The following is a 55,823-nucleotide window of genomic DNA, read 5'->3' on the forward strand; positions in this document are numbered from 1 at the left end:
GCCATTTTCAGGAGAAGCTCAAAGGTTCGGTACGTTTTATTTTCCAGCATGCAGAAGAAGTACCGCCGGGTGGCGCTCAGGAGTTGGTCAATCTTGGCGTTCTACAAGATGTTGAATACATCTTCGGCCTGCATGTTATGCCAGATAAACCCACCCAGACTTTGTCACTGAAAGAAGGTGTGTTCAGCGCATCGAGTGACAACTTCGACATTACCATCACCGGTAAAGGCGGACACGGTTCTATGCCTCATCTGTGTGTTGACCCGATTGTGATTGGTGCGGAAATTGTCAGCGCGTTGCAGCAAATTGTGGCCCGTAAGCTCGACCCGCTACATGCCCCGGTATTAACCATCGCCACTTTCCAGTCAGGCGAAAGTTACAATGTCATCCCGAATAGCGCACATCTGGCAGGGACACTGCGTACCCATAACCAGCAGGTTCGTGAACAAGTGCCGCATTTAATGCAGCAGGTGATCGCCGGAATTGTGGCCGCTCATGGCGCAAGTTTTGAGATTCAGTGGCAGCCAGGTTATGCCGTCGGGAATAACCATGCTTCAGCCTGCAAGATTGCACGCACAGTTATCAACGACAATTTCCCGCCGCACACACTTCACGCGGTGACAACGCCATTATTTGGTAGCGAAGATTTCTCTTCTTATCAGCAACATGTTCCCGGCTGCTTTATTTTCGTGGGTTGTAGAAACCCCGATAAAGGTGCGGTCTGGAATGTCCACAATCCTCATTTCCTGTTAGATGAAGATGCGTTGAAAGTCGGCGTAAAAACACACCTGAGCTTGATAAGCCAACTGTTTGTTTAACCATTAAAGCAGGTCGCATCGGGTAAACGGCGCGGCCTTTGATCACGAAACGCAAAAGAACGCTTATTTTTTCGTCGCATTGTTATTCCACCACTACACTTTGAATGTTCTGCGTGCCGATTTCGGTCGCGGTTCCAAACAAGGTGATCACGGATGCAGACGGCACAACGCATTTTAAGCGGTTATCGCCGCAGACGTTTAATAGTCTGCATTGGCTTAGCCGTTCTTGCATTGCTCCTGACCCTTAGCGCCCGCTACGCTTCAGAGCGTAAAGTCAATGAACAGCACACGCTGGGTTTTAATCAGCGTGTTATCACCACGCTTGAAAGTATTCTGATTCCTCTTGAGAAAGCGAATGAAGAAGTGATTCCGCTGGTCGGGATGAGTTGCCAGGCGGCGCAACTGAAAATGCGCGAGCACGCAGCCCGCCTGCAAACGGTGCGATCTATCGGGCTCATTAAGGATGATATTCTTTATTGCTCCAGTATCTTTGGTGCCCGCTCAGTGCCGGTTAACTTGCTTCAGCCACGGCTTCCCTCCGCACTTCCTCTGCTATTTCTTTCGATTGACCATTCATTGCTAAAAGGCACCCCTATTCTGTTGTCATGGACCCCTTCCCAAAACAGCAGCCATGATGGGGTGATGCAAATCATTAATATTGAATTGCTGACCGGGTTAATTCTTGAACCTGAACGCCCCTGGGTTTCGCGTGCAGTCCTGAATGTCTCAGATTCGCATCTCGAATATGGCAAGGGGCTATTGCAGAGAATTACCGTTGATGAGGGCCAGGTGACGCATGAAATGGCGTCCGACAGATTCGCATTTTCCGTCACCACTATTGGGCCATCGCCCGGGGCTCTGGCCTTAACCAATTTACCCACACAACTCCCACTGGCGCTGATTCTCAGTATGCTGATTGGTTACATCGCCTGGCTTGCGACGGCAAACCGCATGAGTTTTTCGTGGGAAATTAACCTCGGGCTGGCCTCACATGAATTCGAGGTTTTTTGCCAGCCGCTGGTGAGCGCGCGCAATCTACAATGTGTGGGCGTCGAACTGCTTTTGCGTTGGAACAATCCGCGCCAGGGGTGGATTTCCCCCGATGTGTTTATTCCCCTGGCCGAACAACAAAATCTGATTGCCCCGTTGACCCGTTACGTACTCGAAGAAACCGTTCGCCATCTGGATATTTTCCCCAAATCGCGTGATTTCCATATCGGGATAAACGTTGCAGCAAGCCACTTCCATGAAGGTGAGATTATTGCTGATTTGCGCCGTTACTGGTTCCCGGCACAGGCTCCGCAGAAGCTTACGCTGGAGCTAACAGAGCGTGACGCCTTGCCTGATGTCGATCATCGCGTGGTGCGGGATTTGCATCGCATGGGCGTAAATCTGGCAATTGATGATTTTGGTACCGGGCAAAGTTCGCTGGCGTATCTGGAAACACTGAATCCGAACGTGCTGAAAATTGATAAGTCGTTTACTGCGGCGATTGGGACAGATGCGGTGAACTCGACGGTAACCGACATTATTATTGCGCTGGCACAACGGCTGGGAATTGATCTGGTCGCGGAGGGAGTTGAAACGCCGCAGCAGGCAGAGTATTTGCGTAGCCACGGCGTGAATGTGCTGCAAGGTTATTTATTTGCGCGTCCAATGCCGCTGAGCGAATTTCCGCGCTGGCTGCGGGGAAGCACGCGCCCCCCGCGCCGTAAGCGCCACCCGGTTCCTGTGATCCCGCTACGCTAAATTACTCTTCTTCGTCTTCATGTTCCGAGCGTTCTTTTACCACACGAACCAAGTCCACGCGGTAATCGTTGGCTTCGATAATCTGGATGCGAAGCGGAGCTAACTCAATCATGTCGCCCACTTTCGGGATCTGACCATTCACTGAAATGACCAGCCCTGCAATGGAGGCAATATCTTCACTGTCGTTAACCAGCGTGTTGATGCCCAAGTGTTGCTGAATCGCATGCAGATCCGTTGATCCTTTGACTAACCAACCGTCGCCATCACGCACGATTTCGGGTGTTTCGTCAGCATCCGGGAATTCACCGGCAATCGCTTCGAGCACATCCAGTGGCGTAACCAGCCCCTGCACCACACCAAACTCATTGTTGACGATAACGAAGCTGCCGCGAGCACGGCGCAACACGCCCAGTAAGTTGATTGGGTCCAGTGTTTCCGGCACCACAATCGCCGGATATTGGGCCGCAATCGCCGCAACATCCCCACCATTTTCCAGTGCCACCAGCAACTCTTTAGCGCGCACGATACCGATAATTTCATCCAGCTCGCCACGGCAAACCGGGAACAGGCTGTGCGGCGACTCCAGCAATTGCTCGCGAATTTCAGCCTTCGATTTATCGGCATCAACCCAGGAGATTTCACCACGCGGCGTCATGATGCTGCGCAATGAACGAGAAGCCAGGGTCAACACACCGTTAATCATATAGCGCTCTTCTTCCGCAAAAGATTCCGCTTCAATTGGCGTGATAGTTTTGTTGTCTTCGTTCTGCGTACGCGCCTGGCGTTTGCCATTCATAAGACGCAAGATTGCATCAGCGGTACGCGCACGTAACGGCACGTTTGACTGATGACGGATAAAGTTACGGCGCGCAATCTGGTTGAAAAACTCGATGATTATCGAGAAACCAATCGCGGCATACAGGTAACCTTTTGGAATATGGAAACCGAAGCCTTCTGCAACAAGGCTCAGACCAATCATCAACAAGAAGCTCAGACACAGCACCACGACCGTCGGGTGTTGGTTAACAAAATTCGTTAACGGTTTGGATGCCATTAGCATCACACCCATCGCAATGACGACCGCAGCCATCATCACCGGCAGGTGGTTAACCATCCCGACCGCAGTAATAACCGCGTCGAGTGAAAACACCGCATCCAGCACAACAATCTGTAAAACCACAACCCAGAAACTGGCGTAACCTTTGCCATGCCCATCATCATGCTGGCGGTTTTCCAGCCGTTCATGCAGCTCGGTTGTCGCTTTGAACAACAAGAACAAGCCCCCGAATAGCATGATCAAATCACGCCCGGAGAACATCATTTCCCCAACGCTGAACAGCGGTTTGGTCAGCGTCACCATCCATGAAATTAACGACAACAAACCTAATCGCATGATCAAAGCAAGGGATAAACCGATAAGTCGGGCTTTATCACGTTGTTTTGGCGGAAGTTTGTCAGCAAGGATGGCAATAAAGACCAGGTTATCAATACCCAGCACTATTTCCAGCACAATCAGCGTCAGTAAACCCACCCATATCTGGGGATCCATTAAGAGTTCCATGACAAGCTCCTGCTTTGGGAATAACTCATCGGCATCGCGCGTAATGCGGACGCCCAGAGGCAAATTGAGGTATTAACGGGGCGTGAAACGCCAACATGAAGGACTGAGTTTTCAGACCTGAAATTGAAAAGACGTCGGTGACGGTCCATACGGTGGGCTACTGCCCTTTACTCCTTAGCAATTAAACGAGATGTAAACAATATCAGAGCAAAATACCCTTTTGCAAAGATTTACCTGATTTTGCAATTTTACTGTCATTGACCAGGGGCATAATTTGCTCTGCGAATCTTTATGTTTGTAGCAAAGCTAAATTACGGATCTTCATCACATAAAATATTTTTTTCACTGTCTAAAATAAATCCGTCTCAAGTTGCACATCTTTACTCATACCGTTATCTGAATCGATTCGCTTTTGATACGGATAATCTACAAAACACCCATTAAGGGTGTGGCTATACCAACACAGGAGGTAGCAAGTGACTATTGCTATTGTCATAGGCACGCATGGCTGGGCAGCAGAACAATTGCTGAAAACCGCTGAAATGCTATTGGGCGAACAAGAAAACGTTGGCTGGATAGATTTTGTTCCCGGCGAAAATGCCGAAACTTTAATCGAGAAGTACAACGCTCAACTGGCAAACCTGAACACCGACAAAGGTGTGCTGTTTCTCGTCGATACCTGGGGCGGTAGCCCGTTCAATGCGGCAAGCCGTATTGTCGTCGATAAAGAGCATTACGAGGTCGTAGCCGGGGTCAATATTCCGATGCTGGTTGAAACCTTAATGGCGCGTGATGATAACCCTTCGTTTGATGAATTAGTGGCGCTGGCAGTAGAAACAGGCCGTGAAGGGGTTAAGGCCCTGAAAGCAAAACCTGTTGAGAAAGCTGCACCTGTAGCCGCAGTGGCTGCTCCGAAAGCTGCAGCACCTCTTAAACCAATGGGTCCGAACGACTACATGAACATTGGTTTGGCACGAATTGATGACCGTTTGATTCATGGCCAGGTCGCTACCCGCTGGACCAAAGAAACCAACGTAACGCGTATCATTGTTGTCAGTGATGAAGTGGCTGCCGACACCGTGCGTAAAACACTGTTGACGCAAGTTGCGCCTCCTGGTGTAACTGCCCACGTGGTTGATGTCGCTAAAATGATCCGCGTGTGGAATAACCCGAAATATGCAGGCGACCGTGTGATGCTGTTGTTCACCAACCCAACCGACGTTGAACGCGTCGTAGAAGGTGGTGTGAATATTAAGTCAGTCAATATCGGTGGTATGGCGTTCCGTCAGGGGAAAACCCAGGTGAACAATGCGATTTCTGTCGATGAAAAAGATATCGAAGCCTTTAAGAAACTGAACGCGCGCGGCATTGAGCTCGAAGCACGTAAAGTTTCAACCGATCAAAAACTGAAAATGATGGATCTGATCGCGAAGGTGAAAAGCTAATTACCGATGTGATTTGCTTAATTCAACGTTTTGCTCAGTTTTCACACATAAGTCACACGTTTAAGGAGAAGTACAATGGAGATTACCACTCTTCAGATTGTGCTGGTGTTTGTCGTAGCCTGTATTGCCGGTATGGAGTCAGTGCTCGATGAATTTCAGTTCCACCGTCCGTTGGTCGCCTGTACCTTAATTGGTCTGGTATTGGGTGATATGAAAACCGGTATTATTATCGGTGGTACGCTTGAAATGATCGCGCTGGGTTGGATGAACATCGGTGCAGCGGTTGCCCCGGATGCGGCTCTTGCCTCCATCATCTCAACCATTCTGGTTATAGCCGGGCATCAGGGCATTGGTTCGGGTATCGCGCTGGCCATTCCTCTGGCAGCTGCAGGCCAGGTTCTGACCATTATCGTTCGTACTATTACCGTGGGCTTCCAGCACGCAGCAGATAAGGCCGCCGAAAACGGCAACTTGTCGGCACTCTCCTGGATTCACGTTTCCTCCCTGTTCTTGCAAGCAATGCGTATCGCAATTCCTGCCGTTATCGTCGCTGTTTCTGTCGGTACCAGCGAAGTGCAGAACATGCTGAATGCCATTCCTGAAGTGGTAACCAGCGGTCTGAACATCGCCGGTGGCATGATTGTTGTTGTGGGTTATGCGATGGTCATCAACATGATGCGCGCAGGCTACCTGATGCCGTTCTTCTATCTCGGCTTCGTCACCGCAGCGTTCACCAACTTCAACCTGGTTGCTCTGGGTGTGATTGGCGCAGTGATGGCAATCCTGTACATCCAGCTTAGCCCGAAATACAACCGTTCTGCGGCCCCGGCGCAGGTTGCTGGTTCTAACGATCTCGATAACGAATTAGATTAATAGGTGAGCGAAATGGTTGATACCACTAAAACAGTAACTACCGAGAAGAAGCTCACTCCGGGCGATATTCGTAGCGTGTTCTTGCGTTCAAACCTCTTCCAGGGGTCCTGGAACTTCGAACGTATGCAGGCGCTGGGCTTCTGCTTCTCCATGATCCCGGCGATTAAACGCCTGTATCCTGAGAATAACGATGCGCGCAAACAAGCGATTAAGCGTCACCTGGAATTCTTTAACACCCATCCCTATGTGGCTGCACCTGTATTAGGTGTAACACTGGCGATGGAAGAGCAACGTGCAAACGGTGCAGAAATCGACGATGGTGCCATTAACGGTATCAAAGTTGGTTTGATGGGGCCGCTAGCCGGTGTGGGTGACCCAATCTTCTGGGGTACAGTACGCCCAGTATTCGCCGCTTTGGGTGCCGGTATCGCGATGAGCGGTAGCCTGCTTGGACCACTGTTGTTCTTCATCCTGTTTAACGCCGTGCGTTTGCTCACCCGTTACTACGGCGTGGCTTACGGCTACCGTAAAGGTATCGATATCGTTAAGGATATGGGCGGCGGCTTCCTGCAAAAACTGACCGAGGGGGCGTCAATTCTCGGCCTGTTTGTCATGGGGGCGCTGGTTAACAAGTGGACGCACGTTAATATACCGCTGGTCGTATCGAAGATAACCGATCAGACCGGCGCGGTTAAAATAACCACCGTTCAGACTATCCTTGATCAGCTGATGCCAGGCCTCGTGCCGCTGCTGTTAACGTTTGCTTGTATGTGGCTGCTGCGTAAGAAAGTCAACGCGCTGTGGATCATCATGGGCTTCTTCGTTATCGGTATTGTCGGTTATGCTATCGGCCTGCTGGGTCTGTAATTGACTGTGTAAATTCAACCGGGGGCCTGCCCCCGGTTTTTTATTTTCTATCCCCGTAACAATGCATGGAGGTGTTATGACGTTAACAGATGTGGTTTTACTGGTATTTATTGTGCTGTTACTTGCCTGGGCGATTTATGATGAGTTCATCATGGATAAGCTCAAAGGCAAAACCCTGTTAAAAGTCCCCCTTCTGCGCCGCAACCGCATCGATGGAACCATTTTCTTCGGGTTAGTGACCATCCTCATCTACAACAACGTTACCGCAGGCGGCGCACCGGTTACCACTTGGTTATTATCTGCGCTGGCGCTCATCGCTATTTATATTGCCTGGATTAGACAACCCAAATTACTGTTTAAAACTGATGGTTTTTTCTTCGCAAACGTGTGGGTTTTATATTCCAGAATTAAAGAAATGAATTTATCTGAAGATGGTGTTCTGGTAATGCAATTAGAACAACGCCGTTTGCTTATCCGGGTGAAAAATATTGATGACCTGGAAAAAATTTATAAGCTAATGGTTACAACTCAATAAGTTACAAACATAGCAAAGTCTATATTCTTATATTTTTTGTACAATGGATAAAATATAGCCATGGCTATTTCGCACAATTAGTGTGCTCTTATTTTAACGGTTTGTTTACCTGTCAAAGTAAATGAAAATCGTTATCATTTAATGTTCCGGAATAATAGCTTTCAATTATTGTTTTATCTTTAAAGAATATGTTAAGGTTGCGCCCGTCGTTGGGGAGTAGCCGATTTTCGCGCTTGCGAAAATGTACATGTCAACATACTCGTTACTTGATGTAATCAAGACTTGTTAACTCAAGGAAAAAACGTGGCATGTACGACTCAAACACTGAGTAGGCGAGACCATAGGCACGTGACCATCGTTTAGTTGGGGATGGTTGACGTGTATATGGATATTCCCAACTGAGGTGTTGTAATGAATCTCTCCGCTACTATTATTCTCGCTTTTGGCATGTCGATGGATGCTTTTGCTGCATCAATCGGGAAAGGTGCCTCTCTCCATAAACCTAAGTTTTCCGAAGCGTTACGTACCGGACTTATCTTTGGCGTTGTCGAAACACTCACCCCACTGATTGGCTGGTGCCTTGGGCTTTTGGCAAGTCAGGTCGTTCTCGACTGGAACCATTGGGTGGCATTTGTTCTGTTGGTGTTCCTCGGTATCCGCATGGTTTATGAAGGGATTCGTGGCGACGATGGTGAAGAAGCACCGAAATTACAGCGCCATGGTTTCTGGTTATTAGTGACCACCGCGATCGCCACAAGCCTTGATGCTATGGCCGTGGGTGTTGGTCTTGCCTTCCTGCAAGTTAATATTATCGAAACCGCGCTGGCGATTGGTTGCGCGACGATGATCATGTCAACGCTGGGTATGATGCTGGGCCGGTTTATTGGCCCGCTGCTGGGTAAGCGCGCCGAAATCCTCGGCGGCGTGGTGTTAATTGGGATTGGCTGCCAGATTCTTTACAGCCATTTCAGTGCGTTAAGCTAAGAACTCACAAAACTTCGGTTTCGCGTCGCCAGACTCGAACCACAAAATCAGTTTCACAATTGAATGCCGTTTCAGCCGCCAGGGCTTGCCAGACTTCAGGGCGAGCACGCCAGGCAAACGGCGTCATCTGCAGCAACGCAACCACTTCATTTCCTTGTAACACCATCGGCCAGCCAATTTGCTGAGTTTGTTCAGCAACAAAACCCGGCAATAATTCGGACTCGGTACTGTGCAACACAATGTTGTCATAGATTAAGCCTTTCAGCTGCATCAAATGGCGTGGCCCAGGTGTGGCGGTAATCACGATGCCGCCAGGTTTTACGACTCGCGCTAACTCCTCAGCTTTACATGGTGCAAAAATACGTACCACTGCATCCATGCTGTTATCGTCAAACGGTAAACGGTGGCTGGAAGCGACACAAAACTGCACCTGCGGATAGCGTTTCGCCGCATAGCGAATGGCCACTTTCGCCACATCTAACCCCCAGGTCGTGCCGTTTTGCTGGGCGACAACCTGCTCAAAACCTGCGGTGTAGTACCCTTCCCCACAGCCAATATCCAATAGCGTGGCCGGAGCAGCCTGCGCTAATATCTGGCAAATAGTATCGCGTAATGGCTGATAATGGCCAGCATCAAGGAATGCCCTGCGCGCCTGCATCATCTCGCTGCTGTCGCCCGGATCTTTGGAACGTTTATGCTGAACGGGCAGCAAATTCACATATCCCTCTTTTGCCTTATCAAACTGGTGGCCTTGTGGGCAGACAAAACTCTTCCCTTGCGGGGCAAGCGGCGTATGACAAAGCGGACAAAGATAGGACATGGGGACTCCGGGCAAACATAAAGGCCGCAAGTGTACCGCTAAATACCCGTCTTCGAAAAGCCACTAACCTGCCGGGTTATCGAGAGCTGGCTTATTTAACACCGTCAAATTGGCATCCCCTGGCGGTAAACCATCAGGTTCGATATTTTCCAGGCGCAAAACGTCGCTCATAATCTGGCTAAATACCGGGGCCGAAACTGCCCCGCCATAGTAGGCGCCATTTTCAGGGTCATTAATCACCACCACCAGCGCAAAGCGCGGATTACTAGCGGGAGCAACGCCTGCGGTATAGGCAATGTATTTATCGATATATTTTCCGTCGTCACCAATCTTTTTGGCCGTACCGGTTTTCACCGCGACACGATACCCGCGAACAGCCGCTTTTATACCCCCGCCGCCAGGCAATGCCACACTTTCCATCATATGTTCAACTTGATGAGCAATGACTTCTGACATGACGCGTTGGCCGACAACGGGTGGATCCACGCGGGTTATCGAAAGCGGTCTGGAAATCCCGAAGCTGCCGATGGTGGCATAGACATGAGCGAGTTGCAGAGGCGTCACCATCAAGCCATAACCAAAGGAAAACGTGGCGCGATCCAGCTCTCCCCAGAATTTGCGGTGCGGCATCAGCCCGCTGCTTTCACCTGTCAGCCCCAGCCCTGTTGGGTCGCCGAAACCAAAGTTCTTATAGGTATCCAGCAGTTTTTGAATCGGCATGGCGAGTGACAAACGTGAAACACCTGTGTCGCTCGACTTTTGCAAAATACCCGTCAGCGTTAATTGCGGGTAATAGCCTACGTCGCGTATGCGATGGCCATCGATGGTATACGGATGGGTATCTACCACACTGTCGGGTTGAACAATACCCTGTTGTAATGCGGTCATCACCACCATGGGTTTTACAGTTGAACCCGGCTCAAAAGTGTCACTTATTGCGCGATTACGGAAATCGTTCAACGTGGCACCATCACGATTATTGGGGTTAAACGTCGGGCAACTCGCCATCGCCAGGACTTCGCCGGTATTCACATCCAGAATGACTGCTGCGGCCGACTCAGCTTTATTCCATGACACCGCATTACTCAGGGCATCTTCTGTCACCGTTTGCAGCCGCTCATCAATGCTTAACTGGATGTTGTGCGCAGGATTCGCCGGGTTCTCGGTAATATTTTCGATGACCTGACCGTGGCGGTCTTTGCGTACCAGCCTTTCGCCAGTTTTGCCTGTCAGCTGGCGGTTAAAGCTCTTTTCAATACCTTCGATTCCCTGATCGTCAATATTGGTGAAACCAAGCAAATTCGCCGCAACGTGCCCGGCCGGGTAAAAACGCCGAGATTCGTCACGCAAAGATATGCCCGGGAGCTTTAAGTTTTCGACGTATTGCGCTTGCTGAGGATCCAGTTGGCGTGCAAGGTAGATAAATCGGTCGCTAGGGTTACGTCTGATGTGAGCGGCGATATCATTGAGTGGTATATGTAATGTTGTTGCAAGTGCCTGCCAGCGGCTACTGACTTGTACCCCACCTTTTTCCATAACCGTTTTCGGATCAGCCCAAACAGCCTTTACCGGTACGCTTACGGCCAGTGGCCGGCCATTACGGTCTTCAATCATACCGCGTGGTACGACAATCGGTTCTTCACGTAGAGACCGCATGTCCTCCTGCTTCACCAGATTGTCAGGTGAGATGATTTGCAGCCACGCAACACGCCCCAGCAAAAACACCAGACACATGAAAATAGCGATGCAAAGCAGAGCAAAACGCCACTGAATAAAGTTACCCACGATTCCAGGGGCGATTTTTCTCACATCCAATCCTCAATAACGACTAAGCGATTGAAAATTTAAACATAATGGTGGAATTAACCAGACAGGAACAGTGCTACAAGATGCGCTGCTTTGCTACAAGACATAACTGCAAGAGGTTTCCAGAAACATTTAGAAAGATAATGCTTAGGTTTCAGACATGAAAAAGCCCCGCTACAAGAGCGGGGCTTTCATCAGAATTTGGCGTTATTCGCGCCAGGTCTAATTCAACGGAATTAGATAGCAGTTACGTTAACTGCTGCAGGGCCTTTCTGGCCGTCCTGGATTTCGAACTCAACGTTCTGGCCTTCAGCCAGAGTTTTGAAGCCGTTACCCTGGATTGCAGAGAAGTGTACGAACACATCTTTGCTGCCGTCAGCAGGAGTAATGAAGCCAAAACCTTTAGACTCGTTGAACCACTTAACTTGACCTTTAATCTTTGCCATTTTGCAAAATTCCTTAGATTGTTTTCTTCGCCCGCAGGCATAACTTAGCTAAAACAGAGACATTACTGCATGAGGCACTAATATAAGGCTCGGCAGAGAAGCGGTATTCAACGACAACGTGTTTACTCAGGACTTCTTTACTGAAAATGCCACACATAAACAGAACTGTACCTCGTTTAACCCAACGTGTTATCACATACAACGCAATCAATGGCAAGCCATTTTTCGGTGTGTATCGATCTGCCGCACAAATTCAGAAATCACTATTGTTCATGAAAATGAAATGCACAAAATGTGCATAGATTAACAACGAACAAACATGATTCCGTGCATTCATCTGACGACCGCAGACAACGTTTTTACCATAGCCCAAAGATATCTTTTCGTCCAGGCGAAGTGTGAAAAAGTCGACATATCAGACATTATGCTTATGATTTTTTTAGCATAGCTATTCAAAAAATGAACAATGTATTGCTGCTAACATTCGAGTAAAACAGGCAATTGAAATACAGGAAATCAGAGGGTGAATAAAGCTTGAGCAATTAACTGTTTATATTGCACCAAAATAATGAAAGCCAGATGACAGATTGCTTCATAAAGAGGCAATAAAAACGTTTCGCTATATTTGAAATGTAATAAAGTAACTAAAAGCGATCCCGGAATAATGCGTTAACTTTATTGGGTACTCTTTCAGGGGGTAATTTTAAATAAGGGCAAACTTTGACCAATGCGCAGCGGTGAAAAGAGAGCATCACTCTCCCCTGCTTCATTTAGTGCAGCAAGCAACTCTTGCGGTGGCATATCCAACGATTCATCGGCTAATTCAAAGACACCCCAATGAATGGGAATCGTAAGAGGTTTCCCCAACTGACACCAAAGTTGTACCGCCTGTTGCGGATCCATGTGATGGCTGTTCATAAACCAACGCGGTGAGTAGGCTCCGATGGGGATCAGCGCCACATCCAGTGCACCTCTTTGCAAAGCAATATCGGCGAGCCCTGCGGTATAACCGGTGTCACCGCTAAACCATATTCTCAGATCCAAGCTTTCGATTATCCATCCACACCATAAACTACGGTTACGATCCCAGAACGAACGCATGCTCCAGTGTTGCGCGGGCACAGCGGTTAAGATCATACCCTGCCAGCTAAAACTTTGCCCCCAGTCAAGCTCAGTCACATGCCGGATCCCCCGGCGTGTAAACCAGCGCTTTAAGCCCAATGGGACAAAGAAATGAGTATTGGGGAAGTGACGAGCAATCTGACGAACAGTTGAGCTGTCCAGATGGTCGTAATGATTATGGGAAATCAGAACCGCATCGAGTTGATGCAATTCATTGATGCGTAAAGGCGTGGGCGTTTTACGTTGCGGACCGGCAAATGACAAGGGTGATGCGCGCCGGGAAAAAACGGGGTCGGTCAGTAAATACAGACCATTAATACGCAACAGTGCAGCGGCATGGCCCAGCCACCACAGACGGTCGTCTTGCCCTGTGAGTTCTGCCTTCTGCCACCATTGGTCGATGAAAGCGGCATAACCCACAGCCGGTGGATGTGGCAGGCCCTGAGCTTTGCGCTCTTTGCGCCAACGTTCTACATCACCCGGTTTTCGTAAGTGTGGTTCCAGATTACGAAAACCATCGATTTGATGATGCGATTTTAAGGGGTCAAACCAGGGATTTTTCCACCGCATGGCCACTCCCCAAAGGTTGAATCAGGATTAACGTTCCGCAACCAGACGGCTAAAATCGTCCTCTACCTCTTCTGCTTTCTTAATCTCTACAGATTCTTCCTTAACGGCTTCTGGTTCGTTTGCTTCGCATAAGCGACGCAACAGAGCGTTTTGTCGCTTTTGCTGATCGAGCAACTCTTCGAGCAGCTCGATCTGGTCGTTCGTGCGGCTACTTGCACGGTTAACAAAGAACCACATTACGAGGCCGATGACCAGCACCACCAGGGAAACTGTCAGGGACACGATATTTAACGCGCCAACACTTAATTCGTTCATCTTACCACCTCAGCAAAACGCGCTATTCTACACCTGCCGGGCCTTTAGGTAATCACTATCTGGATAAAAACACACTACCAGGGAATAAATTTGTTAATTGTGCAGATGCCGCTGAAAAATTGTACATCCTGATCGCACATCACGTTGACCATTTGGGTCCAAAGCAATAGACAGATGCAAAAAACCGCAACCAAAATGAGCCATCTGTACTTTCTCACTACTTTCTCCAACTTTTACCCGGTAAATGTTAAGTCTGGCATAGACAGCCTAAACCGCACATAACTCGTTCGCATACTATTTAAGAATCATCATATTGATACTACAAGGCAATCCGCTACGCTTAGAACACTAATTACTTAATAATAAGAGGTACCTATGCGTATTGTGATCCGCACTATTATTGTAATAGCGCTGTTGTGGATCGGTTTACTCCTCTCCGGGTACGGGGTTTTGATTGGGAGTCATGAGAATGCGGCTGGTATGGGGCTACAATGCAAATATCTCACTGCACGTAATGTAACCACTGCACAATTTATTCATACTAATAGCGGGATTATCGGCCTTAGCGATTGCCCTGTATTGCGTAAAAGTGACAAAGTCATCGACGATGGAATGTAGATAATTGACTATAAAAAAACGCCGCTAAATAGCGGCGTTCTTTATTTCATTAGAATGGGTATTCGTGATAACCCATTTGTTCAGAAATAGTACGCGCAGCATCGTGAAGCATCGCCACATATTCATGGAGTCTATCTTCAGAAAAACGCAGTGTCGGGAATGAAATACTCAAACCGGCAATAACGACACCAAAGCGGTCGAATACAGGTACGCCGATGCAACGCAAACCTTCTTCCTGCTCCTGGTTATCTTCGCCATAACCTTGTTCACGCACGGTATCCAGAACATCCAACAATTCGTCAGTGCTCATAATTGTGCGTTCAGTGCTGCGGTTGTATTCAACATCAGCAAGAATTTCACGGACTTCATTACGATCACGCCATGCCAGCAATACTTTACCGATAGCGGTGCTATACAACGGGTTACGACGCCCAATGCGCGAGTACATGCGCAGGTTGTACATTGAGTCAATTTTATGGATATAGACAATGCTGTCTTCATCCAACGCACCCAAGTGGATCGTTTCTTTCGTCAGACGCGAAAGCTCACGCATCTGGATGTCTGCACTACGAATCAAATCAACGTTTTGCAACGCACGCGCGCCAAGTTCAAACAGCTTCAGCGTCAGCGAATACTTTTCAGATTCGCCTTCCTGAGCAACATAACCCAGGGATTTCATAGTCTGCAAAAAGCGATAGACGGTGCTTTTTGACATCATTACGCGTTGCGATAACTCAGTAATACCAATTTCGCGTTCTTCGCCAAGCGCCTGTAAAATGCCAAAAACTTTCAGGACAGAAGAGACAGAATCAGGTTGTTTATCCAGATCTGCGATAGCCATTAAATCACCTCGATCGCATTTGTTTTATAAAAATCAGAACCGGTTTTTAGTATAAGTTGACTACCATGTCATCGCAATGAATCTATTCTATTTCGTTACAAATCTGCGACATATCCCTTAAATTTAGTGCTATTATTATTGCTCTTCGAATAAATTACCCATGAAGTCAAATTTCCCTTATGGATAAAACCCTTTCTGACGGGCTGCCGTTGCCGCAGCGCTATGGTGCTATTTTGGCCATCGCGCTGGGAATTACGATGGCGGTTCTCGATGGCGTCATCGCAAATGTAGCCCTTCCAACTATTGCCCGTGAGCTCAATGCAAGCCCCGCCGAGTCCATCTGGATTGTTAACAGTTACCAAATCGCGATAATTATTTCGTTACTGTCGATGTCATTCCTGGGCGATATTTTCGGCTATCGCCGGGTATATCAGTGCGGATTGGTGCTGTTCTGCATGACATCACTATTCTGCGCACTCTCTGATTCGTTATCAATGCTGACGTTTGCGCGCGTGTTACAGGGTTTTGGCGGCGCTGCATTAATGAGCGTAAATACAGCGCTTATCCGGCTTATTTATCCGCAGAAATATCTTGGCCGTGGGATGGGAATTAACTCATTTATTGTTGCCGTTTCGTCAGCCGCAGGGCCAACCATTGCCGCCGCGATCCTTTCTGTTGCTTCGTGGAAATGGCTATTTTTAATTAACGTTCCGATTGGCATTGTCGCGCTGTTGTTGGCCATTCGTTTTCTGCCCGCCAATCAGCAGAAATCACAAGGCCAGCGCTTTGATATCCCAAGCGCCATCATGAACGCATTAACGTTCGGCTTATTGATCTCGGCTATTAGTGGCTTTGCTCAGGGTCAGTCTGGCTGGCTTATTCTCTGCGAACTGGTCGCGTTACTGGTCATCGGTTTCTTCTTTATTCGCCGCCAGTTGAAACTGCCCTTCCCGTTATTACCCGTCGATTTACTGCGTATTCCGGTATTCTCGTTATCCATGGGCACATCCGTCTGCTCTTTTGCCGCCCAAATGTTAGCGATGGTTTCACTCCCCTTCTTCCTGCAATCCACATTAGGGCGCAGCGAAGTCGAAACGGGCCTGCTGCTGACGCCGTGGCCCATCGCGACGATGATAATGGCCCCTATCGCTGGCCATTTAATTGAGCGCGTTCATGCGGGGCTGTTGGGTGGAATTGGGCTGGCGGTAATGGCGTGTGGGTTATTTGCATTGGCACTGTTGCCGCACAACCCGACAGATGTGGATATTATCTGGCGCATGCTGCTTTGCGGGGCCGGTTTTGGCCTGTTCCAGTCGCCAAACAACCACACCATTATTTCGTCAGCGCCGCGCAACCGTAGCGGTGGCGCGAGCGGCATGTTAGGCACAGCAAGGTTGCTGGGCCAGAGTTGCGGTGCGGCCCTGGTTGCGCTGATGTTTAACCTCTTCACGACTCACGGGACGCATGCTTCGCTATTACTGGCGGGCAGTTTTGCGACTGTTGCCGCAATTGTCAGCAGCTTAAGAATGTCACAACCCACGTCTTCGCAGGCATAAAAAAAGCGTGCCAGCGATGGCACGCTTTTTTACTACGTTTTACGACTACTTCAGGTATTCACCGTTACGCAGAGCTTCAATACGCTTGTCCAAAGGTGGGTGAGTCATGAACAGTTCGCTCATAGACTTCGCCTTGCCGTTGATACAAAACGCCATCATGCTGCTGGCTTCTTGTGGCTCATAGCTGGTTTTCAGACGCTGCAATGCGGCGATCATTTTTTCACGACCGACCAATTTTGCAGAACCCGCATCAGCGTGGAATTCACGATGACGTGAGAACCACATGGTGATGATGCTCGCCAGAATACCAAACACCAGCTCCAGCACTGTCGCAATGGCAAAATAGACAAACGGGTTGCCGTTATTGCTCTCACCCTCATCCCGGTTACCAGACAAGAAGCCAGAAGCGACCTGCGCGATAATACGAGAAATAAAGATAACGAAGGTGTTCACCACACCCTGAATCAGCGTCATGGTAACCATGTCGCCATTCGCAATATGGCTGATTTCGTGAGCAATTACCGCTTCTGCTTCATCACGGCTCATGTTCTGCAGAAGACCGGTGCTAACCGCAACAAGCGATGCATTTCGACGTGCGCCAGTGGCAAACGCGTTGATATCCGGCGCATGGTAAATTGCCACCTGCGGCATAGCGATACCCGCCTGCTGTGACTGCTGACGTACAGTGTCCATCAGCCAGCGCTCAGTTTCGTTACGCGGCTGCTCAATCACTTCCCCGCCCACTGAACGCAATGCCATCCATTTGGACATCATTAATGAGATGATTGAACCACCAAAGCCAAACAACACCGCCATGATCATCAGACCCTGCACGCTGCTCGACTGGATCCCCGTCAGGCTTAGCACGAGCCCGAAAACGACCATGACTGCAAGGTTGGTCAACAGGAAAAGCCCGATTCGCATCATAATTTTCTTTTTACCTCGGTTAAAAATACGCATTCTGCGTTACCCCACATCGTAGGGGCAAGCCTGCCATTTTCAAGCATTCATCACTGCCAAGTGGTTAATAATACATAACTTTACATTCAAGAAGAGGTAGGTTTACGCGGCTTGATAGAGGTAAAAAAAAACAGGCACAAAATTTTGTGCCTGTCGGGGGAGTTACTTAGCAGGAGCGGGTTGCTCGGCGGGTTTATCTTGCTGCATTTTTGCAAGATCCAGCGCGATATGAACCGTTTCATCGAGATAAGGATCAGGTTCTTGATAATCCTTCGGTAAGTCGTCCAGTTTTTTCAACGGCGCTTTACCTTCTCGCTTGTAGCGATCGTTAATACGTTCCAGACGCGTAGCATCGTCTTCCTGGTTCTCTTTCTCACGTTGAGCAAGGTTCAGGGATGCAATATTACGCTTCTCTTTCAGGGCATTGAAACGCGCAATGTCCTTCATGATGTACTGGAACTCAGGATCGGCTGCAATTCTGTCCTGATGTAATTTAAGCAGTTGCGGCTCAAATACGCTCAGATCGCCTGACTTGACGTAAGTGGCGGCGTTAATGCTATCCCATGGGAGCGCATTATCTTCAAACTTCTCGCCAGTTTCCGTCTCTTCAGTACCGGTCGGCATCATCAAATCTGGCGTTACACCTTTACGCTGAGTACTGCCGCCATTAATGCGGTAGAACTTCTGGATGGTGTACTGCACAGAGCCTAATGCCGGCCATTCCGGGCGCAACATCTGGTCGTAGATACGATTCAAAGAACGGTATTGCTGAACAGTGCCTTTCCCGAAGGTCGGTTCACCAACAATCAGTGCACGCCCATAATCCTGCATCGCCGCGGCGAAAATTTCAGATGCTGACGCACTGAAACGGTCAACCATGACGACCAATGGACCTTTGTAGTACACAACACCGTCGGTATCGCTGTCTTCGCGCACTTTACCGTTGTTATCGCGTACCTGAACAACCGGCCCACCTGGAATAAACAGGCCAGAAAGTGATACAGCTTCGGTCAGTGCACCGCCACCGTTAGAACGCAAATCAATGATCACGCTCTTCACGTTCTGTTTTTCCATTTTTTGCAGCTGAACTTTGACGTCATCCGTCAAGCCAACATAGAAGCCAGGTATATCCAGCACGCCCACTTTATCTTTGCCGACTGTTTTCACAGTCAGTTTGACTGCACGGTCTTCAAGACGAATGCGCTCACGCGTTAACGTCACGACACGTGTTTTGGTCCCCTTACCTGCTGGTAAGATTTCCAGGCGAACCTTGCTGCCTTTTGGCCCTTTGATCAGCGCAACGACATCATCAAGACGCCAGCCAATCACATCAACCATCGGCTTGCCTGTTTGACCTACGCCCACAATACGGTCACCAACGGTAATCGTTTTGCTTTTCGCAGCAGGACCACCAGCAACCATCGAGTTGATAACCGTATAGTCATCGTCCATTTGCAGCACGGCACCAATACCTTCCAGAGATAAACTCATTTCGGTATTGAATTGTTCCGTGTTACGCGGCGACAAATAATTGGTATGCGGATCGATTTCGTGAGCAAAGGCGGTCATCGCCAGCGAGAACACATCTTCGCTGTTGGACTGCGCCAGACGGCGAATGGCGAACTGATAGCGCTTGGTAAGCGTTTCACGAATTTCCTGATCGCTTTTACCCGTCAGTTTCAGACTCAGTTCGTCATACTTAACTTTGCTGTCCCAGAGCGCATTCAGCTCTGCAACACTCACCGGCCACGGCGACTTGCTACGGTCCAGGTTGTAGGTATCTTTGCCGGTGAAATCCATCGGCTTTTCCAGCACCTTCAGCGCGTATTGATAACGTTCAAAACGACGCTTCTGTGCCAGATTATAAAGATCGTAAAATACGTCCAGTTTACCAGTGCGCAATTCATCGCCAATCTGTTTTTTCCGCGACACAAACTGCTCAACGTCGCTGGCAAGCAGCACGTTGTGGCTATAGTCGAGAAGGTTCAGATAGCGATCGAAAATTTTCGCGGAAAAATTTTCATCCAGATCAAACTGACGGTAATGCGAGCGAGTGAAGCGTGATGTCACACGCTCACTCACTGTAGCGTGCTGTGTCTCTTCCTTTAACTGCGGGATTTGAGAAGCTTGCGTGATATTTTCGACGGCCAGTGCGCTACCTGCAAGAAACAACAGACTCGCGACCGCCGTACGCTTAAAGAATTTGTTCATGCCCGGGTCTGGCCTCCGTTTCAGAACTGCAAGTGTTCTGCGCGTACGATCATTGCCATACCAGAAGTCAGCTGTACACGGACGCCATCTTTGGTAATTTCCAGTACGGTGGCATCCATCGCGTTGTTACCCGCTTTGACTTTGATTGCCTGACCCACCTGCAAAGCAGAAATGTCCGTAACCGGAGTGCGTTTTTCTTCACGCGGAGCTTGTGGCGCCGGTTTTTCTACACGTGGTTTACGTTCTGTTGCTTCCGGGCGACGTGGAGCAGGACGAGGCTTGCGATCACGGCGTGGCTTATCAGCAACGGTTTCACCGTTAGCAATAGCCGCTTCACGTTTCTTCGCTTGCTGTTCTGCACGCTGTGCCTGAACACGAGCTTTTGCTTCTTCAAGCTGCTTACGAGCATGCTCAACGTGCTGCTCATCGAGTTCACCACATGGGTTACCATCGAGATCAACACGGATCGCGCCGACTTTGATACCGTACAGGTAACGCCAGCTTGAAGTGTAAAGACGTAACGCGGAACGAAGTTGAGTTTTGCTGAGGCTCATCTCCCCTTCAACGCGCGCGACCAAATCCTGGAAGATACCAATCTTCAGGGGGCGGGCTTCACCTTCAGCGCTAAAGCACTGTGGGAAACGCTCTGCCAAAAAGGCGATGACTTCTTTGCTACTATTCAACTTAGGTTGATTTTCCATGAAATTTCCTGATTACAACGGAGTTGCCAACAATCCGCAGGCATGAACAGGCGACATTATAATGACGCTATCAGCAAATGCCACGTTATCCGTTGTTTATCATGCTAACGAGTGAAGAATTTTTTAAAATCCGTGTCGGCAAGCGTCAGCGAGAGCTGCGTTACCAGTTGAGATAAGCCGAGTTGGTCTTCAGGTGTGAAGCGCCCAAACTCCGTGCTATCAATATCCAGAACCCCAATTACCTCACCCTTAACCGTGATCGGCAGGACGATTTCGGAGTTGCTGGCAGCGTCACAGGCGATGTGACCATCAAAAGCATGCACATCTTCGACGCGCTGAATGCTGTTGGTGGATACCGCTGTACCGCAAACACCTTTTCCTACCGGAATTCGGACACAGGCAATTTTGCCCTGGAACGGCCCCAGAACCAGAGTTTCACCTTCTAATAGATAAAAACCCGCCCAGTTAACGCCTTCAAGACGTTCGAACAATAACGCGCTGGTATTTGCCAACGTCGCCAAAAAGCTTGTTTCACCTGCCATTAACGCACTGAAATCGCGGTTCAGATCCGCGTAAAATTGTTCTTTGTTCATTGATTAACCATAGTATGTTGTCTTACTCAACTGCATAGCATAGTAAAATAAGCATTAAATGCCTTATGCCACAAGATGTATCATTCATTGAATTACTATACGCTTAAAGAATATTTCATAACCCTTTGAGATACCCCATGCGCCAGCGGTATTCCCTGCTTACGATGACACATGAAAATACACGCCATTAGCCATGCTGTACCGCAGGCACGTTATCAGCGTTGCCCTCAATGCGATACCCTTTTCTCGTTACCGTTGGTTAAATCATCGCAGAGCGCGTATTGCCCGCGTTGTGACGCTAAAGTTTACCATGGACGCGACTGGTCGCTCACACGCCTGGCGGCAATGGCAGTCGCCATGCTGTTACTGATGCCTGTCGCTTTTTCAGAGCCCTTAGTGCGCATCTATTTATTAGGTACACGCATTGATGCCAATTTGTTTCAGGGCATCTGGCAGATGACCCGCCAGGGTGATCCTCTGACGGCCGCGATGGTGTTGTTCTGTTCGGTGGGTGCTCCTGCAACGTTAGTCGCCGGTATCGCCTATCTCTATTTCGGTAATATCCTGGGCATGAATCTTCGCCCGGTACTGCTGATGCTGGAGAAACTCAAAGAATGGGTCATGCTGGATATTTATCTGGTCGCCATTGGCGTGGCCTGCATAAAGGTGCGAGAGTTTGCGTTTATTCAGCCGGGCGTGGGTCTGGTGGCATTTATTGCCCTTGTGGTATTAAGCCTCTTAACCCTGATTCACCTGAATATGGAACAGCTTTGGTCGCGCTTTTACCCGCAGCGGCCGCCTCGCGCCTGGAATTCGCAATTACGCGTCTGTCTCGGTTGCCATTTTACCGGCGTGCCGGATAACCGCGGGCGTTGCCCACGCTGCCATGTGCCGCTGAGAGTACGTCGTCGCCACAGTTTACAAAAATCCTGGGCGGCATTAATCGGCTCGTTAGTGTTTTTATTGCCCGCTAACCTGTTGCCGATTTCGATTCTTTACGTCAATGGCTCGCGCCAGGAAGACACGATTTTTTCCGGTATTATCTCTTTAGCCAGCAGTAACGTAGCCGTTGCAGCAGTGGTTTTCATCGCCAGTATTTTAGTACCGTTCACCAAAGTTATCGTGCTGATTTCATTGCTGGTAAGTATCCATTTCAAATGTGAGAAAGGGCTTAGAACGCGTATTTTACTGCTACGCTTTATTACCTGGATTGGCCGCTGGTCTATCCTCGACCTCTTTGTTATTTCGCTTACGATGTCGCTGGTTAATCGCGATCAGCTATTGGCATTTACTATGGGACCGGCTGCGTTTTATTTTGGCGCAGCGGTTATTTTAACTATTCTTGCTGTCGAATGGCTGGATAGCCGACTACTTTGGGACGCACATGAGTCAGGAAATGCCCGCTTCACCGACTGAAGCGCGAATTAAAACAAAACGCCGTATTTCGCCCTTCTGGTTACTGCCAATTATCGCGTTGATGATTGCCAGTTGGCTGATGTGGACAACATGGGAAGAGCGCGGCACAACAGCGACCATTGATTTCATTTCAGCAGACGGCATTGTTGCCGGGCGCACGCCTGTTCGTTATCAGGGCGTCGAAGTCGGTACCGTGCAGAGCATCAGTCTCAGCAAAGACCTGCGTAAAATCGAAGTGACAGTCAGCATCAAAAACGATATGAAAGATGCGCTGCGCGAAGATACCCAATTTTGGCTGGTCACACCGAAAGCCTCATTGGCGGGTGTTTCCGGGCTTGATGCATTGGTTGGCGGGAACTATATCGGCATGATGCCGGGCAAAGGCAAGCCGCAAGAGCACTTCGCCGCACTCGACACGCAACCCAAATATCGCCTGAATAACGGCGAACTGATGATTCATCTCCACTCTCCAGACTTAGGTTCGCTTAACAGCGGGTCACTGGTTTACTACCGAAAAATCCCGGTGGGCCGCGTCTATGACTACACCATTAATAACAATAATCAGGGCGTGACCATTGATGTACTGGTCGACCGCCGTTTCGCCAAACTGGTGAAAAAAGGCAGCCGCTTCTGGAATGTCTCGGGTGTGAAGGCCAACGTCAGCCTTTCTGGCGCACAGGTTCAACTGGAAAGCCTTGCCGCACTGGTTAACGGTGCTATTGCCTTTGATTCGCCGGAAAACTCGGTCGAAGCCAAAGCCGACGACGAATTTGGGCTGTATGAAGACCTGGCGCATAGCCAGCGTGGCGTGATTATCGATCTCGATTTGCCGAGCGGCAAAGGCTTAAAAGCGGGATCAACGGCGTTGATGTACCAGGGACTTGAAGTCGGTACGCTGACCAAACTTAATCTCAACCCAGGCAGCACCGTGACCGGGCAAATGACGGTGGACCCAAGTGTGGTCAATTTGATGCGCAGCGGAACGCGTATCGAGCTGCGCGACCCGAAAATCTCTCTCAGTAACCCGAACCTGAGCAGCCTGTTAACCGGCAGCACCTTTGAGTTAGTCCCGGGTGAAGGCGATCCGCAGAACCACTTTGTCGTTTTCCCGAGTGATAAAACGCTATTACAGCAACCTAATGTCATGACACTCAATCTGACGGCTCCGGAAAGTTATGGCATTGATGCCGGTCAGCCAATTATTTTGCATGGTGTGCAAGTCGGGCAGATTCTCGAGCGCACGTTGTCAGCAAAAGGCGTCACCTTCTCCGCTGCTATTGATCCTGAATATCGCCATTTAGTTCAGGGTGACAGCAAATTCGTGGTTAATAGCCGTATTGATGTGAAAGTCGGTATTGATGGCGTTGAGCTTTTAGGTGCCAGCGCCAGCGAGTGGATCAACGGCGGTGTGCGCATTATTCCGGGTAATAAAGGGGCAATGAAAGAAAGCTATCCGCTGTACGCCAACCTGGAAAAAGCGGTTGAAAACAGCCTGAGCGATTTGCCAACGACCACATTAACGTTAACTGCCGCCAGCCTGCCTGATATTCAGACCGGCTCTGTAGTGCTGTATCGTAAATTCCAGGTCGGTGAAATTATCAGCGTGCGTCCACGGGCGAATAGTTTTGATATCGACGTCAACGTTAAACCGGAATATCGCAGCCTGCTTACCGCCAACAGCGTCTTCTGGGCTGAAGGTGGCGCACGCGTGCAACTTAACGGTAGCGGCCTGACGGTTCAGGCTTCCCCGCTTTCACGCGCCTTAAAAGGGGCAATCAGTTTCGACAACTTAAGTGGCGCAAGCGTCGGCCTGAAAAAAGGCGATAAGCGGATACTTTACGCCTCTGAAACCGCCGCCCGTGCCGTTGGCAGCCAGATTACCTTGCACACCTTTGACGCCGGTAAACTTTCCGCAGGTATGCCAATCCGTTATCTGGGAATTAACATCGGCCAGCTTGAGTCACTAAATCTGACGGCATCACGCAGTGAAGTCGAAGCTAAAGCAGTTCTCTACCCTGAGTTTGTTGAGACATTTGCCCGTAGCGGCACTCGTTTTTCTGTTGTCACACCGAAAATCTCCGCCTCTGGCGTGGATAACCTCGACACTATTCTCCAGCCATACATTAACGTTGAGCCCGGACGTGGTGCGCTTCGTCGCGACTTTGAGTTGCAAGAAGCCTCTATTACTGACTCCCGTTACTCAGACGGCCTGAACATTGTGGTGGAAGTGCCTGAAGCGGGCGCGTTAAACATCGGCACACCGGTGCTGTTCCGCGGTATCGAAGTCGGTACGGTAACCGGCTTGACCCTAGGCAACCTTTCCGACCGTGTGATGGTGGGCTTGCGCATCAGTAAGCGCTTCCAGCACCTGGTGCGTGATAGCTCGGTGTTCTGGCTGGCGTCAGGCTACAGTCTTGATTTCGGCCTGACCGGCGGTGTGGTGAAAACGGGCACATTCAATCAGTTCATTCGCGGCGGTATCGCCTTTGCAACGCCACCGGGTACACCACTGGCGCCAAAAGCAGAAACCGGCAAACACTTCCTGCTTGAGGAAAGCGAGCCCAAAGAATGGCGCCAATGGGGCACTGCGCTGCCACGTTAACGCCCGCGCCCCGGTGTCTCACCGGGGCGTTTGTGCTACACTCCACCCTTCATTTTTTTCTGGACTTCCTTAGTGGCTCACTCTCAAACTGCCTTTCTCCCACAAGCCTTTCTTGATGCAATACGTGACGCGCTTCCTGCTGATCAAACGCTCGAAAGTTTTATCGAGTATTGCCAGCGCCCGCTGCGCCGCAGCCTTCGCGTTAATACGCTCAAGATCACGGTCAGTGATTTCCTGGCACTTGTTGCCTCTTATGACTGGCATCTGACGCCGATTCCATGGTGCGCAGAAGGTTTCTGGATTGAGCGCGATGACGAAGAAAGCTTGCCACTGGGCAGCACAGCTGAACATTTAAGTGGCCTGTTCTACATTCAGGAAGCCAGTTCCATGCTGCCTGTCGCGGCCCTGTTTGCTGACGGCAACCAGCCAGAACGCATTATGGATGTCGCCGCCGCACCTGGTTCAAAAACCACCCAGATTGCCGCACGGATGGGCAATCACGGCGCGATCCTCGCGAATGAATATTCAGCCAGCCGCGTAAAAGTTTTACATGCGAATATCAGCCGCTGCGGTATCAGTAATGTGGCACTCACGCACTTCGATGGCCGCGTGTTTGGCGCAGCGTTACCCGAGTGTTTCGATGCGATTTTGCTGGATGCGCCCTGTTCTGGTGAAGGTGTGGTGCGTAAGGATCCGGACGCGCTGCGTAACTGGTCACCGGAGAGCACCACCAGCATTGCAGATACGCAACGCGAACTGATCGCCAGTGCATTCCATGCGCTGCGCCCCGGCGGCACGCTGATTTACTCCACCTGCACATTAAACCGTGAAGAGAATCAGCAGATTTGCCAGTGGTTGCTTGATGAATGGCCCGATGCGGTTGAAATCGCGCCACTCAATGATCTGTTCCCGGAAGCTGCAAAAGCCATTACTGCCGAAGGCTACCTGCATGTTTTTCCGCAGATTTATGATTGCGAAGGCTTTTTCGTAGCACGCCTGCGTAAAACTGCCTCGATAGATGCCCTGCCTGCACCGGGCTACAAAGTCGGTAAATTCCCGTTTGCCCCGCTGCACGGCAAACAAGCCGCTGAAGTCACTGCTGCTGCGAGACAATCCGGAATTATCTGGGACAACGGCCTGCAACTCTGGCAGCGCGACAAAGAGATCTGGTTATTCCCGAAAGAGATTGTCCCGCTATTTGGCCAGGTTCGTTTTTCACGCATTGGCTTGCGCCTCGCCGAACAGTACAACAAAGGTTACCGCTGGCAGCACGAAGCGGTTATCGCGCTGGTGCCTGGCGATTCACCGCTGGCGTTTGCACTGACAGAGCTGGAAGCTGACGAATGGTACCACGGGCGTGATGTTTACCCAGACGTGACACCGTCACTTAATGAGGTGGTGGTGACTTATCAGGGGCAACCTCTTGGTCTGGCCAGGAAAGTCGGCTCCCGCCTTAAAAACAGCTATCCGCGTGAACTGGTGCGTGATGGCAAGCTGTTTGCCTCCAGGAATTAATGCGCTAAAAAATAACTTCCATGAAGTTGGCAGTTTTTGCACTGTTGTCTACTCTCTACTGTGGGAGGCCTCACTGGTCATACCACATGTACCCAGACCCAAGGAGAGCGAGATGACGAAAACTAGCGTACGAATAGGCATCTTCGAAATTGATGATGCTGAATTACATGGCGAGCAGCAAGGGGATCGAACGTTGAGTATCCCTTGTAAATCTGACCCGGACCTGTGCATGCAACTTGATGCCTGGGATGACGAAACCAGCATACCCGCCGTTCTTGATGGCGAACATTCAGTCCTCTACCGTCAACATTACGACCAAAAATCTGATGCATGGGTCATGCGCCTTGCATGATTCAAAATGACCCGTCGCCCAGACGGGTTAATTAATCTGACCTGATTCGCCTTTCTTCTTGTGACATCCTCTACAATTAAGCCAAACGGTACAACTCAAAGGTCATCATGTTTGCGTTGGTTTTGTTTGTTTGCTATCTGGACGGCGGTTGCGAGGATATTGTGGTGGACGTCTTTAATACCGAACAACAGTGTCTGTTCTCCATGGACGAGCAACGGATACGTTATGGTGGCTGTTTCCCGGTAGAGGATTTTATTGGTGGTTTCTGGAACCCGGCTCAGGAATACAGCACGTTGTAGACTTACTGGACCTGCACCATCGTGAGTTTGTTGCCAAACACGGCACCGGTATCAATATAGTATTGGTTGTGAAAATGGCCGGCTTCCTTGAGCGGCGTATGCCCAAAGTAAAACTCATCAGCACCGTCGATATCCGCACCCCTTCCCTGCAAATTCTTATTAAGCCTGTCACGGCTCCAGACCAGTAAATGTTCATCTACCGGCTGATTCCAGCTGTAATGCGATGCAGGATAGTCGGCATGTGCGATGACCAGCGTTTTACCCTGCGTATGCAGCTCTATCACCAGCGGTAATTCGCGGCAATGCAGCAAGGCTTGCTGGACACTGTGTTGACGCGGTTCAGGCAATTCCCGATACCAGTCACCACCGTTCATTTGCCAGAGCATGCCTTCCCCTTCGTCCAGCGCTTCTAGCGCCATGGCTTCGTGGTTGCCCTTAACTGCTTTAAACCATTTGCTGCCGAGCAACGCCAGGCAGCCGGGGCTATTGGCTCCACGATCGATAAGATCCCCAACCGAAACCACCAGATCCTGATGATAATCAAAATGCTGGAGTTTCAGCTCGCTTATCAATTCTGAAAGGCAGCCGTGCAAATCACCGACAATAAACACATGTCGCCAGTTCTCACCGTCAATTCGCTGATACATACCGCCCCCACCTTGTTTATTTATTGCTCAATTATAAACCAGTGGGCGGTAATGGTTAGCAGCGAGGTCGAATGAACATTTTGATTTGCTTTCCATGGTATTCAACATAGTGCTGAAACTGGAAACCAAAACGTTCAGCCAGATGGATGGAACGCAGATTGTCATCGTCAATAATGCAGCAAACCGGTTGAATAAACTCATCATCAGCCCACTGCAAAATTGCGCTTAATGCCTCACTTGCGTAACCTTTACCGTGAACCGCAGGGATCAATGACCAGCCAGCTTCCGGAAGTTCAAGTGCCGGGGTCAGTTCGCGGCGTGCATCCTGAAAACCAAACGATCCAATATAGCGTTCGGTCTCTTTTTCAAACACCGCCCAATATCCGTAGCCCAGCGCCTGCCAGTGACCGATATAACGCAGTAGTCTTCCCCACGTCATTTCTGGGCCTTGTGGTTGCCCACCACCAATAAACTTCACCATTTCCGGGTCGGCCCAACATGCGGCTAAATCGGTAAAATCCTCAAGCGTAAAATGACGAAGAATTAAACGCTCTGTTTCCAGGCAAGGTGCTGCGTTAATCATGCTCACTTCCTTCAACGTATGATTGGGGTACGGTTTTTTACTTATTTTGGCGCCATACGGTTTGCGACACAATCCGAACTCTTGTGTGTGATCCGTTGAGCAATGGTGCTGCAAAGAAAGCGTGCATGGCACAGAAATAGAAAAGGCTGCACGATGGCAGCCTTTAGAGAGGTGATACGAGTTATCTGGTAAATATGATGCTAATTAAAGCGATTTATGATGGCTTTCGCCCCAAGGGAATGTGGTCATCAAACCTACCACGCACCCACCAGCTTACTTTTGAGGATCAGTTTCAAGACTATCTGGCACCTCCGTTTCACTCTGGAACTAACATGAATCTAGCAGCATTAAGATTGCAAAAGTAACGGCAGATTCACAGTTTTGTCATTTACCCATCAAATAAATCTGGCTAACCCGAAATTGGCGATCAGATTTTACCGCTCAGGCGCTCATGGAAATCGCTGCTGCGAACATCCAGCCCCACAATTTGTACTTTGCTTTCATAGCGTTGATAGCGGGTTTCGATGGCATCAAGCACAGCGACTGTTGAGACATCCCAGATTTGTGCCTGTGACAAATCAATAATGACGTTTTGTGGGTCGTCGGCATATTTGAAATGCTCAAATAAATCGTTGCTGCTGGCAAAAAACAGCGGCCCGGTCACCGTATAGCACACAGTCTGCCCATCATCAGATAACATACGTTCGGCCCTCACCACGTGGGCAATTCGGCGCGCAAACAAAATCATCGCAAAAACCACCCCACCGACAACACCCAATGCCAGGTTTCCGGTTGCTACCGTCACCGCGACAGTCGTCACCATTACCAGCGTTTCCGGTAGCGGAATTCTTTTTAAGGTAGCGGGTTTAACACTGTGCCAGTTGAGCGTTTTCACCGCGACAATTACCATAATCCCGGCGAGTACCACCATCGGAATTTTTGCCATTAACTCACTTAAACCGGTGACCAACAGCAATAACACCAGACCTGCCGCGAGGGTCGAAACACGCGTGCGCCCTTTACCCAGTTCGACGTTAACCATGGTCTGGCCAATCATTGCGCAACCGGCAATGCCACCGTAGAACCCGGCAAAAATATTCGACACCCCAAGTCCCCAACATTCACGGCGTTTACTGGAAGGTGTATCAGTCAGCTCATCTACAAGTTTGGCGGTCAACAGTGACTCCATTAAACCGACAAACGCAATACTCAACGCACAAGGCCAGATGATTCGTAAAGTGTCGACATTCAACGGCACCAGCAGTTGCGTCAGACCCGGCAGCCCCGCCGCCATTGGGCTGGCCTCACCCACCGTTGGAACTGAAAGCCCCATTCCGATGCACAGCGCGGTAATGACAATTATCGCCACCAGTGGCGATGGGACCGTTTTGAACACGCGCGGCAGAAACAGTACGATGAGCAGGGTCAGCGCAAACAACCCCCATACCAGTGGGTTGTTGCCCCAAATATGTGGAACCTGGGCGAAGAAAATAAGAATACCCAGCGCGTTTACAAACCCGGTCATCACCGACAGCGGTATATAGCGCATCATTCGCGCAAGCCCCGTGACACCGAACAGAATCTGTATCAAACCCGCCAGTAATACCGCAGGGAAAATGTACTCAACACCGTGCTGGTGTACCATTGGCCCGATAACTAACGCCACTGACCCTGCGGCTGCCGTGACCATTGCCGGGCGCCCGCCAAGAATTGACATGGATAAACACAGGACGATAGAAGCGACCAGACTGACCTTTGGATCAACGCCAGCAATGACCGAGAATGAAATGATTTCCGGGACTAATGCCAATGCAGTTATCACACCGGCCAGCGACTCCCGCGCAAGCAAACGCGGACTACGCAAAACATGCGAGAGAGAATTTTCCTGACGGTGTATTTCAGTTTGAGTTGTGGTCATCGTTTTTGTCTTTGCAGGTTTATCATTATTAATTACGCCCTCTTGGGGCCGGCGTGATTGTACAGATAGGTTAGTAAGGATGCTAATTAATATGACCTGATTGAATTTGCATCTGCACCATGTGGATGAGTGCTATACACAGGTTGCAGTAAGCAGACTTCAACATAAAAACATCAATAATATCACCAACATTACAATGGTCTTTATCATGAAAATTCGCAACATGTTAGACACATCATAAATAGCCATTAATAGAATTACTAATATTAGAAAACACGAATAAAACCTATTATAATGCTGCCGCTCATTACTGATCTTATATGAAATTATCTTTTTTTAGCCATTTTAATAAATGGGGACTTACTATTGTTTCGTCATTTAGCTCATTGTAAATGGATTGGTTCTTTTCTGTTAGTTGCTGGAGCATTATTTTGCAACAATGCGGTGGCCGATCCAGTACTCGATAAAGTACTTAGTGCGCACAGTATTAAATTAGCCTGGGTAGATGGCAATAAACCTCTTTCCTGGGAATTAAATGGCAAACCCACCGGGATGGCAATAGACCTCTGCCTGGACGTTGTCGATAGCATCAAAAAACGCTATAACACAAAAATAGATGTGCAATGGGTACAAATCTCATCCGCGGCGCGCTTTGAATATATTATTCATCATCAGGCAGATGTTCTTTGTGCTATTGCGGGAATCACCAGTCAACGAAGCAAAACAGTAAACTTTTCTACACCGTGGTTTTACACCCAAACCAATTTATTAGCTAAAAAATCAGAAAACATTAACAACAAAGAAATGCTTACCGGGCGTACTGTTGGTGCAATAAGCGGTGGAACCTCTGCATTGCTCCTGGCGAAAGTGAATCAAGAATTAAACTATTCTGTCTCAGTTAAGCTGGTACGTAGTTTTGATGAAGGTTTTAAATTATTGAAGGAAGGTCATATTTCAGCATTCGTTACTGATGATATTATCATACGCAGTAAACTCGCCGAAATACCTGACAGAGATGATTATGAGATGGGTACTGAAGCGTTAGGAGACGAATTATCTTATGGATTGGCCGTCGCTAAAGATGCAGATGACATGCTCAATATTATCAACGCTGAAATAAAATCCATCTTTATTTCTAATAAATTTGATGTTTTATATAATAAGTGGTTTATGTCACCGATTACTTCCTCAGGTGAGAATATACGGCAACCTATGTCTGAGAGACTCATCGAGCAAAAGAATAGTTTCCTGAATGTCGGTAATAAAGCTCCTGATGCCAGTCAGACAAGCATAACACCTCAGTAAGAGTTAGTTTAGTCAACTCAATGAGTTAGAAAACGACGAGAACTTAATCACTAAATATACCCTATGACTTCTGGGAGAATGTTACTGAAAACTTCCAGACGTCATCAAAAAAAATGCCTGAAAAATATTTGGATTCACACAAAAAGCAGTTTATGTTGTTATGAGTATGACGCGAGTGCCAGAAGAAGGAGTTTTGGCATATTTCGCTAAGTAGTTGTTTTGGAAGACAGATAAAAAAAGACCGAATACTAAAAGAGGCACCTAAAATCAATAAGTTAGGCTCCTCTTTGCCTACCGCGTGTCTACAGTAACTTATCCTTCATCACTCTTACTACAATGTTTCTTAGAGCGACTGATTGAGCCATCATTGCAAACAAACTTGCCATCACCAGTACAATGAGACACCCCTCCTTTAGATTTTGAGCAGGGATAGTTCTTTGCGTAAGTAAAAGACGAACTCATCATTAAAGACAATACCAAAACTATATATAGATTATTTTTCATTAATAATGTCTCTTTACTTCACTATATCTTACTATTTCAGAATATTTTGCATCATTAGGTAAAAACAAACATGTCTTTATCCCACCACGAAATATAAACTCTTTCTCTTGAGATACATCCAATAAATTAATGCTTGAAAATTCCGCACCTTTCCAGCTCTTTGGATAAGACCGAGTAAAATCACAAATTACATTGATAACATTAACAATACGACCCTGATTTAAATGTTCATCATCCAGTAAAACGACAAATTCACCATTATCAATAGATGTGTTATCAATCTCTGCCTCGCTAAAGCCAGCCCTCTCAAATGCGTCATACATATCGTCAGGTAAACTAACCCTATCAGCATGGGCAATGCCTGCTAAAAATAAGCAGCAAAAAATCATCTTCCTTATCACATCAAATCCTAATTATCTTCGACTGTTTTTCTTACTTTCCCGACACACACAATATCTGTTACGAGACATTGAAACTCTCCCGCATCACCAACAACCTGTATTTTATTACCCGGAATTCGAGCGATATTATAAACATCATGAATGCCATCAATACTTATCAACCAGCGACCATTGCCTAAATTGGTCTGCCCGAAGTCGACAATCCAACTACTACTGATTTTTTCAACAAAACCACAACTTGCAGGGAGCGATTCAGTGAGTGACTTGTCACAAATCCATTCACCACTTTCATCGAGAGAACCCGAAATAATACTGAATTTTTTCAATACAGAGTAATTGGCCACATGTGTATCTGATGAACCAACTAAAGGAGCACCTTTACCCGTAGCAAGCCATTCCAGCGAAACGCCCGTATCTAAAGCACATGCAACGACGATATCACCAGGGAAAAAATCACGTCTAATCCAGGTGCTTATAGTAGCCGATGAAATTTCAAGCAAATCACCCAGTTCTTTCTGAGTAGTGAAGCCGTAGGCGTCAAGCATTCTACGAAGAACAGCCTTTCCTCCAGACTCAAGGATAAGATCTAAGAGCGCCTTGCCTCTTAATTTATGTTTACGCCCCTCACAACTCGCATTTGCAAACTCTCCATACATAAGCCAGTGGATATCTGCACCAGTGTCTAAATGGCATTCAAGAAATACACTGCTTGGAATTGTATTGCGCGCAAGCCAGCTGCTTACATTATTGCCATGTATACCAATGTGTTCCGCTAAATCTTTCTGCTGTTTGAAGCCATACACCACCAAGATGCGTTCAAGTGCTGCCACTGCATCAATAGTTCTTTTTGACATGAGTCACCAAATTTTTGTTTACACCAAAAATTTTGCGATCTAAAGTGTATTCACACCACATGAAACACCATAGAACACGATTGTCTAACCGGAGATACTGCTTTATGTCCCGTGAAAATGCAAACAGCACAGCCCAAGAACAGCAGCCTGACGTTCAATTCTTATTAGCTAACATTGCAACCACTCTTCTACCAACGCTCACGGATATTGTCAGTGAAGCTGTTGAAAACGCTATGGCTGCAAGTGCCTGCGCAACCATGTCTAAGGACAATTTCTGCCGTGTAAATGGCATCAGCCCTTCCCTGCTTGAAAAGTGGATCGCTAATGGCGTGGTACTTCTCGCCCCTACACCTACCACAACTGTTAAGCGCACAGTCAAATGCAAAGAAACAGGCAAGGAACGTACAGATGTAATGGAAAAACATGGTAACGCCCTAATCAATATTGCTGCATGGAATGAAAGAAATCGCCAGCACGCGAAGAAATGTCGCTATATCAAATCTTAATTCGATTATGCGAGTTTATTAGGAGCAAGCCATGTTTGATTACCAAATTTCTAAACAGCCACATTTTGATGATGCGTGCCGCCAGTTCGCACAGCGTCATAACATGGCTGAACTTGCAAAGCGTGCAGGTATGAATATGCAGACACTGCGTAACAAGCTGAACCCGGAGCAACCGCACCAATTAACAGCACCAGAAATCATGGTTCTTACTGACCTTACCGAAGATGCAACGCTGGTTGATGGTTTTCTGGCTCAGATTCATTGCCTGCCATGTGTGCCGGTAAACGAGTTGGTTACGGAAAAGCTGCCTGAATATGTCATGGGTGCCACTGCTTCTGTGGGTCAAATTGCTGGCAGCGCTATGTCAAAAGAGCGAATGACGCAAAGCCACAAACATTCACTGATTGAAAGTGCCAATGCGGGAATGCGTTTCCTTGCTCTGGCTGCACTGTCTGTTGACGCGCGTTTGAAAACCAACCCGGCCATGACCAGTGCGGTAGATACCATGACAGGTATCGGCGCTACGTTCGGCTTGATCTGAGGTGTCCATGCTGAAACGTGAACCTTCATTTGCATCACTGCTGGTTAAGCAAAGCCCATCTATGCATTTCGGCCATGGCTGGATTGTTGGTGAAGATGGTAAGCGCTGGCACCCATGCAATTCACAAAGCCAATTGCTTAGTGGATTGTCCCGCAAGAAACGGAGGACGTTATGGCCATTGAAGGTGCTGCGGCAGCTGTTCCATTAAGTCCAGGTGATCGTGTCCACGGGCTGAACCATATAGCGGAGTTAAGAGCAAAGGTATTTGGCGTGAATATTGAACCAGAACTGGAACGCTTTATTTCTGATATGCGGAACCCACGGGACAAAAACCATGAACAGAATACCCGCGCACTGGCGGCAATTTTCTTTATGGCGAATATTCCGGCCAAACGTCACAACATCAATATTGACGAACTGACAGATGATGAAATTAAGGAGCTGGTAAAGGCAATGATTCAAATAAAAGCAGCTGTGAGTTTATTTCCGAAGCAATTAGCCGTGCCGTTATTAGTTACGCCAGCCTAATGCTCATTGCGGTGAGCATTGTGAAGGCAATTAATTAACCACCACTAAGGAAATGAAAATGGGATTTTTGGGATTTGGTAAGAAAGCACGCAAAGCAGTGCAGGAAGTGAAGAAAATGGAAAACCGTGATGCAGTTGAGGCCACTGTCTGGGGCGCTTACTCAATTTCTTATGCTGATGGCTCCTGTGACGCTAAAGAAATCGCGGTACTGGAAAAGACCATTTCCGCGCTACCAGCATTTGCACCGTTCGCCGGTGAAATTGCGCAGATGAGCAGTAACATCCGCGCCCGTTACGAAGCATCGCCACGTAGCGCTAACGCTCAGGCCATCCGTGAACTGGCTGATGTTGCTGGAACACCTGACGCAGTTGATGTGTTGTGTCTGTGTATTGATATTGCAGATAACGACGGTGTTGGCGCTGAAGAAGAAGCCGCGCTCAAGAAAATCGCCCAGGCATTGCAGTTGCCACTGGACCAGTATCTTTGATGGACAAAATGCGCTGGCTGGCAATTGGCGTCCTGCTGTTTCTGGTCGTCGCTGTGGACTTTACTGGCCGCCTGATGTCGATGCTGGCCGATGGCGTTCTGGTTGCCGGGGTCATTGCAGTGGCAATGCCAATGTTTAAAAAGTCCTGATATCACCGGCCCGCTTATGGCGGGCCATATCTGAGTAATTAACCCGAAATTAAATGGCGTCAACACGACGGGCATTCTTTTGCCCAAATTCAGGAGATAGGAATATGCAAAATATCGAAAAGCGCAATTTTGAAACTGACCAAAGCGCATTGGTTTCATTGCTGAATAAGGCCAAAAGCGAATATCGGAAAGATATTGCGCTTGCCACATCAATTCGAATGGAAGCGCTTGCCGTTCACATTCTCAATAAAGAAATGACTGCGGTTGAAGCGGCTGAATTGCTGCGCGGTGAAGCTGTTCGTTATGCAAATGAATCTAAGGAGCTGCACTAATGGCTGACTCAATGGATCAGGTACAGCTGCGCGTGGAAGAAGAACGCCAGCGCAATATTCAAAAAGCCCTGGCCCGCAAACCTGCGGTTTCCTCTTTTTACTGTGAGTCATGTGGTGCACCTATCCCGGAAGCACGCCGTGCAGCTGTTCCGGGTGTTGAACTTTGTGTGACCTGTCAGGAAATCCATGAACTGAAAAGCCAGCATTACAAGGGGGCTGTATGAGTATTCACATTAAAGTCGGTGTCAAGTGGGTCATCACCAGTGACCAGTATCAATTCATTCTGAATGAAAAAAAGGTTGGTAAAGCGGGAAGCCGTGAAGGTGTCGAGTATCTGGACGTTATTGGATATTACCCGAAGATTAACCAGCTTATTTCTGCCCTGATACGTAATCACATTGAAAATTCAGTCATTTCCTCACTGGAAGCGATGTCCGCTGAAATTGAGCGAGTTGGGCAGCAGTGCGCCGCCGCATTTGAGGCGCAACGGTGATTGCCGATAAGTTTGATATGAATGCTACTAACCACGGCGGCTCTGATGAAGCCGCCGAGGCTTTTGTATGGAATGGACCGAAAAAGGCACTCAATCCGTACAGTGATGACGTTGAAGCTCGCAAAGATTCCCCGCTTTCAAATCTGATCGCTTTGTACCAGGCAGACAAACAACATGAAACGCTGCTCCTTGAAAAACTGAGCGATAAGATTTGGGACCGCCATTGCCACAATGAGGCGTTACTCAGTCGTGCCAGCCTTGCCCACGAACAACACCGAATTGACCCTGATTTAGCCATTGTCGAAAACGTCCGCGCTGAACCTTCATACATCAGCAAGCCACTATTACAGCGGATTGATTATTTCCGTGGTCTGGACAGACCAAAAGCCTATTCCCGTTACTTGCGGGAAACTATTAAGCCCTGTCTTTTGCGTCTTATGCGTATGCGTGAAAGCCAGATGTCTGTTTCTTACCGCTTGATGGCCGGTTGTAACGGTCTGGATGGATTACTTGAATTGCCTGGCATGAATCAGGATCAGGTTAAGCGCCTATGCACGCTGATTGCTTCCCATATTGATATTTGCCTTGATGAAGCCTGCACCACCATGCTGGTAAGTGATGAGGTTTCCCCAGAGGAAATTCGCCGCATCTGGGAGCGGGTGGCATCTGAGGCCATGCGTCTGGATGTTATCCCTCCAGCTTTTGACAGGCTGGTCAGAAAGAAACGCCGCCGCAAACCCGTGCCTTACGATTTGATTCCAGGCTCACTGGCCCGTATGCGCTGTGCTGACTGGTGGTTCCGCAAAATGTGGCAGATTCGCTGCGAATGGCGCGAAGAACAATTACGCGCCGTGTGTCTTGTCAGCAAAAAATCATCCCCTTATGTCAGTTATGAAGCGGTGATCCACAAACGCGAACAGCGCAGGAAATCACTGGAGTTCTTCCGTTCTCATGAACTGGTTAATGAGAACGGCGACACACTCGATATGGAAGATGTGGTGAATTCCAGCAACAGCAATCCTGCACACCGTCGCAATGAAATGATGGCGTGTCTGAAGGGGCTTGAACTGATTGCTGAAATGCGCGGTGACTGTGCCGTGTTTTATACCATCACCACTCCGTCACGTTTCCATTCCACCCTGAACAACGGCAGACCGAATCCGAAGTGGACTCATGAAACGGTACGCCAGAGCAGTGATTACTTGGTCGGGATGTTTGCTGCTTTCCGCAAGGCTATGCACAAAGCGGGTTTACGTTGGTATGGCATGCGTGTCGCTGAACCTCATCATGACGGTACGGTGCACTGGCACCTGTTGTGTTTTATGCGCAAAAAAGACCGTCGAAAAATTACTGCACTGCTGCGGAAATTTGCTATCCGTGAAGACCGCGCCGAGCTGGGTAACAACACTGGCCCGCGTTTTAAATCTGAACTGATTAACCCACGCAAAGGCACGCCGACCAGCTACATCGCTAAATACATCAGTAAAAACATCGATGGGCGTGGCCTGAGTAATGAAGTCAGCAAGGAAACGGGCAAATCATTACGGGATAGCGCCGAGCACGTAAACGCCTGGGCATCACTCCACCGTGTTCAGCAGTTCCGTTTCTTTGGTATTCCAGGCCGTCAGGCTTATCGCGAGCTACGTTTACTGGCCAGTCAGGCGGCAAGAGCAAGCAGCGATAAGAAAGCCTGTGCTCAGGTGTTGGAAGATTCACGCCTTGATGCCGTTCTGGCCGCAGCTGATGCCGGTTGTTTTGCTTCCTACATCACGAAGCAAGGCGGCGTGCTGGTTCCACGCAAACTCCATCTGATCCGGACCGCGTATGAACTCAATGACGAGCCAGGCACCTATGGTGACCATGGAATTCGTATTTATGGCATCTGGTCCCCATTAACAGCTGGGCGGGTCTGCACGCATGCAGTGAAGTGGAAAAAGGTTCGTAAGGCCGTTGACGTTCAGGAGGCGACAGCCGACCAGGGCGACCCCGTCGCCCCTTGGACTCGTGGCAATAACTGTCCCCTTGTTGAAAAAATAAACCAATCAGAGGGTGATTCGCCTGGTGAGCATGAACCGGAAGCGCCGCCAGACTTCCAGAGCATGAGCAAAAAAGAACTGCGGGCGCTGAATGCCAGGCTGAAAACGGTCAGGCCGAAACGGCGACAGGGATATAAGCAGGAAATTACTGACCATCAGCGCGGCCAGCTTGAGGCAGAACTGAGGATAAGAGGCTATGAAGGCAATGAACAAGAGACAGATTTACTTCTGCGGGGTGGAAGCATCCCGTCAGGTGCAGGCATGCGACTTTTCTATAAAAACCAGCGCCTGCAGGAGGATGACAAATGGCGACAGTGGTATGACATCTAGGGATTTTCATTTGTAAATCATCAACAACTGCTTACACACCATACGTAATCTAATTATCAGTACACGACGAAAACAAACCAATGTATAAACTGGTGTACGAACTTTCTATTTCGACCAGAAAAAATGAATAAAACTAACAGGCATGGGCTTTCAAGGTCTGTGCCAGCTGATGTAAAACGTGAAGTCAGACAACGATGCGGATTTGGGTGTGTTATTTGTGGATTCGCTTTTTATGAATATGAGCATTTCGCTCCAGATTATGTTGACGCGACCGAACATGACCCAAAGGGTATGACATTATTGTGTTCGCAGTGTAATCAAAAGCGTGCTAGAGGCCGATTATCTGCACACTCTGTTGCTTTAGCTAATGCTAATCCCAAATGTTTAGAGCGAGGATTTGCCAGTGAAATGTTTGATTTCCACAGTGACCCTATTGAAATAGTTTTCGCTGGGGTAACTTTTTATAACTGCAAACATTTAATAGTTGTAAATGAACGCCCGATTTTATCTGTTGAGCCATCACTCGGAGGTGACTCCCCTGTAATGCTATCTGGAATATTTTGTGACTCTGTGGGGCGGGAAACTCTCTACATAACAGAGAATGAATGGTCGGTAGACGCAGATTATTGGGATGTAGATTGCGAAGGACCCAGGATAACAATACGAAGTGCACCTCGACAGATAACTTTGGTGCTGAGATTAAACAGCCCAAAGGGAATTGTAATCGAAAGAATTGATATGCTCTTTGAAGGCGTAAGATTTATCGGGAATAAAGATGAGCTTAAATTTTCCTTTGATGGAATACATTGGCGGAAGTGGATCGGGTGCAGCGTGGAAAATTGCATGATAGGTATTGCAATCAGTTCCAGCCATGTTGCTGCCAATGATTCGATTTATGAATTAGAAGTATAAGAAGCAAGCCATTTCCCCAACACGAGAAACCTCAATCTCGCTATAGTTTCAAGTCAGGCTCATTACAGGTTAGTCAGTGCCTAAGCCCATACGACCTGCGTTTTTAAGAATGGCTTAGGCCAACGTGATACCCACCGAATATAGCCGCCTAACTAGCGGCTTTTTTATACTCACCATTAATTAATGCATGATCGATTTCACCGATCAAAACAATCGAATTGATCACTGAAAGTGATTAATTCGCAAGGACAGAACTACAACAAATTTTCAACCTGCTTTCAGCGCAGGCTTCGTGTAAGTTCTGTTTACATCCACCGTTGGGTATGTCAGTGGGTGACACAAAGTGACGAAGCGCCGCCATTCATATAGATAAGGGCGACATTTTTGTCATCTGGTGCCCGTTAGAAAAAACGATCAAATTTTAATCGCATGTAACATAAAAGATTATTCAAATCAGCCAGATAAATAGCCTTGCATAGATACATAGTTTTTGTGCATACTTGGGAAAACAAAATAACACTGTTTATACATACAGTTAAACTGTGCTATTTAATCACATCTTAGCAGCGCAAAGTGCTCCTGAATTTTGATGAGTTTTACCCCATTAACAAACTGAACGAGTTTGCTACAGTGGGTTATGCAAGCCGTGATGGCTTTGTTTTGTGGGATTCTGGGTCCCGGTAACGTTGGCAGTTGAGTAGCACCAAGTGTGCAAAGGGGGATTTGTGGTTGATGGTGATTATGCGCATCGGCATTTGGAACGCATTATGTATGTAGCCGATAGTTCTTTGCTTTTGAGAGATAAACCAGAACAAAAAGAACTGGCTCTGGAAGTCATCAGAAATATCATTGAGGCTTATTTCAGGCAGGAGAAATTGTCCAAAATAGACAATGCATATCATGATTCCCCTCCCCCTGCTGATGTTACCTAAACACTGCATGTCTATGCTGCATGAAATCGCATGATCGCAAAAGGATCGCAATCACTCCGGCCCGCCAGTATTGGCGGGCTTTTGCTTATATCGGGCACCTGCATGAAAACTATTACACGAAGCGGGCAGGCGTGGCGGGGCTACCATTGCGCGCGGCGGGGTTTGGGGTGGGTTGAAGCCCTCGCAAGGTCCACGCATGCCGCCGCAGCGGCACGCTGGCGCGTCGTCGCGTGTGCACATGCGCAAAGGTGTGAGTGTGGCAACGTGCGCACAGCGTGCTGCTGTGGCTTTCTGGTTGGGTTATGGCGTAAAAAAACCGCCCGAGTGGCGGCTATGGTCAGGAAGTCGCAGGAGATTTGCTATCAGGCTGGCATATCCAGGCTGTAAGGGGCGAAGCGGATCACCTCCTCACCCAGCCAGTCATTCAGTTCCATCATGCGGTTCTGTAATGGGGTCAGTTCATTGCGCACAAAGACGGTGCTGGCTTTACCTACATCACCAAACCCGCCAGCGTTCTGCGGAATGATGCCCATCATCTGCGGTGGTACACGGTGAACGGCCAGCATGTCATCGCGGCTGACGTTCTTGATGTTCAGAAACTCATCCTTTGCCGCCACTTCTGACAGCGGAATTATCTGGATGCCGTCCTTCTTTCCGTTTGGGCTGTACATAAACAGGTTGCGGAAGTTACCAGGACCTTTCGATTTGCGCAGCGCTTCACGGATGTTGTCTACATCCGACTGGTTTTGTGCCGGGTCGCTCATATACATGATGAAGCCAGCATGGCTGCCATTCAGGTAGAACTTGCGGCGAAACAGCGTGGCTGACTCATTCAACAGCATAGAGGGAATGGCGCTCAGATATTCCGGCAGGCCGTAAACCTCCTGGTTTAAATCCGGTTCCATCAGGTGGAACACATTCCCCGTTTCAAACTGGTACGGTTCCGTGGTGTAGCCATACTGAACAAACCAATAGGTGTCGAAGTCGATACCGCGGCGTGTGTACTTGGCCAGCGTGGGTTCAAGTGACAGCGTTTTCCCCAGGCGACTGACGCGCCGTTCCAGATAAGCATTACCGAACACCAGAAAATCCTGCACAAAGCGGCTGAATTTCTGCTGGCTTAACAGTGGGTGTGGGATAAACGTGCTGGTCAGGATGTTGCGCTTCACAAAGACCGGCGAACTGTGGTGAACCGCCGAGCGAAACGAACGGGCCAGCCCGTCAAAGCTTATCGGTGGCTCAAACCAGCGGTCCATCTGCACGCATTCCAGATAGTCCATCAATTCACGGCGGTCCAGAACGGGGATCGGGTCACCAAAAGAAAACGCTTCGGCGTGCGCTTGCGCCTGTTCGGGCTGGGTGCGCAGCTGTTGTGCCTTGTTGGTTTTGCGCTTACTCATTTATGCTACCGCCGGTTGCCACTGGCACATATACGCCATTTCGAAATGATCTGGCTGCATTGAGCTGCGAATGGAATCAACCCGCTCTTTTGTGTACAGCGTGCAGTCTGAATTGAGCAGGTCTTCAATAGTGATAACTCCGCTCCAGGTGTCCGGTTTCGGTGCTGTGATTTTTTGATAAGCCTGCCATGCAGCAAAAGAGCGCGATGGCGTGGTGTAGTAAGTCTGGCGGTGATGTTTATGACACGCCAGGCTGCTGGCCATCTTCATCAGCAGTGCCGGGTTATTAGCCCAGGCATATTCCGGGACATAGACATTTCCGCTGTATGCCGCCATCAATGCATCAACCATCAAAAACGAAATTTGTGCGCCATTGGATATGCGATAAACGGTGGCTTTATCTTCAATAAAGCTTTCGCGCGTTCCTTCAAATCCATCCAGTCCAAGGGAACCAGCGAAATAGTGGTGAGCGTTGTCCAGTGTTCCCACATCATCAGCCAGGAAAATCTGGTCACGTCCGGTATGCAGTGCATCCAGTAATGCCTCAAGCGAGAAAAGCCAGTCAGCGCCACATACGCGGGTTTTCGTCAGATGCCGGGTGCGGCAACCCTGTTTGAACCATTCACGCTGATAATTAAAGGCAGTATCAATAAACAACTGATTCAGGTTGCGAACAGCGTTATCGCCAAGGTTGATTTTATGCATCAGAAAATCTCCACAATATTGGTATTGCTGGCGTTGATACCTTCCAGCGGTTCGTTAAATAAGGCGTGCATGGTTGCCCACGCTAAATCGGCGTGACTGGCTTCTTCACTGCGGCTGGCTTCATAGGTCGGGCGGTTACCGCTGGCGGTGGTAGAACGGCGAATGGCCATAAAACTCTGGGCTATGTCGGTGTGGCCTGCGTCAAATTCCAGGCGGCGGTGGCTGATAATGTCGTAGGCTTTCAGCACCAGGGCGTTTTTCACATTCGGGTTGTAGACAAACTCGCGTGTCGCTGGGAAGAATTTTTTCACGGCCTGATAAACACCATGACCGACGCCGGTAGAGTCGATACCGATGTAGGTCACGTTGTATTGTTTGGTCAGGTTCTCAATGGCATTGGCCTGGGCAGCAAAGTCCATGCCCTTCCACTGGTGACGCTCCAGAATGCGGAACTTGCCACCTTCAACAATCGGTGGCGCAATCACCACACAACCTGCACTGTCGCCACCTTGTGCGCCCTTTGCCGGATCGTATCCAATCCACACCGGACGCCAGCCAAACGGACGCAACATCAGCGGTTCGAAGTCGTCCCACACTTCCCAGCTGTCCACCATGCAGGACTGTAAATCAGCGAGCGGGAATATCGATGCAAGGTCGTCGATAAAGTCACACATCAGCAGGTTCTGGTATTCATCCGGGCTGTATTCAAGGCGCAGCTGGTCGAGGTCAAACAGATTACAGCCACCGTTGACTGCATCTTCCACGGTGACAATCTGGCGATACTGACCATCCGGGCAAATGACGCCACGCGCTAAATGCGTGTGGGTCAGGTCGATATCCACCCGGTCAGTTTTGGCACGGCCCCGGTTATAGAGCGCCCCGGACCAGAACGGGTAAGCGCTGTGAGTCAGGCTGGAGGGTGTTGAGAAATAGGTCTGACGCCACTTTTTGTGCAGCGCCATACCCGATGCGACTTTGCGCAGCTCCTGGAATTTCGGTATCCAAAAATATTCATCCAGATACAGATTGCCGTGATAGCTCTGCGCGGTGCGGGCGTTGGTACCGAGGAAATACAGGCAGGCCCCGTTGCTCAGTGTCATCGGGTCGCCTTTCAGCTCCACTTCCACCTCGCGGGCAAACTCCAGAATGTACTGTTTGAAAACGTGCGCCTGGGCTTTACTGGCTGACAGGAAAATCTGGTTGCGGCCAGTGGTCAGCGCATCCAGTAGCGCCTCGCGGGCAAAGTAGAACGTCGCCCCAATCTGGCGAGATTTAAGCACGTTGCGGATTCGGTGTTTATTCCCGGCATCCCACCAGTTGCGCTGATAACCAAACAGCGAATCGTGGAAAATCTCCTGGAGCTTTTCGATTTGCTCATCACTGAAGACGTTCTTTTCCGGTGGTTTGCGGTCGCCTTTGTTGCGGTTGGCCACGTTCGGGTTCAGGTCGGCTTCATTGCCGCCATTGTTGAATTTACCGATACGGGCATGGCGTTCTGACTGGCGGGCCAGCAGGTCGATTTCTTTAAAATCCCGCCCCTCTTTGGCAGGGTTCATAATCAGCTGACAGTAACGCGCCGCCGTGGTGAGCTGCATCTGTTCAAGCGGTCCATAGCTTCCCCACTTGTCGCGCTTCTTCCAGCTGTGTACGGTTGCAGGCTTCTCTCCCAGCATTTCAGCAATGCGGGCGATTCGTAACCCCTGAAAGTACAGGAACATAGCCTGACGGCGGGGGTCGAGGTCCGTGTTAACAGTTGTCGTTGTCATGCCGTCAGACTACGGCCCGAATCACTCTCTTTCCGCATTGCCCCGTTGTGCCATCCACACCACAACAGCCCCGCATTGTTTCAATTCTCGCTGACCGCAAACATAAAGGCTCTGACGACAAACCGGAGCCTGGACAATGGCAAAGAAAGCAAAGCGTTTCCGCATTGGTGTTGAAGGTGCCACCACTGACGGGCGCAAGATTGAACGCAGCTGGCTGACACAGATGGCAGCGAATTATGACCCGGCAACGTACACCGCCACGATTAACATGGAGCACATCAAAGGCTATACCGCTGACAGCCCGTTCCGTCGCTACGGCATTGTGGACAAGCTGGAAGCCGTTGAAATCGCTGATGGTGCACTGGCGGGCAAAATGGCGCTGTACGCTACTATCACCCCGACCGATGACCTTGTGGCCATGACCGCGAAGATGCAGAAGCTGTTCACCTCCATGGAAGTGAACCCCGAATTTGCGGACACCGGCGAAGCCTATCTGGTTGGTCTGGCCGTGACGGATGATCCGGCAAGTCTCGGTACCGAAATTCTGCAATTCAGCGCAGGTGCAAGCCGTAACCCGCTGGCCTCCCGCAAGCTCTCCCCTGACAACCTGTTTTCTGCCGCAGAAGAAACCCTGCTGGAATTCGAAGACATTGCCGACCCAAAACCGTCTCTTTTCTCTGTCATTAAAGAACTGTTTGCAGGAAAGCAGACTACGGATGATGCCCGCTTTGGTGACGTGCATAAGGCTGTCGGTCTGGTGGCTGAAGAGCACCAGAACCTGTCCGGAAAAGTGGATAAGCAGGAAACGGCCATTACCGGATTCAGTGACCAGGTGAAAACGCTGGAAGAACAACTGACCGCAACCCAGGACGAACTGGCCACCCTGCGTCAGGAGCTGTCCACCCAGGACAACCGCACGGACCGCCGCAAATTCGCTACTGGTGGCAACCAGGAATCGCAAGAACTGACCAACTGCTGATGGAGCATCTGCACAAATGAAAAAACACACACGCTTTCAATACAATGCCTATCTGACGCAGGTGGCGAAACTTAATGAAGTTTCTGTGGATGATGTCACTGCCACGAAGTTTTCTGTGACGCCATCGGTAGCACAGACGCTGGAAGACTTGATCCAGAACTCTGCGGCGTTTCTGACGATGGTTAACATCGTGCCGGTGCCAGAACAATCAGGCCAGCCGCTGGGCCTCGGTGTGGGTACATCTGTTGCGGGTACGACCGATACCACAACCAAAGACCGTGAATGTACCGACCCGACAGACCTGAACGGCGTGCCTTATAAGTGCACCCAGACCAACTTTGATACCGCGCTTCCCTACGCCAAGATTGATATGTGGGCAAAGTTCCAGGACTTCCAGACCCGTATCCGTAACGCCATCGTGAAACGTCAGGCGCTGGACCGCCTTATGATCGGTTTCAACGGCACCAGTCGCGCCGCCACCTCAAACCGCAGCACTAATCCCAAACTTCAGGACGTGAATATCGGTTGGTTGCAGAACATCCGCACCAATGCGCCAACTCGCGTGATGAGTAAAATCACGAATGCCGGTACGGACCGCAATGAAATTCATGTGGGCCTGAAAGGGGATTACGTGAACCTGGATGCACTGGTGATGGATGCGACCAACAACCTGATTGATGAGGTTTATCAGGATGATGACGGTCTGGTCGTGGTCTGTGGTCGCGATATGCTTGCGGATAAATATTTCCCGCTTGTGAACAAAGACCAGGCCAATACCGAAGCGCTGGCCGCTGATTTAATTATCAGCCAGAAACGCATCGGCAATCTACCAGCAGTACGCGCCCCTTACTTCCCGGCAGGCACTTTGTTAATCACCCGTCTGGATAACCTGTCCATCTACTGGCAGGAAGACAGTCGCCGCCGCCAGGTGACCGACAATCCTAAGCGTGATCGGGTTGAAAACTTTGAGTCCGTCAATGAAGCCTATGTCATTGAAGACCTGCGCGGTGCCTGCCTGATTGAAAACATCATGGTGAAAGAAGACTGGAGCAAAGCGTAATGAGCAGCCCCGCCCGCGCACACCGCCTGCGGGTTGAAGCTGAACTGACTGCCCGTGAGGGCAGTCATCAGCAAACTCTCAGCGGCTCTGACCAGATGTTAATGCAGCTTTCGGAAGATTTGCGCCGACTGAAAGGCGTGCAGTCCACTGAAAAGAAAGCCGAACTTAAACGCACGCTTCTGCCGAAATACGAACCCTGGGTGACCGGCATTCTGACCGGTGACGGCTCCCGTCAGGATGATGTAGTGATGCACATTCTCGTCTGGCGTATTGATGCCGGTGACTATCACGGTGCCCTCGAAATTGGCCGCCATGCGCTGAAATACGGCTGGGTGCTGCCCGTTCGTTACAACCGCACCACGGCAACGGCAATTGCTGAAGAATTTGCCGATGCCGCACAGCGTGCATTTACCGCTAAGCAGCCATTCAGTGCCGCACTGCTGACCCAGGCACTTGAGCTGGTCGATGCGCACGATATGCCTGACCAGTCCCGCGCCCGTTTGCACAAAGCGATTGGTTATGCACTGCGTGAAAACGGCCAGCTGGCGGCTTCAGTGAATCACCTGAACCGTGCGCTGGAGCTGGATAGCCGTTGCGGTGTGAAAAAAGACATTGAGCGACTGGGGACCCAGTTGCGTAAAGCCAGCAATGGCTGACAGAACGTGCCCACGCGCGGGGCGGCACGGGGTGGCGACAGGCAAATGCCGCATCAAAACCCCGTCCACCGCCCGACTAATAAGGTGAAATAGATGCAGCAGCCAATGAAATTCATCGCACCCGAACCGGTGCCGGACGGCGCGAAGGACATTATCACCAATAACCCGTTCTGGCCTGACCTTGATATCTCCGAGTTTCGGGCAGAAATGCGCACCGATGGCACCGTGACCCCAGCCAGACTGCGGCAGGCCGTTCTCACCGCGATTTCCGAAGTGAACGCCGAGCTATTCGACTTTAAACAGCGACAGATGATTGCCGGTTATGCCTCGCTTGCGGATGTTCCGGCTGATGTGATCGACGGCGAAAGCCAGCGTTTGCAGCTCTACCGTCGCGCCGTCTGGTGCTGGACCAAAGCCACACTGACCGAGCGTTATCGTGATTTTGACGCCACGGCCAGTGGTAACAAAAAAGCGGATGAGATGGTCACGACAGTAGATGACCTGTGGCGTGATGTGAACTGGTCGCTCAGTCGTTTGCAGGATAAACCGCGAATGATTGTGGAGCTTATCTGATGAAAGTGCGGGCGCAGCAGTACGACACGGTGGACGGTCTTTGCTGGCGACATTATGGCCGCACGCAGGGCATGACCGAGCGCGTACTGGCTGCGAATCCGGGGCTGGCTGATATCGGCCCTGTTTTACCCCACGGGCTGGAGGTGGAATTGCCGGATATCGTACCGGCTGCCACCACCCAGACCGTACAGCTATGGGACTGACCATGACAATTGAAAAAGTCACGGCCTTTATTGTGTACTGGATTGCGGTATTTCTTGCCTGGCTGGGTGGCTGGTCCATTCAGGATGCGGCGGCCGCAGTCGGTATGGCGCTCGGTGCAGGTATGTTTGCGGTCAGCTGGTACTACCGCCGCAAAACCTTCCAGTTACTGGCAGGCGGCAAAATCAGTCAGGAGGTCTATGAGCGCGCAAATCGTTAAACGCTGCCTGGTGGGTGTGGTGCTGGCGCTGGCAGCTTTAGTGCCGGATTACCCGAAGCTGCACACCTCGCCACAGGGACTGGCGCTGATTGCCGATTTTGAGGGGTGCCGCCTGACGCCATACCAGTGCAGCGCCGGAGTCTGGACCAGCGGCATCGGGCATACAGCTGGAGTGAAGCTGGGCAAAACCATCACCGAGCAACAGGCGGCCAGCAACCTGGTCAGTGATGTGTTGATGGTAGAGAAACGCCTCGCAGCCTGTCTGACGGTTATGCCGCCACAGAATGTTTACGACGCGCTGGTGAGTCTCGGCTTTAACGCAGGAACTGGCGCAATCTGCAGCTCAATGATGGTGTCATTTATCAATCGCCAGCAGTGGTGGCAGGCATGTCATCAGTTACCACGCTGGATTTATGTTAACGGTGTAATCAGTACCGGGCTTGAGAACCGCCGCGCGCGGGAAATGGCCTGGTGTTTAAAAGGGGCAGGAAAATGAAGACAGCTTTTAAGTGGATTTTTGATATTTCGTTACTGGTCATGATTGCGCTGGCCTTTGTTTATCCGCAGAGCGTAGCAACGAACGTTGTGGCCATCTGGGCATGGTTCGGCATTGTGGTCAGTACGATGCTGATGTGTGCCGGAATTGTTGGCCAGTGTGCATGGGTTAAAGACGGTAAATCAGGTATTGCAGACCTAACCCGCAGGGCTTTCGGTCTTGCTATTCGCATCCGGCTGCGTCGCCAGTTCCGCTTTGTGATCACAACGGCAGTGATGACGGCATGTCTGCTTAATGCAGGAATGCTGACCGTGGCACTGTGTTATCTGGGTTCATTGTTAAGTTTCCGCTTTTTGCGCTCTCTTTTACTTATGTTCACAGGTCGCACGTCATGTCCCGCGCCATCAGCATAGGTTTCGTGGTTGCACTTGCGCTGTCAGCCTTTCTGGGCTGGCGGCTCGACAAGTCCACTGACTCTCTGGATAAGCAGGCTAAGACCATCGGCACGCTCAATAGCCAGCTGTCCGATAAGAACAGCCAACTGCTGGCCGTTGACCTGATGGGTCGTGCTAATGACGCTCTGCAACTCGGGCTACAACAACGTAACGCGCAGCTGGCGGCTGGCGCTGCCGGTCGTGACCAGCGATTTAAGGAACTGACGCATGAAAACGCTGAAGTTAAAAACTGGGCTGATACTCTTTTGCCTGATGCTGTTATCCGGTTGCAACAGCGCCCGCCCATTACCGGAAGTGAGGGTTATCACACTTACCTGTCCGGCAGTGACGCGCTGCACTCTGCCAGCCAGCCAACCGATGACTAATGGTGATTTACTGGCGGCAAAAAACACCGCTGAGGATGCCTGGGCGCAGTGTGCCGCCCGCGTGGATATGATTGTGGACTGTCAGGAGCAGCAGCATGAAAAAGCCCGATTCCCTGCGTCGCGCACTGACTGAAGCCAGTAGCCATTTGCGTGAAAACCCCGATTCCCTGCACATTTTTGTTGATGATGGAAGCGTGGTCAGCACGCTGGCCCCATCCCTGTCGTGGGAATATCGCTACACGCTGAATGTGATGGTGACGGAGTTTTCCGGTGACCAGAACCTGCTGATGGCGGCATTGCTTGCCTGGGTGCATGAGAACCAGCCGGACATTATGGCCAACCCTGATTTACGCAATAACGGTTTTACGTTTGAAGCTGTGATCATCAACCACACCACGTGTGATATCAGCATTGACCTGCGGCTGACGGAGCGAGTTGTGATGACCCCTTCCGGTGAAAATATGGTGGTCGAGGCCGTTCCTGAACCTGAAAACCCGGAGCTGCGTGATGATTACTGGCTCACTTCAAAATGATGCCCTGAATGTTGACCGCGAGCTGGTCGCCCTGCTGGAAAAACTCTCCGGGCGCAGCCGTCGCAAGCTCTCTCAGGAAATCGCCCGCGATTTACGCCGTACCCAGTTAAAACGCATTGCCGCCCAGAAGAACCCGGACGGCAGCCCGTTTACGAAACGTAAAGCCCGTTTTATTACCGTCCAGAATGGGATGAAGTTTCTCTGGCGTGGTGAGCTGCGCAACCTGAAAAACTGGCAGTTCCGCAAGGGCCGCCACGGTGACATGGTGACAGGGTTTGATATTGAGCGCAGCGCGGTACGCTCATTCTACAAACGGGATATTCAGCGCTTTATTGAAGTGAAGAAAAACCGTATCCGTTCACGGGTGAAGAGCAAGCAGACCCGGATGTTTAAAAAACTGGGGTCCAGTCGTTACATGCTTGCGAAAGCCACCACTGACGGTGCCGCTGTTTACTTTGCCCCACAGGTGCAGCGCATCGCGCAGGTTCACCAGTACGGACTGAAAGACCGCATTCGCCCGAATGTGGAAGTGCAGTATCCGGCCCGCCAGTTACTGGGATTCACACCGACTGACATGCAGCACATTGAGTACCAGATAGTTTCCTGGCTGACAAAAATCTAGCCCGAAGGCATGTTAAACCCTACTGCTTACAGCGCTAGGGTTTATTATATTAGCAAATTTACATGGCTTATTTTGAATAATAGTTCAATCTTGATTTTGCAAATTTCGACATTGGGTGACTAACAGTCATCCATTTTGCAGCTTCTCCAATATCTCCTTTTTCGCCGATAAAAATCTCAGCGGTTGTAGGGCTCATTATTACCCCGCCTTCTTTTATTGGGGTGTTGTATTTGATGATTTCCTTCCTGAATTCATATTTCCAGTTTGCAAGCACTGCAATTGATAGTGCTATGTGGGTGTTTTTAACTTTGTGGAAAACATTTTTCACTAATGCTAAAGGAGTTCTTTCACCTAATGTGATGGACTTTATACAATCATCAGGAATATTCATTGTGAATATATCCATATTGCCTTTTTTAGGCTTTATACGATGGCAATCCTTCAAATTTCTAGATAACCGCCATTCCTCCTCATACTCCCATTCCGTGGATTTTATATACAGCTCGGAAAGTGGAATTAAGGGTTCTTTCAAAAAATAATCAATATGAAATTTTGGTCTGTCAACAACGTATTTTACCTGATGACAACCTTGGAAAAAATCATGACCATCATCAAACTCAATGACAGCACCTGAATACTCCTCTGCATAGTGCGCCCACATTAAGTGAGAAGCAGGATTCTTTGTTAAGCAAAGCATGCCTATATGATTATTTAGAGTGCCAATGAGATCTCTCATATAAAGGTCATTGCAATTATCATCTTCAAAATCGTTGTTTAATAGATACTTTGAAATATCACGCTGAGGCAACAAGACATTAAAATTTAATTGTAGATCCTTATTGTTTTCTTCGTATGGGTTATAGGTCTCAATAGCCATTTCAAAGGGGTCGTTGAAAGCGCCAGGCTGAGTGAGTCTAATGTTTCCTTCAAGGATTTTTTCTAATGCGTACTTCGATACATATTTATAAAAAGACACTAATCCACTCCATCAAAACACTTTTTCACCATCATAAATTGTGCCATACACCACACATTTATCATTTGATGAAAACCACAAACTAAGATGACAAGTTAAAACAATGAACGAAAAACTTGTCGAAATCTATCGTCTGCTCAACAACCTGATCCGCACCGGAACTGTCCTTGACGTGAATTTACAGGAAGGATTATGCCGGGTGCAGACGGGTGAGTTGCAAACCACGTGGCTGAACTGGCTCACTCCCCGCGCCGGTCGTTCACGCACATGGTGGGCTCCGTCCGTGGGTGAACAGGTATTACTGCTGAGTATCGGCGGTGACCTGACCACTGCGTTTGTCCTGCCTGCCATTTACTCCGATGAAAACCCCGCACCATCAGCGTCAGCTGATGCGTTTCATATGTCGTTCCCGGATGGGGCAGTGATTGAGTACGAACCGGAAACCAGCGCACTGACCGTCAGCGGCATTAAAACCGCCACGGTAACAGCGTCCGAATCGGTGGATGTGACGGTGCCGCTGGTCACTGTGAAAGCCAGCCAACAAATCACCCTTGATACCCCGGAAGTGGTCTGCACCAACAAACTGACCACCGGCACGCTGGAGGTTCAACAGGGCGGCACGATGAGCGGCAACATTACCCACAGCGGTGGCACGTTGTCTTCCAATGGCATCGTGGTTGATACCCATCAGCATTCCGGCGTGAAGTCGGGAAGTGACAACTCAGGAGGCCCAGTCTGATGAGATACCTCGGCATGAACCAGCAAAGCGGTACCCGCCTGACCGAACTGGACCACGTGCGCCAGTCGGTGCGCGACATTCTGCTGACGCCGGTCGGCAGTCGGCTGATGCGTCGTGAATATGGCTCGCTAATACCTGACCTCATTGATGAAGCGCAGAATCCTGCCACCCGGTTGCGGGTGATGGCTGCCACTTATGGCGCGTTATGCCGCTGGGAACCCCGTATCAGACTGACCACCATCAATATTACCAGCGCCAGTGACGGTTCTATGGTGGTGGACCTCACCGGAGTACGCACCGAAGGCGGGCCGGTTAATTTATCTGTCGGACTGGGAGCTGCCACATGAGCATTGTTGATTTATCACAACTACCCGCCCCGCAGGTAGTTGATGTGCCGGATTTTGAAACCCTGCTTGCCGAGCGCAAAGCGGCGTTTGTTGCGTTGCATCCTGCAGAAGAACAGGCCGCCGTTACCCGCACGCTGACACTGGAATCTGAACCGGTGGTGAAGACGCTACAGGAAAATACCTACCGTGAAATTCTGCTGCGCCAGCGTATCAATGAAGCTGCGCAGGCGGTGATGGTGGCTTATTCCATGGGGTCGGACCTTGACCAGCTTGCTGCTAATAATAACGTGCAGCGTCTGGTTATTACCCCTGCTGACCTGAATGCCGTGCCACCGGTTGCGGCCGTAATGGAGCCGGACAGTGATTTGCGTCAGCGAATCCCGGCTGCGATGGAAGGTCTGAGTGTCGCCGGTCCGTCTGCGGCCTATGAATTCCATGCCCGCAGTGCCGATGGCCGTGTGGCTGATGCCTCGGCGGTCAGTCCGTCCCCGGCGAATGTCACCATCACCGTTTTGTCGCGTGAAGGTGACGGAACGGCAGGCGCTGACCTGATTGCCGCTGTGAATGCCGCCCTGAATGATGAAAGCGTGCGCCCGGTGGCTGACCGGGTGACCGTGCAGTCTGCCACCATCGTGAATTACACCATTGAGGCAAAGCTCTATCTCTATCCGGGACCGGAAGCCGAACCCATCAAAGCGGCGGCCATTGCGCGGTTAGAGACTTACATCAAAGCCCAGTCACGTCTGGGGCGCGACATTCGCAAATCAGCTATTTACGGCGCACTCCATGTTGAGGGTGTGCAGCGTGTTGAGCTGACCGCACCGGTTGATGATGTGGTGCTGGACAAATCAAAAGCGGCTTACTGTACCGCATCAACCGTCACTATCGGGGGGACAGATGAATAGCCTGTTACCTCCGGGTTCATCGGCACTTGAGCGCCGACTGGCACAGACCTGTAGCGGCATCAGTGACCTCAGTGTGCCACTGCGTGATTTGTGGAATCCGCAGACCTGCCCGGTAAAGTTTCTGCCTTATCTGGCATGGGCGTTTTCGGTTGACCGCTGGGATGAGAAGTGGCCCGAGAACGTTAAACGTAAAGTCGTGACCGATGCGTTTTTCATCCACCGACGCAAGGGAACTATTGCTGCTATTCGCAGTGCCGTGCAGCCGCTAGGGCGCATCATCGGTTTTACAGAATGGTGGGAAAACAACGGCACACCGGGTTCGTTTGAACTGGATATTGGCGTGCCGGAAGACGGCATGACCCCAGACATGAACACGGAAATGGACCGACTCATCAGTGATGCAAAACCTGTCAGCCGGACATGCTCCATCAACATTGTGCAGGAGGTGCCGGGCTATCTGTTTGCGGGTGGCATCATTTACGACGGCGACATTCTTACTGTTTACCCAGGATAAAAATCATGGCCAAATTTAAAACCATTATCACCACAGCGGGTGCCGCCAAGATTGCTGCGGTACTGGCAGGAACCGGTAGCATTGTTCTGGACAGCCACGCAAGAATGGCGGTCGGTGACGGCAACGGCACACTCCCTACACCGGTTCCGTCACAAACGGCACTGGTCCATGAAGTGCATCGCGCAGCGCTGAACAGTGCCAGCATTGACGCGCGTGATCCGAAAAACATCATCGCGGAGCTGGTCATCCCCCCGGAAACGGGTGGTTTCTGGATGCGCGAAATGGCGCTCTATGATGCTGCCGGTACTCTGCTGGCCGTGGGTAACATGGCTGAAACCTACAAGCCGTCATTGACTGAAGGTGCGGGCCGCAAGCAGGTTATCCGTATGGTGATTGCGGTCAGTGATGTGTCAGCGGTCACCATCAGCATTGATTCGTCTACGGTGATGGCGACAAAGGAATATGTGGATGAGTCCATTGATAAGCATGAGAAATCACGCAAACATCCTGATGCCACACTGACCGAAAAAGGCTTTACGCAGCTCAACAGCGCCACGGACAGCGCATCAGAAACACTGGCCGCCACACCCAAAGCGGTGAAAACCGTTATGGATTTGACAAAAACAAAAGCCCCTGTCGACAGTCCGGTACTGACCGGGACCCCAAAGGCTCCGACGCCTGCTGCGGGTACCAACACCGAGCAGCTGGCGACCACCGCCTTTGTCCGGGCTGCTGTTACCGCACTGATTAACTCGTCACCAGGGGTGCTGGATACGCTGGGCGAAATTGCCGCAGCCCTGGGCAATGATGCAAATTTTGCGGCAACAATGACCGCAAAACTGGCGCGAAAAATTGATGGTGACACATGCTTTGCGGCGGGCTTTGTCGGGGGCGCGGTGGATTTGCCCTATATGCGTCATGCCACCAGTGACACCGCTATCGGATTACCAACGGAATCATCCGTCTCAACCCGGTTTGCGCTCAAAGCACCACTGGCCAGTCCGGCATTGACCGGAACACCGACAGCGCCGACCGCTGCCCAGACAGTTAACAGCACGCAAATTGCCACTACAGCATTTGTTAAAGCGGCTTTGTCTGCTCTGGTTAATTCATCCCCTGCGGCACTGGATACACTCAAGGAGCTGGCTGATGCTTTGGGTAACGACGCGAACTTTGCCACCACGATGACCGATGCGCTGGCAAGAAAAATTAATGCCGATACGTGCAGAACGGCCGGTTTTGTCGGTGGCGATGCGCTTTTGCCTTATTTCCGTCATA

67 protein-coding genes (2 of these 67 running past the window's edge) are annotated in these 55,823 nt (G+C 49.8%); 44 read left to right on the top strand and 23 right to left on the bottom strand.

Annotated features, from left to right (window positions below; genetic code table 11):
• On the top strand, window positions 1-818 hold the 3' portion of the coding sequence (locus M975_RS09780; protein WP_064559024.1) for an amidohydrolase. 358 nt of this gene lie to the left of the window's left edge; 818 of the gene's 1,176 nt are visible here — the last part of the coding sequence; the start codon falls outside the window, past its left edge; it ends in the stop codon at window positions 816-818.
• A gap of 153 nt (window positions 819-971) precedes the next feature.
• Complete coding sequence (locus tag M975_RS09785; RefSeq protein ID WP_064559025.1) at window positions 972-2,567, top strand: EAL domain-containing protein; 1,596 nt, start codon at window positions 972-974, stop codon at window positions 2,565-2,567.
• Window position 2,568: 1 nt separating this feature from the next.
• On the opposite strand, the gene yoaE is transcribed toward M975_RS09785, so the two are convergent.
• Window positions 2,569-4,128, bottom strand: a complete 1,560-nt coding sequence (yoaE, locus tag M975_RS09790) for a CNNM family cation transport protein YoaE (protein WP_064559026.1) — start codon at window positions 4,126-4,128, stop codon at window positions 2,569-2,571.
• A 476-nt stretch (window positions 4,129-4,604) separates the two neighbouring features.
• Here yoaE and manX point away from each other — a divergent pair, with 476 nt between their 5' ends.
• The 5 genes from manX to mntP all read left to right on the top strand — a co-directional run bounded on the left by manX (window position 4,605) and on the right by mntP (window position 8,832).
• Entirely contained in the window at window positions 4,605-5,573 is a 969-nt protein-coding gene (manX, locus tag M975_RS09795; protein WP_064559027.1) for a PTS mannose transporter subunit IIAB, read from the top strand.
• A 75-nt stretch (window positions 5,574-5,648) separates the two neighbouring features.
• A complete protein-coding gene (locus M975_RS09800; protein WP_064559028.1) occupies window positions 5,649-6,446 on the top strand; it encodes a PTS mannose/fructose/sorbose transporter subunit IIC in 798 nt (265 codons plus the stop codon).
• Between the two features lie 12 nt (window positions 6,447-6,458).
• A complete protein-coding gene (locus tag M975_RS09805; RefSeq protein WP_064559029.1) occupies window positions 6,459-7,313 on the top strand; it encodes a PTS mannose transporter subunit IID in 855 nt (284 codons plus the stop codon).
• A gap of 76 nt (window positions 7,314-7,389) precedes the next feature.
• On the top strand, window positions 7,390-7,848 hold the full coding sequence (locus tag M975_RS09810) for a DUF986 family protein (protein ID WP_064559030.1): 459 nt from the start codon (window positions 7,390-7,392) through the stop codon (window positions 7,846-7,848).
• Between the two features lie 411 nt (window positions 7,849-8,259).
• Window positions 8,260-8,832 carry a manganese efflux pump MntP gene (gene mntP / locus M975_RS09815; protein ID WP_064559031.1) on the top strand — a complete coding sequence of 191 codons (573 nt, stop codon included), beginning with the start codon at window positions 8,260-8,262 and terminating at the stop codon, window positions 8,830-8,832.
• A 4-nt stretch (window positions 8,833-8,836) separates the two neighbouring features.
• Here the strand turns inward: mntP and rlmA are convergent, their stop codons facing one another.
• The 7 genes from rlmA to mgrB form a co-directional block, all read right to left on the bottom strand.
• Window positions 8,837-9,652: a 23S rRNA (guanine(745)-N(1))-methyltransferase gene (gene rlmA, locus M975_RS09820; protein WP_064559032.1), complete on the bottom strand. Its 816-nt coding sequence runs from the start codon at window positions 9,650-9,652 to the stop codon at window positions 8,837-8,839.
• Between the two features lie 63 nt (window positions 9,653-9,715).
• Window positions 9,716-11,461 carry a peptidoglycan glycosyltransferase FtsI gene (ftsI, locus tag M975_RS09825; RefSeq protein WP_064559033.1) on the bottom strand — a complete coding sequence of 582 codons (1,746 nt, stop codon included), beginning with the start codon at window positions 11,459-11,461 and terminating at the stop codon, window positions 9,716-9,718.
• Window positions 11,462-11,694: 233 nt separating this feature from the next.
• Window positions 11,695-11,904: a transcription antiterminator/RNA stability regulator CspE gene (cspE, locus tag M975_RS09830; RefSeq protein ID WP_001062678.1), complete on the bottom strand. Its 210-nt coding sequence runs from the start codon at window positions 11,902-11,904 to the stop codon at window positions 11,695-11,697.
• Window positions 11,905-11,917: 13 nt separating this feature from the next.
• Window positions 11,918-12,061: a DUF2627 domain-containing protein gene (locus M975_RS22330; protein WP_072009398.1), complete on the bottom strand. Its 144-nt coding sequence runs from the start codon at window positions 12,059-12,061 to the stop codon at window positions 11,918-11,920.
• 533 nt (window positions 12,062-12,594) lie between these two features.
• A complete protein-coding gene (locus M975_RS09835; RefSeq protein ID WP_064559034.1) occupies window positions 12,595-13,596 on the bottom strand; it encodes an MBL fold metallo-hydrolase in 1,002 nt (333 codons plus the stop codon).
• Window positions 13,597-13,623: 27 nt separating this feature from the next.
• Window positions 13,624-13,911, bottom strand: coding sequence for a YebO family protein (locus M975_RS09840; RefSeq protein ID WP_064559035.1), 288 nt, complete (start codon window positions 13,909-13,911; stop codon window positions 13,624-13,626).
• 74 nt (window positions 13,912-13,985) lie between these two features.
• The gene (gene mgrB / locus M975_RS22340) at window positions 13,986-14,129 is read right to left on the bottom strand and encodes a PhoP/PhoQ regulatory lipoprotein MgrB (RefSeq protein ID WP_074388352.1); all 144 of its coding nucleotides are present in this window, start codon (window positions 14,127-14,129) and stop codon (window positions 13,986-13,988) included.
• 157 nt (window positions 14,130-14,286) lie between these two features.
• Here mgrB and M975_RS09845 point away from each other — a divergent pair, with 157 nt between their 5' ends.
• Window positions 14,287-14,529, top strand: coding sequence for a YobH family protein (locus M975_RS09845; protein ID WP_064559036.1), 243 nt, complete (start codon window positions 14,287-14,289; stop codon window positions 14,527-14,529).
• Between the two features lie 49 nt (window positions 14,530-14,578).
• Here M975_RS09845 and kdgR read toward each other — a convergent pair whose 3' ends face one another.
• Window positions 14,579-15,370, bottom strand: coding sequence for a DNA-binding transcriptional regulator KdgR (gene kdgR, locus M975_RS09850; RefSeq protein ID WP_034455177.1), 792 nt, complete (start codon window positions 15,368-15,370; stop codon window positions 14,579-14,581).
• 179 nt (window positions 15,371-15,549) lie between these two features.
• On the opposite strand from kdgR, the gene M975_RS09855 reads away from it, so the two are divergent.
• Window positions 15,550-16,926 (top strand): MFS transporter, encoded by a 1,377-nt coding sequence (locus tag M975_RS09855; RefSeq protein WP_064559037.1) that lies wholly within the window; start codon window positions 15,550-15,552, stop codon window positions 16,924-16,926.
• A 45-nt stretch (window positions 16,927-16,971) separates the two neighbouring features.
• Here M975_RS09855 and htpX read toward each other — a convergent pair whose 3' ends face one another.
• From htpX to M975_RS09875, 4 genes are all read right to left on the bottom strand, one after another.
• Window positions 16,972-17,853, bottom strand: a complete 882-nt coding sequence (gene htpX / locus M975_RS09860) for a protease HtpX (protein WP_064559198.1) — start codon at window positions 17,851-17,853, stop codon at window positions 16,972-16,974.
• Between the two features lie 195 nt (window positions 17,854-18,048).
• A complete protein-coding gene (prc, locus tag M975_RS09865) occupies window positions 18,049-20,097 on the bottom strand; it encodes a carboxy terminal-processing peptidase (protein ID WP_064559038.1) in 2,049 nt (682 codons plus the stop codon).
• 20 nt (window positions 20,098-20,117) lie between these two features.
• Window positions 20,118-20,798: an RNA chaperone ProQ gene (gene proQ / locus M975_RS09870; RefSeq protein WP_064559039.1), complete on the bottom strand. Its 681-nt coding sequence runs from the start codon at window positions 20,796-20,798 to the stop codon at window positions 20,118-20,120.
• 104 nt (window positions 20,799-20,902) lie between these two features.
• The gene (locus M975_RS09875) at window positions 20,903-21,391 is read right to left on the bottom strand and encodes a GAF domain-containing protein (RefSeq protein ID WP_064559040.1); all 489 of its coding nucleotides are present in this window, start codon (window positions 21,389-21,391) and stop codon (window positions 20,903-20,905) included.
• 171 nt (window positions 21,392-21,562) lie between these two features.
• Here M975_RS09875 and yebS point away from each other — a divergent pair, with 171 nt between their 5' ends.
• The 5 genes from yebS to M975_RS09900 all read left to right on the top strand — a co-directional run bounded on the left by yebS (window position 21,563) and on the right by M975_RS09900 (window position 27,575).
• Window positions 21,563-22,807, top strand: coding sequence for a membrane integrity lipid transport subunit YebS (gene yebS / locus M975_RS09880; protein ID WP_064559041.1), 1,245 nt, complete (start codon window positions 21,563-21,565; stop codon window positions 22,805-22,807).
• The gene (locus M975_RS09885; RefSeq protein WP_064559042.1) at window positions 22,776-25,409 is read left to right on the top strand and encodes a PqiB family protein; all 2,634 of its coding nucleotides are present in this window, start codon (window positions 22,776-22,778) and stop codon (window positions 25,407-25,409) included. Before yebS ends, M975_RS09885 begins: the two co-directional genes overlap by 32 nt.
• 72 nt (window positions 25,410-25,481) lie before the next feature.
• The gene (rsmF, locus tag M975_RS09890) at window positions 25,482-26,924 is read left to right on the top strand and encodes a 16S rRNA (cytosine(1407)-C(5))-methyltransferase RsmF (protein WP_064559043.1); all 1,443 of its coding nucleotides are present in this window, start codon (window positions 25,482-25,484) and stop codon (window positions 26,922-26,924) included.
• A gap of 112 nt (window positions 26,925-27,036) precedes the next feature.
• Entirely contained in the window at window positions 27,037-27,276 is a 240-nt protein-coding gene (locus tag M975_RS09895; protein ID WP_034455162.1) for a YebV family protein, read from the top strand.
• Window positions 27,277-27,383: 107 nt separating this feature from the next.
• On the top strand, window positions 27,384-27,575 hold the full coding sequence (locus tag M975_RS09900) for a YdfD/YebW family protein (protein ID WP_064559044.1): 192 nt from the start codon (window positions 27,384-27,386) through the stop codon (window positions 27,573-27,575).
• 2 nt (window positions 27,576-27,577) lie between these two features.
• Here the strand turns inward: M975_RS09900 and M975_RS09905 are convergent, their stop codons facing one another.
• From M975_RS09905 to M975_RS09915, 3 genes are all read right to left on the bottom strand, one after another.
• A complete protein-coding gene (locus M975_RS09905) occupies window positions 27,578-28,222 on the bottom strand; it encodes a metallophosphoesterase (RefSeq protein WP_064559045.1) in 645 nt (214 codons plus the stop codon).
• Between the two features lie 55 nt (window positions 28,223-28,277).
• Window positions 28,278-28,805 carry a GNAT family N-acetyltransferase gene (locus M975_RS09910; protein ID WP_064559046.1) on the bottom strand — a complete coding sequence of 176 codons (528 nt, stop codon included), beginning with the start codon at window positions 28,803-28,805 and terminating at the stop codon, window positions 28,278-28,280.
• A 427-nt stretch (window positions 28,806-29,232) separates the two neighbouring features.
• Entirely contained in the window at window positions 29,233-30,723 is a 1,491-nt protein-coding gene (locus M975_RS09915) for a SulP family inorganic anion transporter (RefSeq protein ID WP_064559047.1), read from the bottom strand.
• Between the two features lie 366 nt (window positions 30,724-31,089).
• Between M975_RS09915 and M975_RS09920 the strand changes: the two genes are divergently transcribed.
• Window positions 31,090-32,028 carry a transporter substrate-binding domain-containing protein gene (locus M975_RS09920; protein ID WP_064559048.1) on the top strand — a complete coding sequence of 313 codons (939 nt, stop codon included), beginning with the start codon at window positions 31,090-31,092 and terminating at the stop codon, window positions 32,026-32,028.
• Between the two features lie 312 nt (window positions 32,029-32,340).
• Here the strand turns inward: M975_RS09920 and M975_RS23640 are convergent, their stop codons facing one another.
• The 3 genes from M975_RS23640 to M975_RS09930 are packed head-to-tail and all read right to left on the bottom strand — an operon-like array spanning window position 32,341 to window position 33,787.
• Window positions 32,341-32,493, bottom strand: a complete 153-nt coding sequence (locus M975_RS23640) for a YdcA family protein (RefSeq protein ID WP_483413589.1) — start codon at window positions 32,491-32,493, stop codon at window positions 32,341-32,343.
• A gap of 38 nt (window positions 32,494-32,531) precedes the next feature.
• Window positions 32,532-32,933: a hypothetical protein gene (locus M975_RS09925; RefSeq protein WP_157093361.1), complete on the bottom strand. Its 402-nt coding sequence runs from the start codon at window positions 32,931-32,933 to the stop codon at window positions 32,532-32,534.
• An 8-nt stretch (window positions 32,934-32,941) separates the two neighbouring features.
• Window positions 32,942-33,787: a phage repressor protein CI gene (locus M975_RS09930; protein ID WP_064559050.1), complete on the bottom strand. Its 846-nt coding sequence runs from the start codon at window positions 33,785-33,787 to the stop codon at window positions 32,942-32,944.
• Between the two features lie 104 nt (window positions 33,788-33,891).
• Between M975_RS09930 and M975_RS09935 the strand changes: the two genes are divergently transcribed.
• From M975_RS09935 to M975_RS22940, 12 genes are all read left to right on the top strand, one after another.
• Window positions 33,892-34,293 carry a hypothetical protein gene (locus M975_RS09935; RefSeq protein WP_064559051.1) on the top strand — a complete coding sequence of 134 codons (402 nt, stop codon included), beginning with the start codon at window positions 33,892-33,894 and terminating at the stop codon, window positions 34,291-34,293.
• Between the two features lie 31 nt (window positions 34,294-34,324).
• Window positions 34,325-34,834 (top strand): phage regulatory CII family protein, encoded by a 510-nt coding sequence (locus M975_RS09940; RefSeq protein ID WP_064559052.1) that lies wholly within the window; start codon window positions 34,325-34,327, stop codon window positions 34,832-34,834.
• A 7-nt stretch (window positions 34,835-34,841) separates the two neighbouring features.
• On the top strand, window positions 34,842-35,042 hold the full coding sequence (locus tag M975_RS22350) for a phage filamentation protein Fil family protein (protein ID WP_074388359.1): 201 nt from the start codon (window positions 34,842-34,844) through the stop codon (window positions 35,040-35,042).
• Window positions 35,006-35,362 carry a DUF5347 family protein gene (locus tag M975_RS09945; RefSeq protein ID WP_064559053.1) on the top strand — a complete coding sequence of 119 codons (357 nt, stop codon included), beginning with the start codon at window positions 35,006-35,008 and terminating at the stop codon, window positions 35,360-35,362. The genes M975_RS22350 and M975_RS09945 overlap by 37 nt, the downstream gene beginning before the upstream one ends.
• Window positions 35,363-35,420: 58 nt before the next feature.
• Entirely contained in the window at window positions 35,421-35,849 is a 429-nt protein-coding gene (locus M975_RS09950; RefSeq protein WP_064559054.1) for a tellurite resistance TerB family protein, read from the top strand.
• On the top strand, window positions 35,849-35,998 hold the full coding sequence (locus M975_RS22935) for a DUF3927 family protein (protein ID WP_157093362.1): 150 nt from the start codon (window positions 35,849-35,851) through the stop codon (window positions 35,996-35,998). Before M975_RS09950 ends, M975_RS22935 begins: the two co-directional genes overlap by 1 nt.
• 104 nt (window positions 35,999-36,102) lie before the next feature.
• On the top strand, window positions 36,103-36,330 hold the full coding sequence (locus tag M975_RS09955) for a DUF2732 family protein (protein WP_064559055.1): 228 nt from the start codon (window positions 36,103-36,105) through the stop codon (window positions 36,328-36,330).
• Window positions 36,330-36,554 carry a TraR/DksA family transcriptional regulator gene (locus tag M975_RS09960; RefSeq protein WP_064559056.1) on the top strand — a complete coding sequence of 75 codons (225 nt, stop codon included), beginning with the start codon at window positions 36,330-36,332 and terminating at the stop codon, window positions 36,552-36,554. Before M975_RS09955 ends, M975_RS09960 begins: the two co-directional genes overlap by 1 nt.
• Entirely contained in the window at window positions 36,551-36,823 is a 273-nt protein-coding gene (locus tag M975_RS09965; protein ID WP_064559057.1) for a DUF5405 family protein, read from the top strand. Before M975_RS09960 ends, M975_RS09965 begins: the two co-directional genes overlap by 4 nt.
• Window positions 36,824-36,840: 17 nt before the next feature.
• The gene (locus M975_RS09970; RefSeq protein WP_064559199.1) at window positions 36,841-39,189 is read left to right on the top strand and encodes a replication endonuclease; all 2,349 of its coding nucleotides are present in this window, start codon (window positions 36,841-36,843) and stop codon (window positions 39,187-39,189) included.
• A gap of 123 nt (window positions 39,190-39,312) precedes the next feature.
• Entirely contained in the window at window positions 39,313-40,101 is a 789-nt protein-coding gene (locus M975_RS09975; protein ID WP_064559058.1) for a hypothetical protein, read from the top strand.
• A gap of 725 nt (window positions 40,102-40,826) precedes the next feature.
• Complete coding sequence (locus M975_RS22940) at window positions 40,827-41,033, top strand: hypothetical protein (RefSeq protein WP_157093363.1); 207 nt, start codon at window positions 40,827-40,829, stop codon at window positions 41,031-41,033.
• 362 nt (window positions 41,034-41,395) lie between these two features.
• Here M975_RS22940 and M975_RS09985 read toward each other — a convergent pair whose 3' ends face one another.
• Genes M975_RS09985 through M975_RS09995 form a run of 3 tightly spaced genes read right to left on the bottom strand, consistent with a single transcriptional unit; the run spans window position 41,396 to window position 44,904 of the window.
• A complete protein-coding gene (locus M975_RS09985) occupies window positions 41,396-42,433 on the bottom strand; it encodes a phage portal protein (protein WP_064559060.1) in 1,038 nt (345 codons plus the stop codon).
• Complete coding sequence (locus M975_RS09990) at window positions 42,434-43,138, bottom strand: terminase large subunit domain-containing protein (protein WP_064559061.1); 705 nt, start codon at window positions 43,136-43,138, stop codon at window positions 42,434-42,436.
• A complete protein-coding gene (locus M975_RS09995; RefSeq protein WP_064559062.1) occupies window positions 43,138-44,904 on the bottom strand; it encodes a terminase ATPase subunit family protein in 1,767 nt (588 codons plus the stop codon). The genes M975_RS09990 and M975_RS09995 overlap by 1 nt, the downstream gene beginning before the upstream one ends.
• 136 nt (window positions 44,905-45,040) lie before the next feature.
• Here M975_RS09995 and M975_RS10000 point away from each other — a divergent pair, with 136 nt between their 5' ends.
• The 12 genes from M975_RS10000 to M975_RS10050 all read left to right on the top strand — a co-directional run bounded on the left by M975_RS10000 (window position 45,041) and on the right by M975_RS10050 (window position 51,064).
• Window positions 45,041-45,883, top strand: a complete 843-nt coding sequence (locus M975_RS10000) for a GPO family capsid scaffolding protein (RefSeq protein WP_064559063.1) — start codon at window positions 45,041-45,043, stop codon at window positions 45,881-45,883.
• Between the two features lie 16 nt (window positions 45,884-45,899).
• On the top strand, window positions 45,900-46,943 hold the full coding sequence (locus M975_RS10005; RefSeq protein ID WP_064559064.1) for a phage major capsid protein, P2 family: 1,044 nt from the start codon (window positions 45,900-45,902) through the stop codon (window positions 46,941-46,943).
• Window positions 46,943-47,599 (top strand): phage terminase small subunit, encoded by a 657-nt coding sequence (locus M975_RS10010; protein WP_064559065.1) that lies wholly within the window; start codon window positions 46,943-46,945, stop codon window positions 47,597-47,599. Before M975_RS10005 ends, M975_RS10010 begins: the two co-directional genes overlap by 1 nt.
• 105 nt (window positions 47,600-47,704) lie before the next feature.
• Window positions 47,705-48,172 carry a head completion/stabilization protein gene (locus M975_RS10015; RefSeq protein WP_064559200.1) on the top strand — a complete coding sequence of 156 codons (468 nt, stop codon included), beginning with the start codon at window positions 47,705-47,707 and terminating at the stop codon, window positions 48,170-48,172.
• The gene (locus tag M975_RS10020) at window positions 48,172-48,375 is read left to right on the top strand and encodes a tail protein X (RefSeq protein ID WP_064559066.1); all 204 of its coding nucleotides are present in this window, start codon (window positions 48,172-48,174) and stop codon (window positions 48,373-48,375) included. Before M975_RS10015 ends, M975_RS10020 begins: the two co-directional genes overlap by 1 nt.
• Window positions 48,376-48,377: 2 nt before the next feature.
• Window positions 48,378-48,593, top strand: a complete 216-nt coding sequence (locus tag M975_RS10025; RefSeq protein ID WP_064559067.1) for an HP1 family phage holin — start codon at window positions 48,378-48,380, stop codon at window positions 48,591-48,593.
• Entirely contained in the window at window positions 48,574-49,089 is a 516-nt protein-coding gene (locus M975_RS10030) for a lysozyme (RefSeq protein WP_064559068.1), read from the top strand. The genes M975_RS10025 and M975_RS10030 overlap by 20 nt, the downstream gene beginning before the upstream one ends.
• Window positions 49,086-49,502: a DNZ54_00345 family protein gene (locus tag M975_RS10035; RefSeq protein WP_064559069.1), complete on the top strand. Its 417-nt coding sequence runs from the start codon at window positions 49,086-49,088 to the stop codon at window positions 49,500-49,502. The genes M975_RS10030 and M975_RS10035 overlap by 4 nt, the downstream gene beginning before the upstream one ends.
• Window positions 49,481-49,909, top strand: a complete 429-nt coding sequence (gene lysB / locus M975_RS10040; protein ID WP_064559070.1) for an Rz-like lysis system protein LysB — start codon at window positions 49,481-49,483, stop codon at window positions 49,907-49,909. Before M975_RS10035 ends, lysB begins: the two co-directional genes overlap by 22 nt.
• Window positions 49,797-50,042, top strand: a complete 246-nt coding sequence (gene lysC, locus M975_RS23385; protein WP_245164391.1) for an Rz1-like lysis system protein LysC — start codon at window positions 49,797-49,799, stop codon at window positions 50,040-50,042. Before lysB ends, lysC begins: the two co-directional genes overlap by 113 nt.
• Complete coding sequence (locus M975_RS10045; RefSeq protein WP_064559071.1) at window positions 50,005-50,442, top strand: phage tail protein; 438 nt, start codon at window positions 50,005-50,007, stop codon at window positions 50,440-50,442. Before lysC ends, M975_RS10045 begins: the two co-directional genes overlap by 38 nt.
• Window positions 50,417-51,064 carry a phage virion morphogenesis protein gene (locus M975_RS10050; RefSeq protein WP_064559072.1) on the top strand — a complete coding sequence of 216 codons (648 nt, stop codon included), beginning with the start codon at window positions 50,417-50,419 and terminating at the stop codon, window positions 51,062-51,064. The genes M975_RS10045 and M975_RS10050 overlap by 26 nt, the downstream gene beginning before the upstream one ends.
• Window positions 51,065-51,131: 67 nt before the next feature.
• Here M975_RS10050 and M975_RS10055 read toward each other — a convergent pair whose 3' ends face one another.
• Entirely contained in the window at window positions 51,132-52,040 is a 909-nt protein-coding gene (locus M975_RS10055; protein WP_064559073.1) for a DUF2971 domain-containing protein, read from the bottom strand.
• Between the two features lie 103 nt (window positions 52,041-52,143).
• Here M975_RS10055 and M975_RS10060 point away from each other — a divergent pair, with 103 nt between their 5' ends.
• The 5 genes in view from M975_RS10060 to M975_RS23390 are tightly spaced (at most 5 nt apart) and all read left to right on the top strand, a layout consistent with a single transcriptional unit that may run on beyond the window.
• The gene (locus tag M975_RS10060) at window positions 52,144-52,779 is read left to right on the top strand and encodes a phage baseplate assembly protein V (RefSeq protein ID WP_064559074.1); all 636 of its coding nucleotides are present in this window, start codon (window positions 52,144-52,146) and stop codon (window positions 52,777-52,779) included.
• The gene (locus tag M975_RS10065) at window positions 52,776-53,126 is read left to right on the top strand and encodes a GPW/gp25 family protein (RefSeq protein WP_157093364.1); all 351 of its coding nucleotides are present in this window, start codon (window positions 52,776-52,778) and stop codon (window positions 53,124-53,126) included. Before M975_RS10060 ends, M975_RS10065 begins: the two co-directional genes overlap by 4 nt.
• On the top strand, window positions 53,123-54,031 hold the full coding sequence (locus M975_RS10070) for a baseplate assembly protein (RefSeq protein WP_064559076.1): 909 nt from the start codon (window positions 53,123-53,125) through the stop codon (window positions 54,029-54,031). The genes M975_RS10065 and M975_RS10070 overlap by 4 nt, the downstream gene beginning before the upstream one ends.
• Complete coding sequence (locus M975_RS10075; RefSeq protein WP_064559077.1) at window positions 54,024-54,545, top strand: phage tail protein I; 522 nt, start codon at window positions 54,024-54,026, stop codon at window positions 54,543-54,545. Before M975_RS10070 ends, M975_RS10075 begins: the two co-directional genes overlap by 8 nt.
• A 5-nt stretch (window positions 54,546-54,550) precedes the next feature.
• On the top strand, window positions 54,551-55,823 hold the 5' portion of the coding sequence (locus tag M975_RS23390) for a phage tail protein (RefSeq protein WP_064559078.1). Its footprint extends 995 nt past the window's final position; 1,273 of the gene's 2,268 nt are visible here — the first part of the coding sequence; it begins with the start codon at window positions 54,551-54,553; the stop codon falls past the right edge of the window.

It is taken from the genome of Buttiauxella brennerae ATCC 51605, from assembly GCF_001654925.1.
GTDB classification, from domain to species: Bacteria; Pseudomonadota; Gammaproteobacteria; order Enterobacterales; family Enterobacteriaceae; genus Buttiauxella; species Buttiauxella brennerae.

Bases quoted from the DNA above. Each gene is read 5' to 3' on its own strand.
- M975_RS10030 (WP_064559068.1), top strand. From the start codon at position 48,574: ATGAGCGCGCAAATCGTTAAACGCTGCCTGGTGGGTGTGGTGCTGGCG.
- M975_RS09905 (WP_064559045.1), bottom strand. From the start codon at position 28,222: ATGTATCAGCGAATTGACGGTGAGAACTGGCGACATGTGTTTATTGTC.
- M975_RS09895 (WP_034455162.1), top strand. From the start codon at position 27,037: ATGACGAAAACTAGCGTACGAATAGGCATCTTCGAAATTGATGATGCT.
- M975_RS22935 (WP_157093362.1), top strand. From the start codon at position 35,849: ATGGACAAAATGCGCTGGCTGGCAATTGGCGTCCTGCTGTTTCTGGTC.
- M975_RS09985 (WP_064559060.1), bottom strand. From the start codon at position 42,433: ATGAGTAAGCGCAAAACCAACAAGGCACAACAGCTGCGCACCCAGCCC.
- M975_RS10005 (WP_064559064.1), top strand. From the start codon at position 45,900: ATGAAAAAACACACACGCTTTCAATACAATGCCTATCTGACGCAGGTG.
- M975_RS09940 (WP_064559052.1), top strand. From the start codon at position 34,325: ATGTTTGATTACCAAATTTCTAAACAGCCACATTTTGATGATGCGTGC.
- M975_RS10060 (WP_064559074.1), top strand. From the start codon at position 52,144: ATGAACGAAAAACTTGTCGAAATCTATCGTCTGCTCAACAACCTGATC.
- M975_RS10035 (WP_064559069.1), top strand. From the start codon at position 49,086: ATGAAGACAGCTTTTAAGTGGATTTTTGATATTTCGTTACTGGTCATG.
- M975_RS23640 (WP_483413589.1), bottom strand. From the start codon at position 32,493: ATGATGAGTTCGTCTTTTACTTACGCAAAGAACTATCCCTGCTCAAAA.
- M975_RS09970 (WP_064559199.1), top strand. From the start codon at position 36,841: ATGAATGCTACTAACCACGGCGGCTCTGATGAAGCCGCCGAGGCTTTT.
- M975_RS09875 (WP_064559040.1), bottom strand. From the start codon at position 21,391: ATGAACAAAGAACAATTTTACGCGGATCTGAACCGCGATTTCAGTGCG.
- M975_RS09995 (WP_064559062.1), bottom strand. From the start codon at position 44,904: ATGACAACGACAACTGTTAACACGGACCTCGACCCCCGCCGTCAGGCT.
- M975_RS09845 (WP_064559036.1), top strand. From the start codon at position 14,287: ATGCGTATTGTGATCCGCACTATTATTGTAATAGCGCTGTTGTGGATC.
- M975_RS09975 (WP_064559058.1), top strand. From the start codon at position 39,313: ATGAATAAAACTAACAGGCATGGGCTTTCAAGGTCTGTGCCAGCTGAT.
- M975_RS09990 (WP_064559061.1), bottom strand. From the start codon at position 43,138: ATGCATAAAATCAACCTTGGCGATAACGCTGTTCGCAACCTGAATCAG.
- rlmA (WP_064559032.1), bottom strand. From the start codon at position 9,652: ATGTCCTATCTTTGTCCGCTTTGTCATACGCCGCTTGCCCCGCAAGGG.
- M975_RS09810 (WP_064559030.1), top strand. From the start codon at position 7,390: ATGACGTTAACAGATGTGGTTTTACTGGTATTTATTGTGCTGTTACTT.
- M975_RS09840 (WP_064559035.1), bottom strand. From the start codon at position 13,911: ATGAACGAATTAAGTGTTGGCGCGTTAAATATCGTGTCCCTGACAGTT.
- M975_RS09885 (WP_064559042.1), top strand. From the start codon at position 22,776: ATGAGTCAGGAAATGCCCGCTTCACCGACTGAAGCGCGAATTAAAACA.
- htpX (WP_064559198.1), bottom strand. From the start codon at position 17,853: ATGATGCGAATCGGGCTTTTCCTGTTGACCAACCTTGCAGTCATGGTC.
- M975_RS10075 (WP_064559077.1), top strand. From the start codon at position 54,024: ATGAATAGCCTGTTACCTCCGGGTTCATCGGCACTTGAGCGCCGACTG.
- M975_RS09805 (WP_064559029.1), top strand. From the start codon at position 6,459: ATGGTTGATACCACTAAAACAGTAACTACCGAGAAGAAGCTCACTCCG.
- M975_RS09910 (WP_064559046.1), bottom strand. From the start codon at position 28,805: ATGATTAACGCAGCACCTTGCCTGGAAACAGAGCGTTTAATTCTTCGT.
- M975_RS10015 (WP_064559200.1), top strand. From the start codon at position 47,705: ATGAAATTCATCGCACCCGAACCGGTGCCGGACGGCGCGAAGGACATT.
- M975_RS09960 (WP_064559056.1), top strand. From the start codon at position 36,330: ATGGCTGACTCAATGGATCAGGTACAGCTGCGCGTGGAAGAAGAACGC.
- M975_RS10000 (WP_064559063.1), top strand. From the start codon at position 45,041: ATGGCAAAGAAAGCAAAGCGTTTCCGCATTGGTGTTGAAGGTGCCACC.
- M975_RS10070 (WP_064559076.1), top strand. From the start codon at position 53,123: ATGAGCATTGTTGATTTATCACAACTACCCGCCCCGCAGGTAGTTGAT.
- M975_RS10025 (WP_064559067.1), top strand. From the start codon at position 48,378: ATGACAATTGAAAAAGTCACGGCCTTTATTGTGTACTGGATTGCGGTA.
- cspE (WP_001062678.1), bottom strand. From the start codon at position 11,904: ATGGCAAAGATTAAAGGTCAAGTTAAGTGGTTCAACGAGTCTAAAGGT.
- M975_RS09945 (WP_064559053.1), top strand. From the start codon at position 35,006: ATGGCCATTGAAGGTGCTGCGGCAGCTGTTCCATTAAGTCCAGGTGAT.
- yoaE (WP_064559026.1), bottom strand. From the start codon at position 4,128: ATGGAACTCTTAATGGATCCCCAGATATGGGTGGGTTTACTGACGCTG.
- proQ (WP_064559039.1), bottom strand. From the start codon at position 20,798: ATGGAAAATCAACCTAAGTTGAATAGTAGCAAAGAAGTCATCGCCTTT.
- M975_RS09800 (WP_064559028.1), top strand. From the start codon at position 5,649: ATGGAGATTACCACTCTTCAGATTGTGCTGGTGTTTGTCGTAGCCTGT.
- M975_RS10045 (WP_064559071.1), top strand. From the start codon at position 50,005: ATGAAAAAGCCCGATTCCCTGCGTCGCGCACTGACTGAAGCCAGTAGC.
- M975_RS09855 (WP_064559037.1), top strand. From the start codon at position 15,550: ATGGATAAAACCCTTTCTGACGGGCTGCCGTTGCCGCAGCGCTATGGT.
- M975_RS09915 (WP_064559047.1), bottom strand. From the start codon at position 30,723: ATGACCACAACTCAAACTGAAATACACCGTCAGGAAAATTCTCTCTCG.
- M975_RS09900 (WP_064559044.1), top strand. From the start codon at position 27,384: ATGTTTGCGTTGGTTTTGTTTGTTTGCTATCTGGACGGCGGTTGCGAG.
- M975_RS10010 (WP_064559065.1), top strand. From the start codon at position 46,943: ATGAGCAGCCCCGCCCGCGCACACCGCCTGCGGGTTGAAGCTGAACTG.
- M975_RS09935 (WP_064559051.1), top strand. From the start codon at position 33,892: ATGTCCCGTGAAAATGCAAACAGCACAGCCCAAGAACAGCAGCCTGAC.
- mntP (WP_064559031.1), top strand. From the start codon at position 8,260: ATGAATCTCTCCGCTACTATTATTCTCGCTTTTGGCATGTCGATGGAT.
- M975_RS09965 (WP_064559057.1), top strand. From the start codon at position 36,551: ATGAGTATTCACATTAAAGTCGGTGTCAAGTGGGTCATCACCAGTGAC.
- M975_RS09930 (WP_064559050.1), bottom strand. From the start codon at position 33,787: ATGTCAAAAAGAACTATTGATGCAGTGGCAGCACTTGAACGCATCTTG.
- M975_RS09835 (WP_064559034.1), bottom strand. From the start codon at position 13,596: ATGCGGTGGAAAAATCCCTGGTTTGACCCCTTAAAATCGCATCATCAA.
- M975_RS22330 (WP_072009398.1), bottom strand. From the start codon at position 12,061: ATGTGTGGCATTTTCAGTAAAGAAGTCCTGAGTAAACACGTTGTCGTT.
- kdgR (WP_034455177.1), bottom strand. From the start codon at position 15,370: ATGGCTATCGCAGATCTGGATAAACAACCTGATTCTGTCTCTTCTGTC.
- M975_RS10050 (WP_064559072.1), top strand. From the start codon at position 50,417: ATGATTACTGGCTCACTTCAAAATGATGCCCTGAATGTTGACCGCGAG.
- M975_RS22350 (WP_074388359.1), top strand. From the start codon at position 34,842: ATGCTGAAACGTGAACCTTCATTTGCATCACTGCTGGTTAAGCAAAGC.
- yebS (WP_064559041.1), top strand. From the start codon at position 21,563: ATGAAAATACACGCCATTAGCCATGCTGTACCGCAGGCACGTTATCAG.
- lysB (WP_064559070.1), top strand. From the start codon at position 49,481: ATGTCCCGCGCCATCAGCATAGGTTTCGTGGTTGCACTTGCGCTGTCA.
- M975_RS09955 (WP_064559055.1), top strand. From the start codon at position 36,103: ATGCAAAATATCGAAAAGCGCAATTTTGAAACTGACCAAAGCGCATTG.
- M975_RS09950 (WP_064559054.1), top strand. From the start codon at position 35,421: ATGGGATTTTTGGGATTTGGTAAGAAAGCACGCAAAGCAGTGCAGGAA.
- M975_RS10020 (WP_064559066.1), top strand. From the start codon at position 48,172: ATGAAAGTGCGGGCGCAGCAGTACGACACGGTGGACGGTCTTTGCTGG.
- prc (WP_064559038.1), bottom strand. From the start codon at position 20,097: ATGAACAAATTCTTTAAGCGTACGGCGGTCGCGAGTCTGTTGTTTCTT.
- lysC (WP_245164391.1), top strand. From the start codon at position 49,797: ATGCTGTTATCCGGTTGCAACAGCGCCCGCCCATTACCGGAAGTGAGG.
- M975_RS09785 (WP_064559025.1), top strand. From the start codon at position 972: ATGCAGACGGCACAACGCATTTTAAGCGGTTATCGCCGCAGACGTTTA.